Source organism: Mycobacterium asiaticum (assembly GCF_001673365.1).
In the GTDB taxonomy this organism is placed as follows: domain Bacteria; phylum Actinomycetota; class Actinomycetes; order Mycobacteriales; family Mycobacteriaceae; genus Mycobacterium; species Mycobacterium asiaticum_A.
The window spans coordinates 1-57,671 of the sequence record NZ_LZLS01000191.1; the positions used below are offsets into that span (position 1 = coordinate 1).

Below are 57,671 nucleotides of genomic sequence, written 5' to 3' on the forward strand. Positions count from 1 at the left end.
GCTCAGTTGGCGGCGGGGCGGGCGCTCCGGCGACGCGGGGCCGCGGGTCCAGCGCGGGGTCGGGTACTAGGCCGCCGATCCGTCTGTCGGCCACAGATGACCACGCCGACGCCCGCGGGATGCGTTCTGGGGCAACACAATATCGGGGTCGGCCGCGACGTCGGCCGGTATCGGCTCGGGCCCGTCGGCGCTGCGCCACACCACCACAGCGAGCACCGCGCCGATCACTACCGGCAGGTGCGAGAGTATCCGGACCCAGGTGACGTTGTCGGCGATGGCATCCGCCACCACGTAGACGGTCAGCACCCCGACGAACGCCGCCAGCACACTCGCCAGACCGGCGGCGGCACGCGTCCACAACGCGGCAACCATCATCGCCAATGCGACTGCCACCGACCACGAAGTCGATTCGTTGAGCAGATGGTTACCGGGATGGTGCTGCAGGCCCATGCTCAGGCCGAATGCCTGCGCGCCCGCCAGGACGAGTTGCGTCAGGCCGACGACAAACAGCGCCCACCGCTGCCAACTGAGCCGCGACCGCGGTGTTGATGGCGGCGACCCGATTCGGGACGGTCCAACGGGGGCGATGACGGGTCGGGACTCGACCAGCCGCCGCAGCGCTTGGGCTTGCTCGGCGACCTGGTCGAACCACGTCCGGCAGGCGGCACAGCCAGCAAGGTGCTCGTCGACCCGCGCCGACGGTACCGGCTCGCGCTCGCCGTCGAGTCGGGCCGACAACGCTTCGCGGGCCACCTCGCAATCCATGTCTCTATAGTCGCGCACGACCGACGATTTGTTCCCAGACGGACAGAGTCGGCGGACTAGCCGAATTCGACCAGTGTGGTCGGGGCTCGGAACCGGTCGAGGGCGGAAAGGCGGTAGGTCAAGGCGACGACCTTCGGCAGAATTTTGCCGCGGCCCGCCGGGGCCGGCAACTCCCGCACCGCACGCACGCCCGCGATGGCGCGAAGTTCGGCGTACTGACTTGCCGTGAACCAGAACGGCATCGGCGGGGCAGTGTAGAACTCGCTCAGCTTGAACCCACGTCGCCGCGAATACACGCTCAATAACCACGGGATGCTGTCGAAGACCAACCGGCCACCGGGAAAGCGTCTGGCACATGCCGCGATCAAATCGAACACAGTATCCCGCTCGAAATACTGCAACAAGCCTTCGGCGGTGATCAGCACACCGTTGCTGTCATCGACCCGATCCATCCAGGAGTAGTCCAATGCGGACTGGGCGCAGTACTGCAACCGGTCCGAGCTCGGTAGCAGTTGTTCGCGTATGCGCACGATCGGTTCGAGGTCCACCGAAAGCCAGCTGAGCTCGCCATTGTCGACGCGCCAGAAGCTGGTCTGCAGCCCTTCGGCCAGCGCGACCACGGTCCCACGCGGATGGATGGCGAGAAACTCCCGCGCGGCGTTGTCGAATGCCAGCGCTCGCAGGGCCGTGGCCTGATGGGTACGGCCGAAATGGTGAAAGTCGTAGTCGATGTTGTCACGCAAGGCGACGGCCATCGGATCGTCGATGATGCCGTCGGGCCGGGCGGCCTCGGTCGCACGCTGATGCAGCGTGAGCAGAGCGGTCTCAGATACCCCGGCGAGGTGGCGGGCGTCGAAGACTGGCATAGCTCAGACAGTACTGATGATGCCTTCGGGAACTTTCCGCCTAGCTGCGACGACTACAACACGACGGGGCAGAGCAAGGTCGGTTTCCGCCTCGCGTAGTCACGAGGAGGTGGAGGCCTGACCGGCCCGATATGGATGGCCATGCCTCCCGAAGTTCATTCGGCTCTGCTGAACGCGGGGCAGGGCCCGGGATCATTGCTGATCGCTGCGCAACAGTGGCTAGAGCTCAGCAATCAGTACAGCGCTGCTGCTGCCGAGCTGAGCCAGGTGCTCGCCGAGGTGCACGCCGGCAGTTGGCAGGGCAGTAGCGCCGCGGCCTACGTGGCCGCGCACGGTCCGTACCTGGCGTGGCTCCAGCAGGCCTCCGCCGACAGCGCCGTCACCGCCGTCCAGCACGAAACAGCAGCCGCGGCATACAGCGTCGCGGTCGCCACCATGCCGACGCTGGCGGAGCTGGCGGCCAATCACACCATTCACGGCGTACTGGTCGCCACCAACTTCTTTGGGGTCAACACCATCCCCATCGCCCTCAACGAGGCCGACTACGTCCGGATGTGGATTCAAGCCGCCGAGACCATGACGGCTTACCAGTTCGTCACGGCGGGGGCCATGTCAGCTACACCGACGGCCCAACCTGCCCCGCCGATCCGGGCGAACGGTGCCGAAGCCCAGTTCGCGCCGCCGGCCGAATTCAGTTCGATCGCTCAACTCATCACCGATCTACAAAATTTCATCGCCAACCCCTACCAGTACTTTCTGGACTTCTTTGGACAACTCGGGTTCAGTCCCGCCAGCACATTGGTTTTGGCGGCGATTGCCCTGCTGCTGTACGACATCCTCTGGTACCCGTACTACGCCTCGTATTCCCTACTGTTACTGCCGTTTTTCACACCGGCCCTAAGCGCGCTGAGCGCCTTGCGGCTGCTGCTCCCGTTGTTGAACACCGCGCCCCTGGCCGAACTGCTACCCGACGGCGCCGTACCCGCGGCCGCCGCACAGAACGTGTTGAATACGAATATTGCTGTGGCACCGGGGGTTTCGACCGCAACCGGTTTGGGCACGCAGCCGAGCAGTCCCGCGCCCAGCAGCACCGTTTCACCGGCCGCCAGCAGCTCGGTCCCGGCATCCGGCATCACTTACGCCGTGGCCGGCGTGGCGCCGCCCGGTGTTGGCTCCGGGCCACGAGCGGGGCTGAAAGCCCGAGAAAGCGTGCCTGAGAGCATCGCCGCGGCGGCCGCCAGCCGGATCGCCCCGGCCCGATCCCGCGACCGCCGCCGTAGTGGCGCCAAGGCCGGAGTGCGCGGCTATCGGGACGAATTCCTCGAGGCGACGGCCGAAATGGACGACGCATGCGCCGGCGCGACCAGGGCCGACGATGACAGTCCCACCGCAAGCGGCCAGGGCGCCGGCGCCTTCGGCTTCACCGGCACCGCCCCGATAACGGGTGATACCGCAGTCGGAATGGCCGAGCCGACGATGGTCCCGCTGCTTCCCGCCACCTGGTCAGGTCGATGATGCGGACTCTTGCCGGCGTGCTTCCAAGGATTACGCAAGAAACGGGCAAGCGCGTGCTGACACCCTCTATTTATCTGAAGCCGGACCATACGGCGACATCATTCGAAAATCCACTTAAGGGGGTCAGGCCATCACGGCTAAGAATGCCATAAAACGTGTTTGTGCGCCGCACCTCCAATGGTCGGCATGAACCCAACCACCAATACGCAACAGGAAAGACATCAATGACACTCAATGTAAAAGGCGAGGGGCTCGGTGCGCAGGTTACCGGACTCGACCCGGCCAACCTGGACAATCTATCCACCGAGGAAATCCGCGAGATTGTTTACCGCAATAAACTCGTTGTCCTCAAGGACGTCCACCCGACTCCTGAGCAATTCATCAAGCTCGGCAAGATAGTCGGCGAAATCGTTCCTTACTACGAGCCGCTCTATCACCACAAGGACCACCCGGAAATCTTTGTCTCCTCCACCGAAGAAGGACAGGGAGTTCCGAAAACCGGCGCGTTCTGGCACATCGATTACATGTTCATGCCGGAGCCGTTCGCATTCTCGATGGTGCTGCCCCTGACAGTGCCCGGACCGGACCGCGGAACCTACTTCATCGACCTGACCAAGGTCTGGGACTCGCTGCCGACGGCAAAGCAGGACCCGGTCCGCGGCACGGTTAGCACGCATGATCCCCGGCGGCACATCAAGATTCGCCCGCGCGACGTCTACAAGCCGATCGGTGAGGTCTGGGACGAAATCAACCGGACGACGCCGCCGATCAAGTGGCCGACGGTGATCAGGCACCCGCACACCGCGCAAGAAATTCTCTACATTTGCGCTTCCGGCACCACCAAGATCGAGGACAAAGACGGAAACGTGCTCGATCCGACCGTGCTGCAAGAACTCATGGAGGCGACGGGGCAACTCGATACCGAGTACAAATCACCGTTCATTCACACCCAACACTACGAGGTTGGCGACATCATTCTGTGGGACAACCGGGCTCTTATGCACCGAGCAAAGCACGGCACCGCCGCAGGCCATTTAACCACTCACCGTCTGACAATGTTGGACGGACTTACGACACCAGGATATGCAGCATGACCACCATTACCTTGTCCCCCTCCACACCGGCGCGGGCAGAATTCACCGACATCAGCGACACGGCCCCGATCGAGGAGCACCTGCTCGTCAAGGTTCTCGAACCGTACGCCTATAAGGGCTGCCGCTATCTCATCGACGCCAATTACAAGGCCACTCCCGATTCGGTGCTTGCCTACGGTAATTTCAGCATCAATGAGCCGGCCTACATTCGGAGCACCGGGCACTTCAACGCGGTGGAGCTGATCATGTGCTTCAACCAGCTGGCCTACAGCGCCTTCGCGCCGGCGATCCTCAACGAGGAGATCCCGGTGCTGCGGGGATGGTCGATCTCGGACTATTTCGATCTGCAACTACCGAGCATGCTGATCAAGAACACGGCATCGCGCTTCAAGCGGATGATCCACGCCCAGAAGTTCTCGGCCCGGTTGCTGTGCCAGGACTTCGAGGTGATCGAGCGCAGCTTGCGGTACCTATCGATCAAGTGCGACATCGAGTTTTGGGACGAGTACGGCGGCGCCGCATCCGGCCAGGTCGAGCTAGCGGCCCTCAACATTCCCTGACGCACCCACCACATCCAGGAAGCACCCAACAGCTATGTCTCACTTACCAGCCACCGTTTTGGGACGGATCTTCGAACAGGCACGGCAGCGGCCGCAGGCAATCGCGTTGCGCCGCTGCGACGGCAACAGCGCACTGCGCTACGCCGAGCTTGTCACCGAAGTGAACCGGCTTGCGGCAACCCTTCGCGCGCAATCGGTTTCACCGGGATCTCGAATACTCGTCCTTTCGGACAACGGACCAGAGACATATCTGTCGGTGCTGGCCTGCGCGAAACTCGGGGCGATCGCGGTGCTGGCCGACGGCAACCTTCCGCCGGCCACCATCGAACGCTTCGGCCAAATCACTGCCCCGAGTGCGATTCTCATCGCGCCCGGGAGCAGGACCGCGTTGCCCGACGGTCTGCACGCCCTACCGGCGATAACCATTGACTTGACCGCCGTCCCCGCGGACGTCGTTGTCGCCGAGGATGATTACCGGCACCCGGATGGCGGCGCGGACGATCCGCTGGCGATGATCTTCACCAGTGGGACGACGGGTGAGCCGAAGGCCGTGCTACTGGCCAATCGGACCTTCTTCGCCGTCCCGGACATTCTGCGGGACGCGAACCTGAACTGGGTCAGCTGGGTCGACGGCGAAACCACCTACTCGCCGCTGCCGGCGACCCACATCGGCGGACTGTGGTGGATTCTGACCTGTCTGATGCGCGGCGGTCTGTGCATCACCGGCGGTGAGAACACCACTTCGCTGCTGGAGATCCTCAGCAGGAACGAAGTCGCGACTACCTGCGTCGTGCCAACCCTGCTTTCCAAGCTGATCGCGGAGCTGAAGGCAACCGATGCGAAGATACCGTCGCTGCGACTGCTCGGGTACGGCGGCTCGCGCGCGATCGCGGCCGATGTCCGGTTCATCGAAGCAATGGGCGTGCGCACCGCCCAGGTTTACGGGTTGAGCGAAACCGGTTGCACCGCTTTATGTTTGCCCACCGACGAGGACTCTATTGCCAAGATCGAAGCAGGCGCGGTGGGCCGCCCCTACCCCGGTGTTGAGGTATACCTAGCGGGTCCGGATGCGGGTCCGGATGCGGGGCCGGACAGCGCTGGGCCCACTGCGGCGGGCGCTGGGCCCTCGGCGTCCTTCGGCACGTTGTGGATCAAGTCGCCGGCCAACATGCTGGGGTATTGGAACAATGCCGAGCGAACCCAAGAGGTGCTGGTAGACGGATGGGTCAACACCGGTGACCTGCTGGAACGCCACGAGGACGGATTCTTCTACATCAAGGGCAGGTCGTCGGAGATGTTCATTTCCGGTGGCGTCAACATCGCACCCGACGAGGTCGACCGCATCGCCGAGGGTGCGCCGGGCGTTCGCGAGGCCGCGTGCTACGAAATTCCGGACCCGGAGTTCGGGGCACTGGTGGGTTTGGCTGTGGTCCCTGCGGTTCCTGGGGCCGAGCTGGACGAGGAGGCAGCCCGCAAACTCAAGCAGGTGATCGCGGCGCGCTTCCGGCAACAGTCGGAGTCGATGGCGCGCCCGTCGGCGATCACGATCGTCGCCGAAATTCCGCGGACACAGTCCGGCAAGGTCATGCGGACCTCGTTGTCCGCGTCAGTCAACGGTGCGAAACCCGAAGTGGCAGCTCATGGTTGAGACGATCAGGGAGCAAGTGTTAGCAGCCGTGTGCGATGTGTTGTACATCGACGAGGACGATCTCATCGACGGCGACACCACCGATCTTCGAGACCTCGGACTGGATTCCGTGCGGTTCGTCCTCCTGATGAAGAAGCTGGATGTGAACCGAGAGTCCGATGTGCCGTCCCGGTTGGCAGCGGATCTGTCGATCGCCGGATGGGTCCGGGAGCTGGAGAATCTGCGTGAGCGCGCCTGACAATGGTTGGGTGGATCGAGTCCCACTGAGCAAGTCGCAACAGAACCTCTACAACGGGGTACTGCAGGACGGCGATCCCACGTTGTACCTGATCGGCAAAAGCTATCGATTTCGTCCGCTGCCACTGGCGGGGTTCCTGGCCGCGTTGGAAGCGACAGTCTGCGACAACCCGGTGCAACTCTGCGTTCTCGAGACGCCGGCGACGATGACGATGACGGCGACCGACCATCCCGACCTGGTGCCGCTGCTGCAGTTCGGCGATATCGTGCGGGTCCGGTCCGGCGACCAATCGCGCACGGCAGAGGGCGATTTCGAGCTGCAACGCACCTGGTCCTCCGGCATTTTCGACACGGCTTTGGTGCGGTATACCGTCTGGACGGACGAAGGCGGCGACGTGTCCGGCCTCGATGTCCATGCGCACCACATTGTCGTCGACGGTGGCGCCACCGGCATCATCGAGGCCGACCTTGCCCGCCATCTCGGAGCGGGCACTGCCGCTGAATCGCTCTGTGTGACAGATGGTTTAGCAAAGCTGGCGCAAGCGCATCGGCTGGAAAGGGAAAAGGTCGAACAGTCGCTACCGAGGCTCACCGATGCCGTGCGGCGTGAGCTCACCGAAGAGGCGCGCCTCGGCGGGTATGGACAAAGCTGCACCGATGCCCCCGGCGCGGCGGCAAAGGGGGTCCTGACCGAATCCGTGACGATCTCCGGGGCCGCCTTCGACACGATCCTCCGCCGGTCGGAGGCAGAGCAGGTCCCGCTCAACGTGCTGGTCGCCGCCGCCGCTATGGCCGTGGACGCCGGCATAAGACAAAGCACCGAGAGCTTGCTCGTGCACGCGGTGGACAACCGGTTCGCCGACCCGAGCTTGAATGTCGCTACGTGCCTGGTCAATTCGGTGGCCCACTCAGTCAGATTCGCGCCCTTCGCGGCGGTGCGGGACGTCGTCCGCGCCCTTGACCGTGGTTACGTCAAGGCCGTCCGGCGCCGGTGGCTGCGTGAAGAGCATTACCGCCGAATGTATTTGGCGATCAACCGGACCGCGCACGTCGAGGCGTTGACGCTGAACTTCATCCGCGAGGCGTGCGCGCCCGGGTTGCGCCCGTACTTGGCCGAAGCGCCGGTCGCAACGGACATAGGTCCGGTCGAGGGCATGACCGTGGCGAGCGTGCTGGACGAAGAACGGCGCACCCTCACCGTGTCCATCTGGAACCGCGCGGACCTGCCGGAGCGCAGGACACCTCAGCTGATCGGCGAACGAATCGCCGCGGCACTGGAATCCATGGTGGGACAATGGGATCAGCCGATGGCCAGGTGCGTCAACGAGTGGTTCGAGGTCGGTCCGGACGGAGCCCTCGCTCAAGGCGATGCGGCGGTGAAGACGCCGCCACCGGCGACGGCCTGGTTTGTGGGTGAGACCGGTGGTATGCGGCGGACTCTCGCTCTTCGTCCGGACATCTATCGGTGCGTCGCGTGGTTGGTGCAGAACGGCACCGCTCCCGGTGACGTCATGGTGCTTACCGACGACAACACCGCCAGGACAATCGATTTCCTGATCGCATGCCATCTGGCCGGATGTGGCTACAGCATCTGTGCGGGCAGCGACGAACTTTTAATGCGGGCCAGCGCTATTGCCGAGCACATCGACGGCGTAAAGGCGCATGTGTTCGATCTCGGCACGGCACAGCTGCCGTCGGACTTGGATGACCACGTGAGCGCACTCGTCGACGAGCGCATTGCCCAAGTGACACAAGACATGTCACTCGGCACGAAGACGGCTTACGTCATGCCGACGTCGGGTTCGACCGGTCAGCCCAAGCTGGTGCGGGTCTGCCACGAGTCGCTGGCGGTTTTCTGTGCCGCGGTCACCGCCGCCTACGGATGGGGTCCGCAGGACACCGTCGCGCAGTGCGCGCCGTTGACGTCGGACATCAGCGTCGAGGAGATCTTCGGTGCTGCCTTCAGCGGAGCGCAACTGGTTCGAAGTACGGCGATGAAGTCGGGTGACCTGGACGGGCTCGCCAGCGATCTAGTCGCCGCGCACGCCACCGTCGTGGACTTGCCGACCGCGGTATGGCATCTGCTGTGCGAGGACGGCCAGGCTATCGACGCGATCGGCCGTTCTCAGCTGCGGCAGGTCGTCGTCGGCGGTGAGGCCATCCGGCCCGCCGCCGTGGACAAGTGGATGAATTCCGCTGCAGCGCAGCAGGTATCGCTTGTCTCCAGCTACGGTCCCACCGAAACCACCGTCGTGGTTACCTATTTGCCGATCACCGGTGAGGGTACCCACGAGGCGCAGAATCGGCTCGGGCGGCCGATCGTTCCCAACACGGTGTTCGTCGCGTTCGGTGAAGTCGTGATCGTCGGCGACTTGGTCGCCGCCGGCTACCTCGGGACCGCCCACCCCAGCTTCGGCACCGTCACCACCTCGGACGGCGTGCGACGCCGCGCGTTCGCCACCGCCGACCGCATGGTGATCGACGCCCAGGGATGCCCGGTCTTCGCCGGTCGCAAAGACGACGTCGTCAAAGTCTCGGGCAAGCGAATCGACATCGCAGCGGTCACCAAACGCATTTCGGCAGACCCAGCGATCACCGATGTGGCCGTCGAAGTGGAGAACGGAAGCCTCGGGGTGTGGTTCGAAACCCAGCGGACCCGACAAGACGCCGAGGATGCGGCGGCCGCCGCACTCGTCCGACAAATTCTGCTGAGCGTCGGGGTGTCTTCGTTCTTCGTCGTGGGCGCGAGGAGCATCCCACGCAAGCCCAACGGCAAAGTCGACAGCGACAAACTGCGAACGATCCCGCAATTCGCGGACGTGGTTCCCGCTCTCGGATCAGGCGCCGACGAGGCAGCGGTCGATCTCGCGCAAATTTGGAGCCGGCACCTTGGCACCGCCATCGGCCCCGAATCCTCGTTGCTCGGCGAAGGCGTCGGCTCGTTGGACTTGATCAGGATCCTTCCCGACACGCGAAGAATGCTCCGACGCCAGGTCACGATCCTCGACCTGATCAGCGCCGACTCCGCCGCCAACCTGGTAGCCGACATGGCCGTTGCGGCAACGGATAACTGGATGGACCCGGCCACTGCCGAGGAGATAGAACGCGACTTCGAAACGTTGCGGGCACCGGCCGCTCGCGTCGAATCCGCCCCCGGCGCGGGTGAGACGATCGTCGTGCTGGGTGCCTCGGGAATCCTCGGCACCGGATTCGCCGGGGCCATCCTGGATCTGAAACAGTCCGGGGTCCGTTGTCCCGACGTGGTCCTGGCAGCCAGATCCCAACCCGCCGAACACGATCCGTGGACCGCGCTCCGCGATGTCGACGGTGTACGGATCGAGCAACTTGCCGCCGGTTTCGGCGCTGCGGAACTCGAGGCCCTGCTCCGCGACACCGGCGCGCGAACCGTCATCAACTGCATCGGCAACACCAACGTGCTGGTTCCCTATCGCGAACTTCGCCCGGCCAACGTGGAGCTGGTTTCCGACCTCGTGCAGGTGTGCGCCAGCCGCGGGGCCAGGCTGGTGCACCTGTCGACGTTCGTTGTCAACGCCGATGTTGCCGCGCCACAAGTCACCGATCCCCGAGCGGCGCCCTATCCGTACGCGGCGTCGAAGTCACTGGCCGAACTGGCGGTGGCGGGAGGGCCGGCGGCTCTCGATTTCACCATCATGCGACTGCCCCGCGTGCTCGGCGAGGAGTACCAATTGCGCGACTCCGCCGACATTCTGGTCGCGGTGGTGGACGCCTGCATCGCGCTGGGCGCATACCCCGCGCTGACGCTGACCGAAGAGGTGACCACCGGCCGCGCCGCCGCGACCGCCATCCTGCGGCTGCTGCCTGAATTGAGTGGCGCTACCGAGCTGGGTCGAGGGATCACCGTGGCGCGCGGCGAGGCCGTCGAATATGCGAGCCTGCTCGGCGACCTGGGGCTCGACGAGCTCGATGTCGCGCAGTGGAAGCAGCGCCTCGACGACAGCGAATGGGCCAAGGCCAACCCGCGTAGATGGTCGGTGGTGGATGCGTGGGTGTCCCTCGGCATGCGATTGGGCACGCGGTCCTACACCGAGTATCTGGCCGACTTTCCCGCCGTTGCCCTGGAACTCGGCCCCGCCGCCGAATTGCCTGCCGCACCAGGCGAATCGGTGCGGTCTCTGGCGCTGCGGCTTGAAACGGCCTGATCGCTCGCGTGCCACCGGCGCGACATATAACCGAGATACACGACTCGCCGAAAAGCGTGTGCGCAGTTTATCTCTCGGCGACAACGACGATCGGCGAAGTCAGACTTGAAACAGCATGATGGCGAACATGATCGCCATGCCGGTGGCCGTCATGGCCTGAACCATGCTGCCCAGTCTGACCCGCCACGCCCGGGACCCTCGCCGCCGCCGCATCGTCAGGAACCGGTACGTCCAGGCGAAAGCGGCGAGCACGAAGAATGCCGCCCAAATCCAGTTGCCGGTACTGATCCAGCCGTGCGTGCCGGCACCCGCTGCATTCGTCATCTCGGGCATGTCGTCCATCCCGGCCATATCCATCCCCGGCACATCGGGCGGTAGGTGGTGGTCGATGCCGGGCGGGGTCAGATGACCGCCCATCACGGCATACATCCAGGCCATCGCCAACATCTTCACCGCGTGGTAGCCGCGCACCAAGCGGGTGCCGAGCACCCGCGCGGCGAAGATCGCCGCGATCGCGAACCACACCGCCGCGGCGAGGAAGAAGGCTTCGGCGGGGGTCGGTGGCAGGCCCAACCCCTGGGGCCAGACCATCACCGCCATTGCTATCGCCATCGTGAGGTGCAGGCCGTGGCTGACGACCGAGGTCCAGGACTTGCGGTCGGTGACCAGCGCAAAGCCGATCGCGCTCAGCAGGAACAGGCCCGTTACCACCCAACGGAGCGGCAGATCATCGATCATGCCGCGGTGCGGTCTAAGCGTTGGGGGTTCACAGTCATCGAACCTATGCGTTCCGGCCCACAGGTCGCTACGACGTGCGGTCGTAAGCTGCAAGGGTGGAGACGGACGGGTCGAGCGCCGATTCGGGTCTGCCTGCGCCGCGAGCACGCTCACGGCTTGTGCGGGCGACCGTGCTGACGGTCGGGTTCCTCGCGGTGGCGGTCGCCGTCGCCTGCTATGGACTGGTCTCCGGGTCGCGCCGCTACGCCGAAGCCAACAACCCATTTCCCGGCGGATTCGTCAGCGTGGCCGAACCGGTGGGGTATTTCGTCGCGTGGTTCTTGGGCGCGCTGTGTCTGGGCGCGCTGATTTTGGTGGTGATGACCTCGCGACCCGAACCGGACGGCTTGATCGATGCGGCCGCTTTCCGGATTCACCTGGTGGCCGAGCGTGTTTCGCTGGCCTGGGTAGTGGCGGCCGCGGTGATGGTCGTCGTCCAGGCCGCACACGACACCGGTATCGGACCGGCCGCGCTGCTGCGTCGTGGCGCGGTGTTCGACGCTGTTGCAGTATCGGAGATTTCACGCGCCTGGGTCGTCACGGCAATTTTCGCGGCGCCGGTCGCGGTGGCGCTGCGGTTCAGCAACCGGTGGCTCGGCCATGCGGTACTGGTCATTCCGACCTTGATCGCCGTCGTGGCGACGGCGGTGACCGGTAACCCTGGGCAAGGTCCCGACCACGACTACGCGACGAGCACCGCCATCGTCTTCGCGGTCGCGGTGGCTGCGTTAACCGGCATGAAAGTCGTCGGCGCATGGACCTGCACGCCACGAACCCGCGGCGTGCTGATCGTGCAGGTCGGCTGCGGGGCACTGGCTGTGGTGTACGGCGCTGTGCTGTTGTACCTGCTGATCCCGGGCTGGTCGATCGGGTCCGATTTCGCGCGCCTGGGTCTTCTCGCCGGAACTCTGCTGACCCTGGTTTGGCTGTCCGACTGCTGGAGACTTATCCGGCCTTCCGACGAACCCGGCTCCAAGCCAGGCGACACCGTCGGCGCGCTGGCCACGATCGCGGCGGTCGCCGCGATGGCCGCGATGGCCGTCCAGATCGCGCCGCGGTTCCTCGCCCACCGGTTCACCGGCTGGGATGTCTTCCTCGGCTATGAACTGACCGAGCCACCGACCGTGGTCAGTGTGCTGACCTTCTGGCGGTTCGACAGTTTCATCGGGATTGCCGGTGTGGTGCTGGCCATCGCGTATGTGTTGGGGTATCTACGCCTTCGGCGCGACGGAAACCCGTGGCCGGTCGGCAGGCTGGTGGCGTGGCTGGCCGGTTGTGTGGCACTGATCTTCACCAGTAGCTCGGGGTTACGGGCCTACGGGTCAGCGATGTTCAGCGTCCACATGGCCGAGCACATGATCCTGAACATGTTCATTCCGGTGCTGCTGGTTCTCGGTGGACCGGTCACCCTGGCGCTGCGCGCGCTGCCGACCGCCGGCAGTGGTCATCCGCCGGGGCCGCGCGAATGGCTGACGTGGCTGTTGCATTCGCGGGTGACGACCTTCTTATCGCACCCGATAGTGGCGTTCGTGCTGTTCGTCGGCTCGCCCTTCGTCGTCTACTTCACACCGTTTTTCGATACGTTGGTCCGCTACCACTGGGGCCACGAGTTCATGGCCATCCATTTCCTGCTGGTCGGCTACCTGTTCTATTGGGCGATCATCGGCATCGATCCCGGGCCCCGTCGACTGCCCTATCCAGGCCGCATCGGTCTGCTGTTCGCGGTGATGCCATTTCACGCATTCTTCGGTATAGCGCTGATGACTATGGCGTCGCCGATCGGGGCTACGTTCTACCGATCGGTGGGAGTGCCATGGGTGTCGAGCATTCTCGACGATCAGCACCTCGGCGGTGGAATCGCTTGGAGCCTAACGGAATTGCCGGTGGTCATCGTCATCGTCGCACTGGTCACCCAGTGGGCGCGCCAGGATCGCAAGGTCGCGTCGCGCAGTGACCGGCACGCCGACAGCGACTACGCCGATGACGAGCTGGAAGCCTACAACGCGATGTTGCGCGAGCTGTCCCGGATGCGGCGCTAGCCGACGACGGTGAAGTTTCCCTCGTCCTTGAGTGCCGCCTGAACCTGCTCACGGGTGAGTTCGACATTGGTCGAAACACGTACCGCTGAGGCGCCTTCGGTGTCCAGGTCGATGCTGACCGCGCTCACGGGCTTCAAGGCCGTCAGTGCGGTGGTGATGGTCTCCACGCAGCCCTGGCAGTGCAGCCCGGTCACCGAGAATGTCTGTTCAGCCATGCGCACCATCCTATCGAGGCCGCCGAAAGTGATTCTCGCGACGCCCAATCGGCGTGTTACGTCGGGAAATTCACACTCGGCGAACGGATTCCGGCCCAAAGTTGCGCAGGCGCAGGCTGTTTGACACGACGAAGAACGACGAGAACGCCATCGCCGCACCGGCGATCAGCGGGTTGAGCAAGCCCGCGGCCGCAACTGGAATTGCGGCCACGTTGTAGCCGAACGCCCAGATCATGTTCATCCGAATAGTCCGTAGCGTCGCGCGCGCCAGATCCAGCGACTGCGGCACGATGTCCAGATCGTCGCGAACCAGGATGATGTCGGCCGCGCCGATCGCGACGTCGGTGCCACGCCCAATCGCCAATCCCAAATCGGCACAAGCCAATGCGGGGCCGTCGTTGATCCCGTCGCCGACCATCGCGACGACCTTGCCTTCGGTGCGCAGCCGCTGGATCACCTCGACCTTGCCTTCGGGCATCACCTCGGCGACCACCGTGTCGATGCCGACCGCAGCCGCGACCGCCTCAGCGGCTGACCGGTTGTCGCCGGTGAGCAGAATCGTCTGCAGTCCGCGCCGGTGCAGTGCCGTAACGGCGTCGGCGGCGCAATCCTTGACCGTGTCGGTGATTGCGATAGCCGCGCATGCGACGCCATCGACGGACACGAAAACCACGGTCTCCCCGCGTGATTCGCTCTCAACCCGGGTGGACTCCAGAACGGGGTCGGCCGGTGCGGCGCGGGTGATCCAGGACGGCTTGCCCACCTCGACGTCGTGGCCGTCGACCACCCCCCGCACACCGCAGCCCGCCACCGCCGCGAAGTCCCCGACCGGAGCCGGATCCGGTGCGGCGGCCACGATCGCCGTCGCGACCGCATGTTCGGAAGCCGCTTCGACGGCCGCCGCCAGTCCCACCACCTCGTCGGCGTCGCGGCCCGCCACCGACGTCACGGTGCGCACGCTGAGTTGTCCGACGGTTAAGGTGCCGGTCTTGTCGAACACCACGGTGTCGACGCCGTGCACGGTTTCCAGCGCGCGGTAACCCTTGATGAAGATTCCCAGCTGCGCGCCACGGCCGGAGGCGACCATCATCGCCGTCGGGGTCGCCAGCCCCAACGCACACGGGCACGCGATTACCAACACTCCGAGCGTGACGGCGAACGCGCGTTCGGTGCCGGCGCCGCTGATCAACCAGGCCGCGCCGGCCAGCAATGCGATGGCGAACACCGCCGGGACGAACACCGCAGAGATTCGGTCGGCCAGCCGCCGGGCGCGGGCCTTCTGGGCCTGGGCTTCCTCGACCAAGCGGACCATGGCCGCGAACTGGGTGTCGGCGCCGACGGCGGTGGCCTCGACGATCAACCGGCCGTCGAGCACGACGGTGCCGCCCACCACGGTCGCGTCCGGATACGCGCGTACCGGTCTGGCTTCCCCGGTCATGGCGCTGACGTCGACTGCCGCGGTTCCCTCGACGACGACGCCGTCGGCCGCGATGGTCTCGCCCGGGCGCGTCACGAAACGCTGGCGCTTCTTGAGTTCATCGGCCGGGATCACCAGTTCGGCGCCGTCGGCCAGCAGGACCGTCACGTTCTTCGCGCCGAGCGCGGCCAGCGCACGGAGCGCTCCGCTGGCCTTGGACTTAGCGCGCGCCTCGAAGTAGCGACCCGCGAGCACGAAGACGGTCACTCCGGCCGCGACCTCGAGGTAGATCGCGTCGCTGTGCAGAATCGCCTGCCAGACGCCGTGGGTTTCCCGCGGTGGCCTGGGTACGAAGACGGTGGTCAGCGACCAGACTGTGGCGGCCACGATGCCGACAGAGATCAGCGTCTCCATCGACGCCGTTCGGTGCCGCGCGTTGCGCAGCGCGACGGAGTGGAAGGGCCACGCGGCCCACGTCACGATCGGCGCAGCGAGAGCGACCAGCACGTACTGCCACCCGGTAAACCGGGCATCCGGCACGATCGCCAACATGCTCGACATGTCGGCGAGCGGAACGAACAACACGGCGGCCACCAGCAGGCGTCGCAGCAGGCTGCGGGCATGCTCGGCGTCGGGATCACGGGAAACCCGGACCGCGTCAGTGTGCGGAGCCGCCTGGTAGCCGGCCTTCTCGACCACATCGCACAACTCGTCAACCCCGACGTCGGTCGCGTCGATGGTCGCGACTTGGGTGGCGAAGTTGACCGAGGCCCGCACGCCGGGAACCTTGTTCAGCTTCGTCTCGACGCGGCTCGCGCAGGCCGCACACGACATACCGGAAACGTCGAGTCGAACACGCCGCGCGAAGCCTGAGTCGGCTTCCTCTACCAGCGGCGTTGTCACGCTAGCCAGGGTACAAGCCCAGCGTTGCCCGGGCCGGGGCGAGCGCTAGGTCCGGACGGTGGCGTGCTCGCGGATGAGGGCACACAGCCGCCACTGACCGGGCACGCCCTTGAGCTCCCGTTCGCCGCGATTGACGAATCGGTGCCGCGAGCCGGTCACGATGTCACGCACGGTCGAGGACACCAGCACCTCGTCGGGACCGGCCAGGGCGGCGACCCGCGCGGCGATGTGCACGGCCATCCCGGCGACGTCTTCTTTTCGGGTGCCACGCACCTCGACTTCGCCGGCGTGGATGCCGACCCGGATCTCGATACCCAGGACGTGGACGGCATCGATGAGTGCATCAGTGCAGGCGAGCGCGGCGCTCGGACTGATGAACGTGGCGACGAAGCCGTCGCCGGCGGTGTTGACCTCACGACCGCCGAAGCGCTGTATTTCGTGGCGGACGATGGTGTCGTGGTTGTCCAGCAGGTCGCGCCAGCGGTTGTCGCCGAGCAGGGCGGCTCGCTGGGTCGAGCCGACGATGTCGGTGAACACGATCGTGGTGAGTACTCGTTCGGCGTCACCGCCGCCGCGCACCCCCGTCACGAATTCTTCGATCTCGTCGATCATCGACGCGGCGTCGCCCACCCAATACAGCGTGTCTTCGCCTGGCAGTTCGATCAGGCGCGAGCCCGCGATGTGCTCGGCCAGGTACCGGCCGTGCTCGATCGGACTGAACCTGCGGTTGTCGCGATGCAGGATCAGCGTCGGTGCGCTGACTCGCGGCAGGGTGTCGCGCACGTCGGAATGTCTGACCGCGGTGATGATGGCCCGTGCCATGCTGGGCGACGCGGCGCGGTTGCCGGCCATGTCCCACCACGCCCGAAAAACGTTGTCGCCGGCGACAGAGGGCGCGATGATGCCCAGCATGTCAAAGCCCTGCTCGACGGCATCCGGTTCGATCGCGATCGTGGTGTAGGGATCGCTATCGCCGATCTCGTGGCCGATCGGATAGTCGGGCGCGCGCAGCGTGCGCGCCGCGCCGTTGATGCAGATCAGGCTGCTGACCCGTTCGGGAAAGTCGGCGGCGAGCACCAAGCCGGTCATGGTGGTGAAACCGGGGGCCAGGATCGTGGCCCGCTCGCACCCGACCGCGTTCATGACCGCGATCGCGTCGCGTGCCCACGCCTTCGGCCCGATCATGTCCGGTGACGAGACGCGCGACGACAGGCCGATTCCGCGCTGGTCATAACGGATCACCCGGGCGAACGACGCCAGCCGGCGGTGGAAGCGGTACATCGACGGCTCCGAGTCGACCGTGTCGATCGGGATCGATGGGCCAGGCAGCACCAACACGTCGATGGGTCCGTCGCCGAACACCTGATAGGCGATGTCCACTTCGCCGCAGGTGGCATAGCGGGTTCTGGCGGTCCCAGGCACCTGCGCCACGGCTACAGATTAGTGATGCGAATCCGATAATGCGCGCTGACGGTACTGGCCGGCGCGCTCGGCGACTGTTACGCCATTGCCGGGTCGGGTGTTGTTCGGGATCAGCACACCGTTCGTCGCGGTCGGCACGCCGTCAAAGAGGGTCTGCTCCAGGCGGACGTGGTCGACGAAGTATTCGATGTGACGCAGGTTGGGGATTGCCGCTGCCACCGGCGCATGCAGTGCCGGCGCGCAGTGGCCCGAGACCTGCAGATTGTGCGAAGCCGCGATCCCCGCCGCGGCCAGCCAACCCGTATAACCCCCGCACCGGGTGGCATCGAGCTGCAGACAATCCACCACGGGTGCGAGATGACGGGCCTCGTACAGGTCGGACACGTACTCGCCGGCGGCCACATCGCAGCGCATGGCGTGTCGCAGCACACCGAGACCCTCGATGTCGTCGCTGCTGACGGGCTCTTCGAACCAGACCACGCCGAGATCGTCGAGCGCAGCTCCGACGCGACGAGCTTGCCCGACGGTGTAGCCGCCGTTGGCGTCGACCATCAATGCGACTCCGTCACCGGCGAGGTCACGCAGCTGCCGCACCCGTTGTAGATCGCGAGTGACGTTGGAGCCCCAGCCCTGACCGATCTTGATCTTCATCGCGCTACATCCGGCGGAATGCCAGTCCCGCACCTGCTCGCCGAGCTGGGCTTCGTCCAGGGTGGTGAAGCCGCCGGAGCCGTAGACCGGGACATCGGAACGGGCCTGCCCCAGCAGTGCGGACAGCGGTTCGTCGCGCAGTCGGGCCTTGAGATCCCAGAGCGCCATATCGACCGCGCTGATGGCCTGCATGACCAGGCCGCGGGTGCCGAAGTTGCGGCAGCTGCGCCGCATCGCCTCCCAGGCTCCGCTGATGTCGTCGATATTGCCGTCGGTGACCACCTTCGAGAGGTGTTCGGAGACGACGGTGGCGGCGGCCGGCGAACTGTAAGTCCAGCCAACTCCGGTGGTGTGGCCGGAATGCACGTGCACGACGACGGCCGTGGTGGCGTCCCACTCGAACGTGCCGTCGGCCTCGGGCACCTCGGTGTCGACGCTGTAGACCTCGACCTCGACGCGTTCGACGGTCAAAGCCGGTCGGTTCATGCGAGGGACCTTTCCCGCCGCTCCGCCCGCCCCCGGGCGTGCTCGTTCATCAGGTCGGCGGCACGCGCGGCCAGCGCCATGATGGTCAACGCCGGGTTGGCGGAGCCCTGAGTGGGCATGGTGCTGCCGTCGACGACATAGAGACGCTCGACACCGAAGACCCGGTGCTGCGCATCGACCACCCCCTCCTCGGCGCGCGCGGCCATCCGGGCTCCGCCGACCAGGTGGGCGTAGCGCTCGATGGTGATGACCTCCTGAGCGCCGGCCGCACGCAGGATGTCTTCCATGACCGAGGTGGCGGCCTTGATGAGTTGTCTGTCGTTGTCACATTGGGAGTAGGAGAAGTGCGCCACCGAAAGGCCGTGGCGATCGGTCTCGTCGGCCAGCGTGACCCGATTGTCGGCTTGGGGCAACAATTCACACAGCGCGCCCAGGGTGGCCCAGTGGACGTAGTCGCGCATATACTCCCGCAGCGTCGTACCCCAGTGTCCCTGCGCGGCAACGTGTTCGGCCCAGGTGATGGGCAGCGGACTGATGGTTTGCACGGACCACCCGCGCTGGTAGGGCTTGGTCGGGTCGGTCTCGTAGAACTCTTCGGTGCTGACCTCGGGTGGCGGGGCTTTGTACATCCGGATTTCGTCGTCGAAGCGCCCGGCGACTTGAGGCGCGCCCTGGACCATCAGGTAACGGCCGAGTTGATCGTGTTCGTTACCCAGTCCCCGCTCGAAGCGGTTGGTTGCCGAAAGTAGCAGCAGCCGCGGGGTTTCGATCGAATAGCCGGCGACGACGACCGCGGCGGCTCGCTGCCGACGTACGACCCCGGCGTGAAAGTACTCGACGCCGGTGGCTCGGCCGGTGCGGTCGTCGACGAGTATCCGCGACACGTGGCAGTCGGGCCGGATCTCGGCGCCGTGCGCGAGAGCATCGGGGATGTGGGTTATCAGCGGGCTGGCTTTGGCATTGACCTTGCATCCCTGCAAGCAGAAGCCGCGATAGATGCAGTGCGGCCGATTTCCGAACCTTCCGTTGGGAATTGCGACCGGCCCTACCCGCATCGGAATGCCCAACGCGGCCGCACCTTTGAGGAAGACCCGGCCGTTGCCACTGACCGGGTGGGGTCGGTGCGGATAGCTGTGTGGATCGCCCCACGGCCAGTCCTCCCCGGCGACCGGCAGTTCGGCTTCTATCTGTTCGTAATAGGGGCGCAGCGTGGCGTATTCGATGGGCCAGTCAGCGCCCACCCCGTCGGCACTGTAGGTGTGAAAGTCCGAGGGGTGGAACCGCGGCGCATAGCCCGCGAAATGCACCATCGAACCGCCGACCCCACGCCCGGAGTTGTTGGAGCCCAACGGGACTGGATCATCGCCGCCGATCTGGCGCGGCTCGGACCAGAACAGCACATGCGAGCCGCGCTCGTCGCTGACCCAGTCGGTGTCGGGATCCCAGAACGGGCCGGCGTCCAACACCACGGTGCGCCAACCCATTCGGGCCAACCGCTGCGCCAGGGTGCCGCCTCCGGCGCCAGCGCCCACGATGACGACGTCAACCTCGTCATCTTCGGGGTAGCGCCGCATATCGGCACGCAGTCGGTGATTGGTCCGCGACCCGTCATTGGGAATAAGCCAGGCCGATTCATTGCGCGCCCGAATGGCGCGGTAGTCACTCACCGTCGTTCCTGCCGGACAGATTGTCGTCGGCCTTACGGGCGCGCTCCACCCGTTCTGCGAAGGGCACCGGGTCGCTCTCGTAGTGGTCGGCGACTTCCCACTTCTCCCGCGTATTGATGCCCGGGTTCAAATAACCGCGCGGGTAGGCCGGCCCGCTGAAACCAATCTCGTTCCAAGCCCATGGATGTGAATAGAAGGCGGTGGTGGCGTATCTCGTCCACAGACTCCAAACATGCTTGGCGCTGAACCCGTGCCAGGATTCGCCGCGGTCGGACAGATCCTGCACGTCCTGCAGCAACCGGGCCTGATCGGACTCGCCGAGGTCGGCATACGCCGCGTTATGCCGATCGTGAGCGTCCTGGTCAAGGTGGGCCAATGTTTCGCGCCAAGCCTGGCCGTCTTCGGGCATGTCGTCGTAGTGCCAGCCGTCGGTCTCCGCCGTCGCCAGACGGGTGTCGATGAGCGAGAGCACCGGCACCCGCGGATCGCAGTCCTGACCAAGCAGCAGATCGAGCATCGGTGCGGCGACGGCGACTTCGCGCGCGGTGAAGAACGCTAACATGTTCGGCAGCGCCAGGCGCGCCAACACGACTCCCGCCGTCACGTCGTCCCACACGTGAGCTTGGTCGAGCACGTCGAAGCCGGGAAACCGGCCTTGTCCCTGCGGGGTGATGGCGTGCTGGTTGGGGGGACGAAACGGCATCAGCGACCCCCATCGCCGGGTAGCGGGAGATCCTCCCGTCGCAGCAGCGCCGCCAGCAGTCCCATGGCGCCGACCAGTGAGGCCAGCAGGGGCGCGAACGCCGGCGGGCCGGACTCCATGTTGTACTTCGTCACGCCGCCGGGCCGTTGTGCAATACCGCGCCAGTGCAGATAGGTGCCCTGAACCCCGTTCACGACGATCGCCGCGCTGGTGGCCGGCAGCACCGTTTTGGCCGCCCGCCGGGAGAAGAATCCGGCCACGCCGGCCGGTATTGCGGTGGGCAGCACGAAGATTGGCCACCACATCATCTTGTTGCCGAAGCTGGCACCGTCGTGGGACAGGTAGATCTCGCCCGCGGTGACCGCCGCCCCCGCCGCGGTCAGCGCCGAAAGCGTGCGCTCGAAGCGGCCAGTCCGAATGTCGTGCAGCGCAGTGTCAATCATTTTCATGATCGATCCTTCTTCTCGCCCGGCAGGTACTGCTGCACTTTCTGCTTGACGCCCTGTTTGATGAACCCGGCCGCATCCTCGTCACCGCCGAGTACCGCCTTGGCCAGCGACTTGGCCTGCTCGTAGGTGGCGTGCGGCGGGATCGGTGGAACGTCGGGATCACAGCGCACGTCCAGCACGGTCGGGCGGTCGGCTGCCAGAGCGCGCTCCCACGCCGAGCCCAATTGACCTGCCTCGTCGAGGTTCTCACCATGCAAACCCAAACTGCGGGCGAATCCGGCGTAGTCCACGTCCGGAAGCGATTGAGACGCTTCGAACTTCGGAGAGTTCTCCATCGCCCGCATCTCCCAGGTGACCTGGTTGAGATCGTTGTTGTGCAGAACGGCGATGATCAACCTGGGATCGGTCCACTGCCGCCAGTACCTGGCGATGGTGATCAGCTCGGCCATGCCGTTCATCTGCATCGCCCCGTCACCGACGAATGCGATGCTGGGACGGTCGGGATGCGCCCATTTCGCGCCGATCACATACGGCACCCCGGGACCCATTGTGGCCAGCGTGCCCGATAGCGAACCCCGCACGCCGCCGGTGAACTTGAGGTGCCGGGCATACCAGTTCGCCGCCGAGCCGGAGTCGGCGGCGATGATGGCGTTGGAGGGCATCCGCGTCGACAGTTCGTAAAAGATCCGCATCGGGTTGAGCGGGTCGGCATCGGTCATCGCTCGCCGCTGCGCGGTGTTCCACCACTTCGCGACGTGCTTCTCGATCTTCTCCCGCCAGCTGCGGTCCGACTTGCGCTGCAGTAGCGGAATCAGCGCCTGCAGTGTGGCTTTCGCGTCGCCTACCACGTTGAGCTCGTAGGGATACCGCATACCGATCCACTTGCCCGATCGATCTATCTGGACCGCACGGGCTTGGTCGAGCTTCGGCAGGAACTGGGTGTAGGGGAAATTCGACCCGACGGTCAGGAGTGTGTCGCACTCCATCATCAGGTGCCAGCTGGCCGTGGTGCCCAGCAGCCCGATCGATCCGGTCACCCAGGGCAGGTCGTCGGGGAGAACGTCTTTACCCAGCAACGCCTTTGCCGCCCCGGCGCCGAGCAGGTCAGCGACCTGCGTCAACTCCTCCACGCAGCCGCGGGCGCCCTGGCCCACCAGCATGGCCACCCGTTCACCGGCGTTCAGCAGATCCGCTGCGGCGCGGACTGCCGAGTCGTCGGGCGCCACCCGCGCGGGGCTGAGTCCGAGGCTGGACGGAACCTGCTTGAACGCGTGTTCTGGCGGTTCGTACTTCAGTTCGAACACGTCGGAGGGGACGATGATGCAGGTCGGACAGCCTTCGCTCAGTGCTATCCGAATCGCCCGGTCGATCAGGTTCGGCAATTGTTGTGGCACCGTGCACATTTGGACGTACTCGCTACAGACGTCCTTAAACAGGCTGATCAGGTCGATTTCCTGCTGATAGGAGCCGCCCATGGCGGATCGCTCGGTCTGCCCCACGATGGCAACCACCGGTACGTGGTCGAGCTTGGCGTCGTAGAGGCCGTTGAGCAGGTGGACGGCGCCCGGACCGCTGGTGGCGACACACACCCCGAAGCCGCCGGAGAATTTGGCGAAGCCGACCGCTTCGAAGGCGGACATCTCCTCGTGCCGGGCCTGCACAAATTGAGGTTTGTCCCCCGCCCGCTCCCATGCCGCTAGCAGACCGTTGATGCCGTCTCCGGGAAAGCCGAATACTTGTTTGACATCCCACTCCCGGAGTCGGGACAACAACACATCGCCAACGGTGTCAGACACTGTTCATCACTCTCCTGCTAGCTGGATTGATTCGCTTTGCTAGACAACAACTTCGAAATCTCGGCGGTGGCGCTCCTGGGCGCGTTCCCACAGGTAGCGGCCACCGGGTAGGCGCGGCAGGATCAGTCCAGCAAGCCGGTCGAGAACTCGTTGGTGCGCCGGCGGCGGCGTGCTGCCGGTGTGCAGATCATGCGCACCGAACAGCGCCCACAGCGCCGCAATGGCGGCATCGGTGAGGGCGGCTCGTGCCCGGCGCGGGTCGGCGGCGGCCAGACCCACCGCGGTGAGCGAATGCACTCCATCAACCCAGGTGCCGGCGGCTAGTACTTCGGGGCTGGGGTGGGTACCGGACATGACCGCCTGCGCCAGATGACGTGCGCCCAGGATCCGGGTGACGACCACCGCCTTGTGGTCGACATGGACCCGGTGGATCCATCCCAGCACAACCTCGGGCGCGATTAAAAGCACTGCGCCCCAGAGGCTTCGAAGACCTTCGAGGTATCTGAAGTGGGTAACTGCCATCGTCCTCCGCCGCAACCTGTCGGTGTCAAGTAGCTATTCCCGGGGTCTGTCGTTCAAAACTCATCGACGTCGCCGCACCGCAAGCGCCGCCGTGGCGGCGAGCGCCGCAGCCCCTGCCCCGGTCACCGCCCCGATGTGTTCGGACAGCCAAGGTTGCGCTGCACGGTCCAGCGCCTGGTCGTCGAAGATGCCGTGTGCACCGTGGTCGCTACCGGCGTCCTCGTCGCGGGGCTCCCACAGGTTGTGCGGGCGCTCTGGGCTGACGGATTCGTCCGTCTGTTGCGAGGAGTAGCCGGTCTTGGCCAGATACCGGTCCAGCAACGCGGGCATCACCCGCTGACCCAGGATGGTTGCCGCGGTGCTCGCACCCACCCAATATTGTTTGCGCCGTGGATGATCGGCGGCAAACAGCACCGCGCGCGCCGCGATCTCGGGTTGGTAGATGGGCGGGACGGGTTGGGGATGGCGCGGAAGCCGGGACAGCACCCAGGAGAACTGCGGGGTATTGACCGCGGGCATCTGTACGACGGTGATGTGAATATCGCTGTGTTCGTGCAGCAGTTCGGTGCGCACCGACTCGGTGAACCCGTTGATTGCGTGCTTGGCGCCGCAGTACGCCGACTGCAGCGGAATTGCCCGGGCGCCCAGCGCCGACCCGACTTGGACAATCGTGCCCGCGTCGCGTTCACGCATGTGCCGCAACGCAGTCATGGTCCCGTACACGAAGCCGAGGTAGCTGACTTCGGTGACGCGCCGGTACTCCTCGGGAGAGATTTGGTGGAAGGGCGCGAACACCGATGTGAACGCGACGTTGACCCAGACGTCGATGGCCCCGAACGTGCTCTGGACCTGATCGGCCGCGGCATCCACCGCCCGGTGGTCGGCCACGTCGGTGGGAATCGCCAACGCCTGACCACCGGCGTTCTGGATGTCTTTGGCGGCGCCGTCCAGGCCGGCGGACCCGCGTGCGAGTAAGCCGACTCTGTCGCCACGGGCACCGAACGCTCGTGCCGTCGCACGGCCGATGCCAGCGCTGGCTCCGGTGACCACGACAGTGCGCGGTGTGGCCATGAAGACTCCTTCCTGCGCTAACTGCCTTCACCACAGCACGTTACGCCTAGTTCGTGCATTACGCATGATTTGCAATTGGCAGGATAGTCTCAGTGCAAATAGGAAATTTTGCATGTATTGTGCTGTGGGAAAGGAGCGCCATGGTGTCAGCGCGGAACAGAAGCCGTTTCGACGCGGGCCCGGGGGAACTCGATCTTTTTGCCACTGCGCTGGAAACGGCAACCCGCGGATTTCTCGATGTCAACGTCGGTGTGCTGGAAAAGATGGAGAAGAAGATAAGTCTGGGCGCTCTGCACGCGCTTCAGTCGCTGGAGCGCCTCGGGCCGAGCTTGGTCACCGAGCTTGGTGACGAACTCAACCTGCTCCCGTCCACCGCGAGTCGGCTCAGTGACCGGCTCGCCGAGTCTGGGTGGATCACCCGGCGCGTCTCCCCGTCCAACCGCCGTGCCACCCTCCTCGAAATCACCCCCAGCGGACGGTCCATCCTGCGGGAGCTGCTCACGTTGCGCAAGAACGCGTTGAAATCCGTTGTGGGCCAAATGGATGACGACGATCGCGCCGCTCTGCTGCAGGGCACCCGCGCGTTCACCGCCGCTCACCAGAAAATGACCGAGCCACACTCGTGACAATGCGGGCGCGTTGCACTGGCCGCCGGTGGCGGTGGGCGCGCTGGTGCGGCGGGGCCGCGGTGGGCACGCTGTTGGTAGCGGGGCTGGTAGCCGGGTGCTCCGCTCCGGGGCGCTCGCTGGAATCAGCGCCCGAGGTTGCGTTGACGGCTGTCGGAGCGGTGCTGCATGCACCCGTGTGGTCCTATAACAGGAACACCCTGATTGCGTTGACCGACGATCAACGGCTGGCCGAAGTAACCGATCCTGCCGACGCGCACGGCGGCGGGTTGCGGCTGTCGGACCCGCTGGCCGCGGGACGCAACCTACAGATCAGCCGAAAGGACGAAGGACAGGTCTTCGTGCCGCAACCGGAGCGCGGCAACGTCGCGGTAGTCGACCTGGCCACCTTGCGACCGATCGATTCCATCGACGCCGGTCCTGCGCCGGCCTATCTCTCCGAAGACGCCGGCATGCGGGTGTTGCTTGCGCTTTCTGCCGACGGGGCAACGGTGACACCCGTTGAGGAATACGGGTATCGGAAGTTGCCCGCCGCGACCCTCGGCACTCGTGCGGAGACCATCGACGGATCCAACCGCGGACGCACGATCGACTACCACGCCTACTCAGCGTCAGGGATCGGCTACTACAAAGGTCCGTCATCGCCTCCCGAGCAGCGCGGCTCAATCGGCATGGGAGTCGCGGTTTCGGCGGGTGACGGGACCAAGGTGACCCGCAGCTACGTCGCGCAGCGTGACAGTGATGTGCTGTACGCCGTCGATTCCCACCGTGGCGGAAGCGGATTGGAGGTGCTGGCTCAAACCAGGCTGTCGTCACCCGTGCGTGAGCTGGGCACCGACGCAACCCGCATCTACGCTGCGACGGACCGTCAGTTGGTGGTGCTCGAGACAGCCAGTTTCACCGGCTACCCGCAGCAGACCATCCCGATAATCCATGTCACCGACTACCGTGCCAGCCTCCCGGACGGTCCGCTGCAGTCCGCTCCGCTGTCGGGTTTGGCGGTGGGACCGCACCGCGTGTACCTCACGCTGCGCGACGCGAAATACGTGATCAGCATCGCGAAGCCGCGGCTGTGAGCGAGGAACGCCGAGTGTCGGTGGACGCCGGCGACGACCTCGAGTTTCTCCGCGAACAAGTCGAGGCGCTCAAGCAACTCGGCCAACGAGAGTCGGTGAGCGAAGGCGACATCTACGACTTCAGCATCAGGTGGGGTACCGCGCTGGCCGGACGACTGCCGCGGCTGGTTCACTACAGTTCGATGGATCGGCTCGACAGGGCCGACGAGACGGCGTTCGCATCACTGTGCGACGATCTTCGCGCGTTGGCCGCACTGATCGGCCGGTTCAAGCTCGCCGAACCCGAATTACCTACGGCCGCAACTTAGTTCACGGCGTCATCGGTACCGGAAGTCAAGAACTCCTGCCGCTGGAGCACGATTCCGGTGCGCGGCTTGCGACATTCGGGATTGCGGCATGTCAAAGCCACCATGTAGTTGTCACTGTCCTCGTTGAGGAAAAGGAAACCCAGATACAGGGCTCCGCCGATGTCAAAGCCGGTAGCGCCACAACTTTCGCAGTATCCGCCCTTGGCCTCGATCTGCTCCGAAACGCGCTGTCGCGAAACCTCATTGAGGTCGATCAGCTCGGGCCGGACCAGGACGTCGTCGGACATGTCAGATCTCCACGTTCTTGTCGTAGTAGACGTTGTCCTCACGCCAGCCCCCGGCACCCTTGCCGATACCGGCATAGTCGTTGACGAACTCGATTTGGTTGATCCACTTGGCCATCTTGAATCCGACCTGGGTCTCCACCCGCAAGCGCAATGGTGCACCGTGCTGAATCGGCAACGGCTGACCGTTCATCTCGTAGGCCAGCAGCGTCTGAGGTTTGTAGACGAGTTCGAGATCGATAACCTCGTAGAACTGTCCGCCGCCGTGCGAGGAGGGCTCGTCTCGATCGTTGTCCTGTATGGTCAGAAAGCACACGTATCTTGCCTGGGGGAGCGGCCGCACCAGGTCCGCGAGTCGCGCCAGCGGCAGTCCGCTCCACTCGCCGATGCTGCTCCAGCCCTGCACGCAATGGTGCATGACCCGTTGCGATTCACGCTCGGTCAGCGCACGCAGCGCCGCCAGGTCCAAGGTCACCGGGTTCTCCACCAGGCCGCCGACCCGAACCCGCCAATCGACGAAGTTGTGCACCGCCATCACTTTGTATTCGGTGCTGGCAGGGGGCTTTCCATTGACACGGTGGCTTTCGGAAATCTTCGAGACGGGATAGTTCTGCCGGGAATTCAACGGACGCAGCAAAATTCGCCGCGCGAAGTTGAGCACGGCGCCCAGCACCCGCTGTACCGAGCGCGGTTTGCGCAGGCTCCACATTGTCGCACCGACGTGGATGGCGACGATCGCCGCGATGATCGCCAGCGAGATCACGGTGGCCAGTGTGGTGTTGCGCACCGAGCCGAAGATCATCGAGGCGGTCAGTGATCCCCACCCCCAGAAGAACACCATCGAAAGATGGATCACGATGAAGACGACGAAGGCGATCAGTCCCAGAAAGTGCAGACTGCGCGCCCATTGGCGGCCACCCCACATCCGCACGTACCAGGGGAAGCGCGCCGCGATCGCAGGCGATTGCGCTGCGCCGGTGAGGATCTGGAACGGCGCGAGCCCGAAGATGACGCCGGCATAGGTCAGCTTTTGCATGGCGTCCAACGGTTCGCCCGGCAACAGTGGCGGCAGGTTGAAGCTCAAATATGTGACGATGTCGTCCCAGGCGTCGGAGAAGATCGACCAGGAAGCCGGCCAGTAGCGGTGCCACTGACCGGTGGCGAACAACAGAACGTAGTAGGACAGCCCCAGCAGGATCCAGCCGATCACCGAAAAGAAGTGCCAATGCCGACCCATGCCCAGCTGTGCGCGGCCGGGCAACGCGATGATTGGGTGGTAGCTCTCCTCTTCGTCGAGGGTGTCGTAGAGCCGGTTGCGCGGCATGACCTTGCGGGTGAAGCGCGCCCACTCGCTGCCCGGTTTGCTGTCATCGTGCCAGTACAGCTTGGGATGGGTGGCGAGGATTTCGATGCCGCTGCGGATGATCAACGTCACGAACAGCACGTTGAGCCAGTGCTCGACTCGCAACCACGCCGGGTAGTCCAAAGTTGTCATGGCCGAACCCATCTAATCTTGCCAACCTTGCCGGTGCGGGTAGGCCACGTTGACACCCGAGAGAACGGTGGTGTGCACGGCCAGAAAGCCCGCCGCCAACGCCATCGCCAACGTCGCGGGCGCCACGTCCCACCGGCCCGTCAGTGCTTCGAGTCCGGGCAGGCTACCCAGCCGGCTCAACAGGTAGATGCCGAGGAAGGTCGCGCAGACCAAGCTGCCGAGATACCAACCCCGTTGTGGCACAGCGTCATTGAATTTGGCAACCAGCGCGACCGCCGCTATCAGGCAACCGGCGCTCAACGCCAGGGCATAGCCGACGAAGTAGCCGGGCAACGCCGGCTCGGTAGCAAGGAGGTAGGCATGGACGACCACCAAGCCGATCAACAGGACTTGCCCGATCGCGGTTACCGTCCGGGGCAGATCGAAAGCCACCCACCCGTTGAGGGTGAGTAGTCGAGACGACAACAAGCCGTGCCAGACCCTGTGCAATAGCCGACTGCCTAAACCGACCACGAGAGCTAGATACCCCCGGGTTGCGGTGACAAACGCGTCGCGGTCATCGGCGGCCGGTTCCGGTGCCGATCGGGCCAGTGTCGGCATCGGCGAGCCGATGAGCGGTCTCGAACAACAACGCGTGCACGAACGCCTGCGGCAGATTGCCACGCAGTTGGCGCTGAGTGATGTCGAACTCCTCGGCGAAAAGACCCGGTGAGCCGCAGGCCGTGCGGTTGCGCTCGAACCAGCGCACCGCCTGGATAGTGTTGCCCTGCTGGTGATCGGCCAACGCCATTAGGAAGCCGCACAACAGGAATGCGCCCTCCGCCTCGCCGAGTGGCCGCTCGTCGGGCTGGAAGCGGTAGACGAATCCGTGCCGCCCCAATTCGGTGCGCACCGCTTCCAGGGTGTTGACGGTCCGTGGATCGTCGGAGGGCACCGCCCCCCGGATCGAAGGGATGAGCAGCGCCGCGTCGACCCGCGAATCATGTGGCGCGCGTTGCCATCTGCGCCGCGGATTCAAACAGTCCGATTCGGTGCTCGAAATCAGCAGATCGGCCAGCTGTTGCCACTGCGAGCTTTCGCACTGCGGCGCCACCTGACTGATGCTCCGTAAGCCGGCCGCGCAGGTCAATCGCGAATGGGCCCAATGCTGGTCGTCCACTTCCCAGATCCCCGCATCCGGCTCGTGCCACCGATCCGTGATCGTCTGCACCAGCGTCTTGGCCGCGCGCCAGTGATCGCTGTCGAGCCGGTCGAGCCGCGCTGCGGCCGCCAGTAGGAGCAGCGCTTCGCCGCATGCGTCGAGCTGAAACTGATCCGTTACCCAGTTGCCGCGCTTGACCGCAGCGCCGGGATAGCCCGGCAGGTCGAGATCTTCTTCCCGCGGCACGGCGCTACCGTCGATCGAATAGGCCGGCTCGAGTCCGGGTCCGTCGGCCAACACCCGCTCGCTGACGAAGCGAACCGCATCGTCGAGCAGCGGGGAGGCACCAGCCACGGCGACCGCTTGTCCGGCGTAACACTGGTCGCGGATCCAGCAATACCGGTAGTCGTAATTGCGGCCCTGTTCGGCTCGCTCCGGTAGTGACATCGTCGCCGCCGCGACCATGCCCCCGCCGCTGCTCGTCAAACCGCGCAGCACCGCGTAGGCGAGCTGGGCATCGGCGTCGGCCAGGGTGCCCGAAATCGCCGGAACTGCGTCGTGCCAAGCCTTTTCGGTCTGCCGCCATACATCGTCGGGGCACACCGGAGCCGTGCTCAACTCTTGGTCGCAGCATTCCAGCACCAGGTCGCGCTCCTTGCCCGGAACCACTTGCACGACAGCGTTCAGCGAACCGTCTTCGCAGAGCTGCGCGTCGTGCGCTCCGGTCCAGCGGAAGCGGTGGGTTCCACACCGCCCGGTCCAGATGCCGTCGGCGAGGCGCAGATCGCGCATCGGCTCAGCACCGAAGTCCGCGCGCAAGTCCAACGCGATCCGTACTTGGGTGGGCCCGTCGAGCGCGGTGATCCGGCGCAGCAGTACGGCTCTGTGTCGATCGCCGGGGAATGCCAACGCTTCTCGGCATTCAACGATGCCGTCGGTGGTAACCCACCGCGACCGCCAGATTAGCGACCGTTCTTCGTAATGACCGCCCCACACGAATCCGGTGCGGAAGGGACACACCACGTAGGCGCCGCGCCCACCCAGCAGCGAAGTGAACACCGCGGGGCTATCCCAGCGCGGCAGGCACATCCAGCAATAGTCGCCGCGTGGTCCGACGACAACGCCACGCTCCCCGTCGGCTAGTAGCGCGTAGTCGCGCAGTACGTGCGGGGACAGCAGTCCTGCAATAGCTGACTCGTCATTCATCGGCCCTGACAACGCTACGTGGGTGAGCTGGGGACTGGCTGTCAATCATCGGCACCAGGTAATGCGCGGCATAGTGACGGACGGCCTGCGGATCCGAGGTGTCAAGGCGGTCGGTGGGAAACACGATGATGCCGACGGCCACCCGCAGCAGGATGTCGGCGATGTTGGCCAGATCCGCGTCGGACATCTCGGCGCCGCAGCGGCGCAGGGTGTGGGCGATGCCGTCGGCGAACTGCCCGATCGGAAAGACCTCGGAGCGGGAGAAAATGCCGAGCAGCTGCGGTTCGCTCTCGGCGATGCGCGAGTACAGCGGCGAGTCCGAAATGAGGCGCACACCCAACGCGAACGCCTCGATCACGGCCTCTCGGGGGTTACGGCCACTGGTGGCTTGGTCCAGCGTGGTAAAAAATCGGGCGCCTTCCCGGCGCACCACGGCTTCGAATAGGTCGTCCTTGGTGGGGAAGCGTCGATAGATGGTGCTGCGGCTGACCCCGGCCCGGGCGGCAACGTCTTCGATGTTCGCGCGGCGCACCCCGTAGGTCTCGAAGACTACGAGCGCCGTGTCCAGGATGACGCTGTCGAGATCGGAAACGGCAGCGGTTCCGGATCCATTCTTGGGCGGCATGGTCGCCATTGTCCCAAGCCGGTTGCCGTCCGGAGTCAAAACGGGTCTGCCGCGAGGGCGGGCCCGTGCGGAAACGAGCTTCAGATGCTAGCGTGACACAAAAGGACGTTTTTGTTTCTCTGATTCAGAGAGCGGCGTGGGGGCGCACGAGGAGTTGGTGATGACGGCTGAATTGGGTTTTGACACCGGGGTGCGCGAAGCCGAGCCGATGCCGGTCGACGAGCCGAAATCGGGACCGGTACTGGGTCCGGATTCGCTGCTCTGGAAGTTCTACGGCGATTACCGCACCCAACTGTTCGGTTTCCAACGAGCGGCGGGCACGGAGAACTGCATCGAGCAGCTCGGGCAGGGCGTCCTCGACCATTCGGTGGTCTTCAGCGACACGTTCGGTAGGGCCAAGCGCACCGCGCCGCCCCTGATGAAAACCGTTTATTCGGAGGACCCGCACAAATGGGGCCGCACGGTGCGGGATTTCCACAAGCCGATCAAGGGGACCATCAGCGACGGCTCGAGGTATCACGCGCTGAATCCGGAGCTGTTCTACTGGGCACACGCCACGTTCGTCGATCAGGTTCTCTACAACGCCGACACGTTCATCAGGCGCCTGTCGCACGCCGAAAAAGAGCAGATCTTCGCCGAGAGCAAGGTCTGGTTCAGCCTGTACGGCGTCAGTGACCGTGGCCAGCCACAAACCTACGACGAGTTCGTCGAATACTGGGACGGCATGCTGGATCGGTTCATGCCGCACAAGACCGTGCTGTACGGCACCGGCTACATCCGCAAAGGAATCCCGGGTCCACGCAGGATCCCGCGACCGATCTGGAAGGTGCTGTCGGCCCCACTGAACGCCTACGCCGGCCTGGTGATCGCCGGAACCTGCCCGCCGCAGATGCGTGAAGTGTGCGGCTTGGAATGGAACGACAAGAAGGAGAAGCGCTATCAGCGGTTCGCCGCCGTCATGCGCGCATTGAATCCATTGATCAACCGGTTGCCCCTGCGGGCTGTCTACACGAGTTGGGCGGCTGACGCCTGGCAGCGCACGGGCGTCGACCCGCGAAAGTTGCACAACCGCTGATTCCTCGAATAACGGTCAAACCCCTTACGCATCGGGCTCTCAAGTGACAGTGTGACCATGGGTCACAATGACTGTTAATGGGTAAACGCTAGGTCGAACGCGATCAAGGGATGCAGCCGATGAATCTGGTTTTGCAGGCGATTGATTCGGCTGCCAGCAGGTTTGCCAATCCGGCGCGGGAATCCGATCCCGACAAGCTGCGCAGGTCGGTTTCCGGCAAGACGGTCCTGGTGACTGGTGCGTCGTACGGAATCGGCGAGGCCACCGCACGCAAGTTGGCTGCGGCCGGAGCGACCGTGCTTGTCGTGGCCCGCTCGGTGGAACGCCTTGACGACGTCGCCGCCTCCATCAACGCCGGCGGGGGACAGGCCGTCGCCTACCCGACCGATCTCAGCGACGAAGCGGCCGTCAGCGAGCTCACCAAGCAGATCAACGAGACCCACGGACCACTCGACATCGTGGTGAGCAACGCGGGTAAGTCGCTGCGCAGATCACTGCACGACCAATACGACCGTCCGCACGACTTTCAGCGCACCATCGACATCAACTATCTGGGGCCGATCTGGCTGCTGCTGGGCCTACTTCCGGCAATGCGTGAAAACGGGCGCGGACACCTGGTCAATGTGTCCAGTGTCGGCGTGCGGGTAGTGCCGGGACCGCAGTGGGGTGCCTATCAGGCGTCCAAAGGCGCCTTCGACCGCTGGTTGCGCAGCGTGGCGCCGGAACTGCACGGCGACGGGATCGATGTCTCGACGATCTACTTCGCGCTGGTCCGCACCCGCATGATCGAACCCACTCCACTGCTGGGCCGGCTGCCCGGACTGACTTCGGACGAGGCCGCCGATGCCGTCGCCAAGGTGATCATCGAGCGACCACGCACCAACGAACCGCCCTGGGTATGGCCGGCCGAACTGGCCTCGGTATTGCTTGCGGGACCGGCCGAACGCGCGGCCCGGTTGTGGCACAGCAGATTTCTCGCCGAATCCGACAATCCCGACAAGAAGGACGCCCGATCATGACGACCGGCGTGGCGGGCACCACGGCACGGGCGGTGCTGTCGTCCGGCCTGCTCGGACCGCCGGGGCCCGGCGCGGCGTTACGACTGGTCCGCGAGGTGTGCCGGAGCGGCACGAACCTGTTCACCCTGCTCGCGATATCGGCGGCCCGCTGGCCCGATCGGACCGCGATCATCGACGAGGACGGGGCGCTGAGCTACCGCGACCTGCTGTCGATGACGGAGACACTGGCCGGTGAACTGGTGGACGCCGGCGCCAAGGCCGGGGATCCCGTGGGAGTGATGTGCCGCAACGGGCGCAACTTCGTCGCCGCGGTCTTCGCCACCGCCTTGGTGGGTGCCGATGTGGTGTTGGTGAACACCGAGTTTCGCACCGATGCGCTGGCCGGTGCGCTGGGAGCACACCAGATCCGAACGATGTTCTGCGACAACGAATTCATTGACCAACTCGGTGAAACGGATGTCCCGATCCGGCTCGTCGATCCCGCGACCGTCCATCGGCGCCAAGGTGATTCGCGGCCAAAGGTCGCGCCGTCGGGGCGGATGGTGCTGTTGACTTCCGGCACCACCGGGATACCCAAGGGCGTACCGCGTACGCCACACCTAAGCTCCGGGATCGGTGTCAGCATGACGCTCCTGGAGCGCACCGGTCTGCGGGTGGGAACGCGAATCTGCCTGGCTGCGCCGATGTTTCATGGACTGGGCTTCGGCATCCTGATGATGGCGATGGCACTGGGCGGCACCGTGCTGACCAGACGGCGGTTCGATGCCGAAGCAACGCTCGCCCAGGCGTCGCTGCATCGTGCCGACTCGATGAGCGCGGTGCCGATCATGTTGGCCCGCATGCTGGATCTCCCGCAACGGGTAAAGGCACGAAACCCGTTGTCCTGCTTGCGGGTAGTGATTTCCAGCGGCGACCGCCTCGACCCCGGTTTGGCGCGCCGGTTCATGGACTCCTACGGCGACGTGCTCTACAACTTGTACGGCTCCACCGAGGTGGGCATCGGTTCACTGGCCACACCGGACGAGATCCGGCGGTTCCCCGAGACGGTCGGCAGGCCGGTGGCGGGGTGTCCGGTACGCATCTACAGCAAGACCGGAAAAGCCGTGGGGCCGCGGGTCACCGGACGGATTTTCGTCGGCGGTGGTTTGGCCTCCGACGGCTACACCGGTGGCGGCGCGAAGGCCGTCATCGACCGCATGACGAGCACGGGCGACATGGGTTATCTCGACGAGGCGGGGCGGCTGTACATCGTCGGCCGCGAAGACGACATGATCGTCTCCGGTGGCGAAAACGTCTATCCGCGTGCGCTGGAGAACGCTCTTGCCGGTCATCCCGATGTTGCCGAAAACGCGGTGGTGGGTGTCGCCGACGAGCAGTTCGGGAAGCGGCTGGCCGCCTTCGTGGTGCTGCGTGCCGACAGCGAGGCCGACGAGCCGACGTTACGAGAATACTTGAAAGGCAAGGTTTCTCGTTTCGAGCAACCCAGGGACATCAGCATCGTGCCCAGCATCCCGCGTAACCCGGCCGGCAAGGTGGTGCGTCGGGAACTATCGGGCTAGCGAGGGTCGCGCTCCTCGCAGTCCGCGTGCTCATCTTGGGCTTCGGGTTGCACGGCGGTCACCGCCTTGTTCAACCATTGCGGCGCCAGCACCGAGATCGCGGTGGTTCCGGCGGTTGCGCCGATCACGCCCGTCCACGCGACCGGGCCCAGCGGGGTGCAGCCGAAGAACTGGCTGAGCACCGGTGTCTGGATGATGCCGACCAACACGCCTGCGCTGCCCAGTGCCGTCGCCACCACCAACGGGCTGTGCCGGCGGGTGAGCAGTGTCTGCGCCAGCTGAGTAGTCACCAGCGCTGTCAAACCCATTGTCGCCGTGCGGCGTTCAGTGCCAGGGGTCCAGCGTCCGATGGCCCAGGCGGCCGTCGCGCCGGCGGCGGTGATCACGCCGCGGCTGACGACCTGGCGCATCAGCGGGTCGTCGAGGGACGGCGCGGGTTGGGTCAGCAACTCACGTTGCAGCATCCAGCGCGCCTCTTCGATCTCTTCGTCGCTGAGATCCTCGTCCTGCTCCGGGTCGTCGTACTGGGACGTGACGGCCACCGCGAGGGCGGGGAACATGTCGGTGAGCAGATTGACCAAGAGCAGCTGGCGGGTGCCCACCGGCGCCCGTCCCTGTCCGAACGCGGTGCCGAGGATGGTGAACAGGACTTCGCCGACGTTGCCGCCGACCAGGATCGTGACGGCATCGCGGACGCCGGCCCACATGTTGCGACCTTCGACCAACGCGTCGATCAGCACACCCAGATCGTCGTCGGTGAGCACGATGTCGGCCGCGGTGCGCGCGGCCGAAGAACCCCGACCGCTGACGCCGATGCCGACGTCGGCCATCCGGATGGCGGCGGCGTCGTTGGCGCCGTCACCGACCATGGCCGTCACTCGTCCGCAGCGTTGCAGGGCCGCAACGATTTGCACCTTCTGTTCCGGGCTGACCCGGGCGAACACTTGCACGTCGGCGGCTAGTTTGGCGTGCCCTTCCTCGTCAAAGCTGGCGAACTCGGCGCCGGTCACCACTCGGGCGTCCTCCGGCAGCCCCAGTTGGCGGGCGATCGCTCGCGCGGTGATGGGATGGTCGCCGGTAATCAGTACGACGTTGCGCCCAGCCTCCACCAGTGCCTCGATGAGGGGCCGCGACGAAGTCCGCGCGGTGTCGGCCAACCCCACGTAGCCGAGCAGTTCGAGGTCGCGAGCCGCGGCATCGACGGCGTCGGCGTCGGTGTCCTCCTCGGCGGTGCCGTTCCCCCAGCGGCGGCGCGCGACCGCCAGGACCCGCAGTCCCTGTTCGGCGAGATCACGCACCAACGCCTCGGCCTGTTCCCGGCCGGCCGCGGGATCGGTGTCCGTGTCGTCGAATCGGCAGCGCGGCAGCACGATCTCCGGTGCGCCCTTGAGCACCAACATCGGCGCGTCGTCCTGCGAGCCGTCCCCAGCCCCGATCGAGGCCGCGTACCCCCTGGTGGATTCGAACGGCACCTCGGCAAGTACCGTCCACACCGAATCACCTTCCACCCCAAGCTCATTCGCTGCGGTGATGATGGCCTCATCGGTCGCGTGCGCGTGCCCCTCACCGTCGTGCGGCTGGGTGGAAGCGCGGGCGGCGGCCCGTAGCACCACAACCGCGGCCGGATCGTCCAGCCCCGGAGCAGCACCGCCAACCTCGGTCGCCTTCGGCACGGCGCGCACGACGCGCAGCTTGTTCTCGGTGAGTGTGCCGGTCTTGTCGAAGCAGATGGTGTCCACTCGGCCGAGGGCCTCGATGGTTCGGGGTGAGCGCACCAAGACTCCCCGTGCGGTGAGGCGTTGCGCGGCGGCGAGCTGAGACAGGGTGGCCACCAGCGGCAGACCTTCGGGGACGGCGGCGACCGCGATGGCGACGCCGTCGGCCACCGCCTGGCGCAGCGACGCCTTGCGCAACAACGCCAGACCGGTCACGGTAGCGCCGCCCGCGAGCGTAAGGGGCAACACCTTGCTGGTCAGTTCGCGCAGCCGGGCCTGCACCCCGGCCGAGGTCTCCACGTTCGCGACCGCCGAGATGGCGCGCTGTGCGGCGGTCCCGACGCCGGTGGCGACGACGATTGCGCGGGCTCGCCCGGCGACGATGGTGCTGCCCTCGAACAGCATGCTTGCCCGGTCCGGGTCGTTGACGCCGACGGGATCTACCTGCTTGTCGACCGGCAGCGATTCGCCGGTCAGGAAGGACTCGTCGACCTCCAGGTCTTCGGCGACCAGAATCCGCGCATCGGCCGGCACCACCTCGGGCGCGGCCAAGTCGATGACGTCCCCGGGGTGCAGCTTCTTGGCCGACACAGTGGCCGTGCGGGTGGCGTTGCGCGCCGCCTCCAACCGCCGCCTGGTCGTCGCCATCGCCGGGACGACCACGCGACGCACCAGCTGGTCCTGCTCGGCAAACAACTCCGCGGCGGCAGCCTCGGCCCGCAGCCGCTGCACCCCGCCGGTTACCGCGTTGACCGCCATGACTCCGGCAACCAGCAAAGCGTCGACGTTGCTGCCGACGATCGCTGAAGCTGCCGCGCCGACCGCCAGGATCGGAGTCAGCGGATCCTTCAACTCCACGCGTGTTGCGGAGGCCAACCGTCCCAGCGTCTGGACCGGACCACGCAGCGGCGCCACCACTGGTTCGTAGGACAGGTCGTCAAGCCGGCGTCGCCACGTCGAGGTATCGGATTCGACCGCCAACTTGCGTGAGCCGCCGGCCAGCCGCGAATAGACGATCTCCGGGTCCAGTGCGTGCCATGCGGTCAGCGGTTGCGGTGTCGGCTTGGGCAGGCGCAGTACCCGCGCGGCCGATAGCGTCCCGGACAGCAGTGCGGTCGCGCCGGCGGCGTTGACGGGGTTGAGCCACCGTCGAAATGACGCCGGGCTGCTGGTCCTGCCGTCCTCCCCAGTAACCAGCAACAGTCCGGCCAGGGTGGTGCCGCCCTGCGCGAGGTGGACCGCGGATTCGCTGGCCGCGCGAGCCACCGGCAGGGCGGACAGAATGCGTACCGCGGCGGCCAGATCGGTTCCGGTGATGACATCGGCAGTCCACGGGGTGGCCGCGCGGGGGTCATCGAGCGCCACGCCGACATCGGCGATGGCCAACGCGGCCAGCGTGTCCGTCGACGCGAAATCGCGGTGCAGTGCTGTTATCAGCAGGACCGGTCCGCGGTCGGACCGCAATTCGCGGACCACCTTGAGTAACGGTGTGCCTGGTGGATGCGTCGACCCGACACTCGCGGACAGGTCCTCGGTACCGGCCACGTGGCGCAAAACCACTCGGGCGCCGGTGCGGTGCGCCGTCTGAAGCAGTGGGATGGCGTACGGGTCGACCTCCCAGCCGACGTCGACGTGGCCTACCCGCCGGCCTTCACAGACCAGGTCCGCGTGCTCGAGGCCCTGGGCCGGTGTCGCTGAAGACCCTTGCGGCCGAAGCCATTTCAGTCGCGCGCCGGTGGCGGGCAGTTCGTCGGGATCGGGTTCGGGGGCTTCCTCGCCGTGCAGCAGAGCGTCGGCGACTTCGTAGACGCGGTCGTCGTCCCAACCGGGTTCCTCGCCCCAGGCACTCAACACCGCGCGGTGGTCACCACGCAGCGCGGCGCCGTCGATAACCACCACCTTCACCCGGTCCAGGCGGCGCAGCGCGCCCGGGTCGAGCACCAGCAGTCCGGCGTTGGCCAGGCCCCGGCCGAGTGTCGTCGCAAACGACTGCCGACCCAGGTGCGCGGCCTTGGGCACCCCGGCCAGGATCGCTTCGGCGGCTTCGGCGGCACCGCCGCCGGCGAACAAAGCCCCGGCGGCGGCCACCAGCGACCCGCTGGCGGCCTGGTCGACGTAGCTTTCCACCGGGCCTTTCATGGAGCCCTTGTCCGAGTCGATGGCCGAATCGATGGCGCCGTCGACGACGACGTGCGAGGCCTCGCCCGCCGCGGCCGCCGCCCAGTTATGCCGCGGAGCATGCGATTCAGCGCCCGCCGAGGAGAGGATCGGCACCACCGGCGCCTGCGGACGGTCCGGCGACGCGAGCGCCGGCTCACGTTCCCGCCACTGCTGGCGATGGGCTGCCGCCTCGGACAGCTGCAACGTACGCTGGGCCAGGTCCAGCAGGGGGGTACCGACCGACTGGCTTAGTCCGTAGGCCAGCGCCGTCGAGCCACTGAGCACGATGTCGGTGCCGACCCGACCCAACCGGGATTCCAGCACGGCCACTACCCGTGGCTGGTAATTGATGAGCGCTGCGGCGGCTCGCGCGCTACGCGGTGCCATCGGCAGCCGGGTGAACCAGCCGGTGACGGCGGCACCGACCGCGACGACGTCCATCGCCGCCGCGGACAGCGGCACCAGAATCGCCAACGGGTTGCCCGGGTCCGCGAACGGCGCGGCCTGCACGGCCGCAATGGTTTCCGCGGCAGTGAGGTCGGAGGCCACGGCTGTGGCCGTGTCGCGCACTTCATCGAGCACGGCGTCGGCGTCGGCGTCCTCCGCGATCTCGACGACCAGCCGGCCCAGCGACCCTTCGACGTGTGCTTTGGCGACGCCGTCGATGCGGCGCACCGGCTCCTCGATCGCCGCCGCATACTCCTGCCAGTTGGGGAACGGCAGCAGCGGGTCGAGGTCCAGGTGTACGCGCCGGCCACTGTGCCAACGCACCGGTGGGGTGACCGCTTCGGGAGCGCCGTCGGTGGACCCGCCCAGTCCGATAGCCCGACCGGTGGAGTGCGCCATGGTCTGCACCACGGGCCCGACCAGCTCCGTCACCGGGCTGGTCAGGGTTTGCACCGCTCCCACGGCACCGGCCGCGCCGTTGATCCCGGCCTGTAGCGCCTGAACCGCTCCACCGGTCAGGGTGCCGACGAGGTCGGCCACACCCGGGATCTTCAATTCAGCACCCTTCGATTACGTGTACCGCGTCAATCCTTCCGGCGCCGTGCAGACCTGTCCACACGGCCCGCCGCATGCAGCGCCAGGCTACCGTTGGCTTACCGGGTGGGTGGCAGCCCAAACGCCGCGAAGAGCGTCGGATCGAGAAATACGGTTAACACCGCGATCCCAACTGCCCGATCCTTTAGCCGGCAGGTGAGGACCTGGATGGAATGGGCCGCCATGATGTTGTCGGCGTTACGCCGGTATTCGGCGACGGCAGGCTGACCGTTGGCGGACGTTGGGACCATCACCAGATCGCCGCGCTTGGCGAATGCACGCTCGCGCAGGAAACCCAGCACCGCATCTCGGCCTTCGAACCACATTGGCATAGGTGGCATTTCGAGCTTGATGTCGTCTTGCAGCAGCTCGGTCAAGGCAGCCATGTCGGAGTTCTCGAATGCCGCGCAATAGCGGTCGACCAATTCGCGGCTCTGCGCGTCATCGGATTCGGTGACACCGTCCTCGTCCGGCGCGACCTCGGCGAGACGGGCGCGGGCGCGTTGCAGCGAGCTGTTGACCGCCGCAGGCGTGGTCTGCAGCAGCTCGGCGACTTCGGCGGCGCTGAACTGCACCACATCGCGCAGAATCAACACCGCCCGCTGGCGCGCGGGTAGCTCCTGCAGTGCGATCATCACCGCCAAGCGAACGCTGTGCCGCACCGCGACGCTCGCTTCCGGGCTTTCGGACATATACGTGTCGGGGATTGGCTCGGGCCACTCGTGGCCGTCTGATCCGTCCCCCACCCCGGCCGGCAACACCCGGCGACCGCGGTTTTCCATCGCGCGCAAGCACGCCGTCGTCGCGATCCGGTACAGCCAAGTGCGCAGTGTCGCCCGCTCCTCGAATGCCGGGTACCCGCGCCAGCCGCGCAGGTAGGTCTCCTGGACCAGGTCCTCGGCGTCGTGCAACGAACCCAGCATCCGGTAGCAGTGCGCGATCAACTCGGCGCGATACGGCGCGGCCTGCTCGATGAACTCGTCTTGGACAGGCATATCCCTATTGATACCTGCCGCTTCAGATAGCAGCCTCTGCATACCTGTGATGGCCAAAAATCATTGTGAGCTGGGCAGCGATGAATCGCGGCGACGCGTCGTATCTGTATGGGTGTGAACTTCCATACCGAGAGGACGAGCGGCACTGTAGTACTCGCGCTGTCTACCGAATTGCGTCTCGCCGTAAACCTGATCGGGCAACAAACAGAAAGGATCGACATGCAAACACCGCCCATCGTGTCCGCGCAGGACTGGGAAGCAGCGCACCGGAACTTGCTGGTGCGGGAGAAGGAGGTGATGCGGGCCCGCGACGAGGTGGCGGCGCTGCGCCGCCGGATGCCGTGGCTGGAAGTGGACAAGGATTACGTGTTCGACGGGCCCGACGGTAAGCGCAGCCTGCTCGACCTATTTGACGGCCGGCGCCAACTCGTCCTCTACCGCGCCTTCTTCGAACCCGGCGTGCATGGGTGGCCGGAACACGGCTGCCCGGGCTGCTCGATGATCGCGGACCACATCGGTCACCTGGCGCACGTCAACGCCCGCGACACCACCCTGGTATTCGCGTCGCGAGCACCGCAGGACGACATCGCGCGCCTCAAGGAGCGGATGGGTTGGCGGATGCCGTGGTACACGATGACCGACGGCTTCGACGTTGACTTCGGAGTCCACGAATGGCACGGCACCAACGCGTTCATCCAGGACGGCTCACGGGTGTACCGCACTTATTTCGTGAACAACCGGGGCGACGAGGTGCTCGGCAACACCTGGAGCATCCTCGACCTGACGGCGCTCGGGCGCCAAGAGGATTGGGAGGATTCACCGCCGGGCTACCCCCAGACCAAGCCGTACGAGTGGTGGGCCTGGCACGACTCCTACGCGGAGCACGTCCCGTCGCGCTGGTTTGGCGAGCCGGATCCAAACGATCCCAACGATCAACGGCCACCACGGAGTTGAGGCGACGGCATAGCTCGAATAGCCGTCTGGCGGCTACTCGTGATTCGGCCGAACGGCGCTGAATTGACTAGAGAGTTCGGTGATGAGCCCTGCCGACGTGGTACCCGGTCGGAAAGGACTTTTCGATGACCTGCAGGTGGTGGTCGACTCTGGACTCCAACTCGAGGACCACGCAGCTGTCACCGACGGCCTTGGACTCGAGAACTATGTAACGCTGACCACCATCGGTGATCGGGTCACCAGAGTGCAAATTTTCGACCGGTACCAACTCAGGGGTTCCGTCTGACTCCACCTCAATCACAGTAGGTCAACTCGGCAGGTGAGGGAATAGCCTGGCCAGCGGGTCGCCTGACTGCCCACGGTGCGCGGCAGGCAAGAATGGGCTGCAATGAATGCGCAGCTTCCGGCCGACCCGCCGACCTGTTACCGGCATCCCGACCGCCAGACGTATCTCCGATGCAACCGATGTGAGCGCCCCATTTGCGGCGACTGCATGCGCAGCGCGGCGGTGGGTCACCAGTGCGTGGACTGCGTACAGGCGGGTGCTCGCACCATTCGCGAGCGCCGGACCCGGTTCGGTGGACGCGAACGGTCCTCGGCCACCCCCGTCGTGACCTACACACTGATCGCGATCAACGTGCTGGCGTTCATCGCCGAAATGGCGTCGGTAGAAGTGCAACGGCAGTTCTGGTTGTGGCCGCGCGCCGTCGCGGGCGGAGAGTTCTACCGTCTGGTGACGTCAGTGTTTCTGCACGCCGGCACCATGCATCTGTTGCTGAATATGTGGGTGTTGTATGTCGTGGGACCCCCGCTGGAGATGGGGCTGGGACGGCTGCGGTACATCGGGTTGTACGCGGTGAGCGGGTTGGGCGGATCGGTGCTGGTGTATCTGCTGTCGCCGGTCGACACCCCGACGCTGGGCGCATCGGGCGCCATCTATGGGTTGTTCGCCGCCACCTTGGTGGTGGCCAAACGGCTCACCCTCGACGTGCGGTGGGTGGCTGCGGTCATCGTGATCAACCTGGCATTCACTTTCGTTGTCCCTGCGATCACTTCGCACCAGATCAGCTGGCAGGCACACGTGGGCGGGTTGATCGCGGGCGCGGTGATCACCGCGGCCTATGTGTATGTACCGCGCCAACGACGAGATCTGCTGCAGGCCGGCGCGACGGTAGCTGCGCTGGTGTTGTTCGCGGCGTTGATCTGGTGGCGCACGGCGGAACTGGTTGTCGCCTAACCCCCGCGAGCAGACGCAGAATCACCGTGGAGCTCACGCTCCAACGTGATTCTGCGTCTGCTCGCGCGGGGTAAGTTGGCCCGCATGAGCTGGTGGATCGCCCACGCCGAGCGAACGCTGACCGAAGACGTACCCGCCCCAGCGCAACAAGTCCGCGACTTCTACGTCGACCTGGACAACATCAGACTCGTTCACCCGCTGATCGTCTCGGTGGAGTTGCTTAACCGCCGTGAATCCCCCGAGGGCTATGAGGTGAGCTACCGCGTCGTGGACCGTCTTCCGCTGGGCCCCTTCACGGCGCGCATCACTTATCGTGCGCGCCTGCAGGTACCGACGCAGGGCGACGTGCGCACCGAAGCCGACCAATCGCCAGGCGTGCGCCTGCGGGGGACCGTCAGCTTCGAACCGGTCGAAGGCGGCACCCGGGTCACCGAGCGGATCCGGTTCGCCGCACCGCGGCCGCTGGCCGGCTACACGGTCCGCGAGGCGGTCAAGGCCCACGCCAAGATGCTCTACGGCATCAAGCGCCACTTCGAGAACCGTTGACGCTCAAGGCGTCCACTGCGAGTTCAGCGCGCGATCTGACAGGAACTTGGTGGAACTCCAGCCGCCGTCGACGACGATCGTCTGACCGTTGATGAAAGCGCCTCCGGGCGAGCACAAGAACGCCACGGTGGCGGCGACATCGTCGACCGTGCCGAGGCGCTGATGCGGCGTCATCTCGACATTGATCCGACGAAACCGTTCGTCGGCCAGGCGGTGCTCGGTCATGGCCGTCTGGATAACACCGGGAGCCACTGCGTTGCAACGTATTCCGTGCGCTCCGTACTGGCAGGCGATGTGCGTGGTCATTGCGGTCAGTCCGCCCTTGGCGGCCGAATAGGCACCGCCGCGCATCCCGCCCACGACGGCGAACGTCGAGGTGATATTCACGATTCCCGAGCCGGGTTGCAAATGCGGCAGCACCTCACGCACCAGGCGAAATGGCGCACGCAGCATCAATCCCAGGAAGTGGTCCAGAGATTCGTCGTCGGTCTCGTGTAGCGGCTTCGGACTTCCGATGCCCGCGGCGTTCACCAGGAAGTCGACGCGGCCCCAGCGGGCGAGCGCCGCCTCGGTGATCTGCCGCGGTGCGTCGTCCTCGATTAGATCCACGGCAACGGTGCCCACTCGATCGGGATCGCCGATCGCATCCGCCAGCCGGGCCAGCTTGTCCTCATCGCGTCCCGTCGCCAATATCGCCATGCCCGATTCGGCCAACTTTGTGGCGCAACCGAATCCGATTCCGCCGGTCGCCCCGGTCACAATCGCTACCTGCATGTCAGTGCTCTGCCTTCATCAGCGCCGCCTTGATCTGGTGCTTGAGGACCTTTCCCGCGTCGTTCTTCGGTAGGTCGTCCCAGATAACCACCTGCTCGGGTGTTTTGAAGCGTGCAACGCCAGCGGCCTCCAGGAAGCTGCGCAGGCTCGTCACGTCCGGACCCGGCGTGCCGGCCGGCACCACTACGGCGCAGGCCCGCTCCCCGGTGCGCTCGTCGGGCAGGCCGACGATGGCGACCTCGGCGATGCCCGGGTGATCGGCCAGGACGTCCTCGACTTCCTTAGGGGAGATGTTCTCACCGTTGCGGATGATGATGTCCTTGGCGCGACCGGTGATAACGAGGTACTCGTGGTCGACCCAGCGCGCAAGGTCGCCGGTGCGGAAGTAGCCGTCCTCGTCGAAGGATGCGTCTTCGTCTTCCGGGTGCAGGTAGCCAACCAGCATCTGTGGCCCCCGCACCCGGATTTCGCCGTCCACCAGCTTCACCGCGGCCACGCCGCAGCGGCCATCGGTGTCAGCCGCGCGGGCGCCGTCTTCCGGTGCGCCGACCGTCGTCACCGGAACCTCGGTCGACCCGTACACGCGGGTGACGATCGCCGAGTCGAAATACGTTGCCGCTCTGCGTATCAGAGAGGGCGACACGGCTGCGCCACCGCAGATGAACACCTTAAGATCGGGCAACCGGGTGCCCGCCAGCTGTGTCGCGGTCAACAACTGTTCCAAAAACGGTGTGGCACCAGCCATGTGCGTGCAGTGTTCGGCCTGCATGAGCCCTACTGCCGCCTCGGGATCCCAGCGCTCCATCAGCACCGCGGTGGCGCCGAGCAGAAACGGGGCTTCGAAAGCGTAGATCGAGCCGCCGATGTGCGCGATCGGCGACGCAACCAGGAACGTGTCACCGTGGTCGACCAACCAATTATCGCGAATCTGGCGCAATAGCGCATGAATCGAGTTGTGCGTGTGCAACACGCCTTTCGGGCGGCCAGTGGTCCCCGAGGTGTAGAGGATCATGCGCACGGCATCGGGGTCGAGGGCGGGCAGCGCCAAGTCGTGCGGTCTAGACATTGAATCGAAGGTCAGCTGACCCGGCCCGCAATCTCCGCGCACCACAACGACATCCGGTGGCGACTCCAGTTGCGCACTCACTCGGTGCAGCATCGAGGCGAAGTCGTGCCTTCCGAAAGTCGAAGGGATGAACACCATTCGGCTGTCCGCGTCCTCCAGAATGAAGCGCAGTTCCCGATCGCGCAGCGACGGCAGGATCGGATTGGCGACCATGCCCGCCAGCGTGGTGGCCAAATAGATCACCGCGGCTTCGTGCCAATTGGGCAGCATGAACGACACCACGCTGCTTGGTGGAATGCGCGCAAGCAGGGTGCGCGCCAGATCCGTTGCATGCCGGTGCAAGTCGGCACAAGTCAGTCTGTGCGCGCCGTCGACCAGTGCTACCCGCTGCGGGGTGTGCTCGGCGGCTTCCCGCAGTGCGTCCGCCAAAGTCTGGTGTGACCACCATCCGCGCGCGTAGGCATCGGCGGCGCGTTCGTCGTCCCAACGGACCCAACGCCCGCCGATCAGCTTTCGTCCCTCGCGTGCCGGTATCACGGCGCTAACTGCGCACTCGGCGCATGGTCATCGAGTGCCGGAACCGCGACGCGGGGTGGGTGTTGATGGTGACCTGCGCGATCTGTTCGTCGGAGGCCCGGTAGGTGCGCTGCACCTGCAGGGCCGGGGCGCCAGGATCCTCATCGAGACCGGCGGCTAACTCGGCGGACAACAGCACCGCGACGATTTCTTGTTGCACCTCAACGATGCTGAGCCCGAACAGGTCTTCGATCAAGGGAAAGATCGGGCCTTCGTGGCGCTGCAGAAGTCGGCCCACCGCCGCGAAGGTGCGGTTGATGTAATACTCGGTGCGGCATAGCGCGGCTTCCCCGGTGTCGGCCTGCCGGAAGCCGCGAACGCTCAGCCACTGCTCACCGACGGCTAAACCCGTACGTTCAGCCAGATCGTCGTCAATGCCGACCATCGCGACGGATTCGATGGCAAATCGGGTGCCGGTGGCGAAATCCAGCAGGTCGTTGATCGACATGACATGTTGCACATAGGAATCCGCCGACGGACGCGGCACCACCAACGTTCCGGTGCGCGGCCGTGACGACACCAGGTTGTCGTCGCGCAATCGGCGCAGTGCCTCTCGAATGGTGTAGCGGCTCACCGCAAAACGTTCGCACAATTCGTGTTCGGTGGGCAGTTGAGAGCCGACCGGGTAGACCCCGTCCACGATCTCCTTGCGCAAGGTACGTGCCACCTGGAGGTAGCGGTGGTCGACGACCTTGGTCTCCGAAGATTGCTGGGGCACTTCAGGATTCCCTGCGCAAGGCGAGTACGCTGCCGTCGGCGTCTGCCGACACGTACAACGTGCCGTCGAGTCCGGCGGTGATGCCGGCAAAGGGCCCCTGCGGGCCGGAGAACGGCGGCATTCCGCGCAGCGGCTTGGGCACGACACCGGGTGGGGCGCCGACCGGCAGGTCGGCCGCGATCGTGGTGCGGGAGCCGGTGAGCAGGTCGACGGCGACGAGTTCCTTTGCGCCGGCGTCGACTACGTACAATTCCTGGTCCTGCACGAGCAGGCCTTGTGGCCGTTGCAGCCCCTCGATCAGGGTGCCGCCACCGCCCAGCTTGAGTACCCGGCCGGCGCCGGCCTCCGACACCAGTGTCGTGCCGTCGGACGCGAGCGCCACTCCGACCGGTTCGCTCAAACCGGTCGCCAGCACGTCGACTTGGCCGGCTCGGATGGCCAGCACCCGTCCGGCGCCCAGTTCGGCCACCACGACGGTGTTTCCGGGTGCGACGGCCACACCGTATAGCTGGTCGAAACCCTGGGCTAGGAACTCACTTTCGTTGCTATGAGGCCGATATCGGGCCACGTCGCCGTTCGAGGTGGTCGCAACGAACTCGCCGGGTCCGGTGCAGGCCAACCCGCGCAGGAAGCCGGGGTAACCGGGACTGAACAGCATGCCCACGGTATGCAGGGAGCCGTCGGGAAGCAGCATGTAGAAGAAGGTCCCGTCGGCGATGTAGAGGTTGCCGTCGGGCCCGACCGCCAGATCCAGCGGCCAGTTCAGACCGCCGTCGAGGACCGTGCGTGTTCCCCCGTCGAGGAGGATCTCGGTGATCTCCCCGGTGAAGCTCGACACGAAAAGTCGGTTGCCGACGAACGTGCAATTGTCCAAACCGGGATTGAGGCTTGCCAGTACGCTGCGCTCGCCGTTGCGGGGATTGATGCGCAGCACCTGACCGCTGTGAACCTGGGTGGAGACGATGTAGCCGTCGGCGTCGAACTTCACCGAGTCGGGGACGCCGAGGTCGCCGGCGACGCGTTCGGGTTCGCCGCCTTCGGGATTGATGCGCCAGATCTCATTGGCGCCCATGACCGGGAAGTACAGCAGCCCGTCCGGGCCGACCTCCATCGCGTTGGGCGACGGCACGTTCTCCAGCAGGATCCGCGGCGGGCCGCCGTTGAGGTCGAGTTCGAGCAGTCGCCCACCCGCCCGGCATTCGCCGATGAACAACCTGCCCTGGTGCACGGTGATGCCGTTGGCCGACGGTAGGTCGTCCCGCAAAACCCGGGAGCGGCCGGCGGGGTCACGCATGCTGACCCGCCCGTCCATCACCTCGGTCGCATACAGGTTGCCCTCCGGGCCGAACGCCACGTCATCGGGCGCGATGATGTCGCCACCTTTGGCGCTGACGGTCTCGAGCTGGCCCGTGTGCACGTCGAGCGCGCTGATCTGGCTGCCGGTCACCTGCGCGATGTAGATCCGGCCGTCCGGACCGGTGCGGATGCCGTTCGCGCCGAACAGTCGGCTGGGCGCGGTGAGGCGCGTTAGGGTCCAGCCTTCGGCAACACTCGGCAGCGCATTGGCGCTGTAGCGAGCAGCGTTCACCGCTCGGACGATAGCAATTGATCTTTGGTCCAGACAATAGCCGCGCGCATTTTCCGCCCGGCCCTTGACGTGCAGGCTGCCGCCAGAGAATCATGCTCTCTAATGGATGCATGTCATTATCTTGTCCGGACAATTAAGTGAGCCGCGACCCACTGAGCCTGGCCGGACGAGTCGTCGTGGTCGCCGGCGCCGCAGGGGGCGGGATCGGCACCACGGTGACGCGGGCGGTCGCCGAAGCCGGGGCAACCGTGGTTGCGGTCAGCCGGGGCCGCGACAATCTCGACCGTCACCTCGGACCGCTGGTGGACGAAGGGCTGCCGGTGGTGCCGCTGGCCGCGGATGTGTCCACCGACGACGGGGTGGCCGCTGTCCTGACGGCAGCCAACCGTGCGGACGGTGATTTGTACGGGCTGGTCAACGTCGCCGGCGGCGCCGACCCGTCGACGTGGATGCCCGCGACCCGGGTGACACGGGAAGACTGGCGCGAGCTGTTCGCCCGCAATCTGGAAACGATGTTCTTCATGAGCCAGGCGGTGGCCGGAGAACTCAAGAGCCGCAAGCGTTCTGGGTCGATCGTCTCCATCTCGTCGATCAGCGGGATGAACAGCGCGCCGTTCCACATCGCTTATGGCACCGCCAAAGCAGCGATCGTCGCGGTAACCCGCACCATGGCAGTCGAATTGGCATGCGGCGAGGGCGGCGCGATCCGGGTGAACGCGGTCGCGCCCGGCGTCACCGAAACGCCAGCGTCGCGGACCTACACCGACGAGGACCCCGAGCGGGACCGGCGCGCCATCGCCATGGGACGACGCGGCCTTCCCGACGAAGTCGCCGGCGCGATTCTGTTTCTGCTGTCGGACCTGTCGACCTATATCACCGGACAGACGTTGCTGGTCGATGGTGGACTGAACCTGAAATGGGGGCACCTGGGCGCCGACAACACGTCGCTGTTCCTCAAGGACGAATCCTTCCGCGCCGCGATACAGCGGTGATGGCGAGAAAGGAGATCGCGATGGACGACGAACTCACCGCTCCGGTGACGATCGGCGTCGAAGCCTACATTTCTGAGGAGTATGCCCGCGCCGAACGGGACAAGCTGTGGCGCAAGGTATGGCAGCAGGTCGGGCGTGTGGAAGACCTGCCCAAGGTCGGCAGCTACCTCACCTATGACATCCTCGACGATTCGATCCTGGTGGTGCGCACCGGTCCCGACACCTTCAAGGCGCACCACAACGTGTGCGTACACCGGGGCCGACGGTTGGTCGACACTCCCGCCGGCGCCAAAAGTGCCTGTGGACACAGGAAGTCTTTCGTCTGCGGTTTCCACGGCTGGACCTACGACCAGGACGGCCGCTGCACCCACATCCCGGAACGCGACGACTGGCAGGATGCCTTGCAGCCGGAGAACACCCATCTGGCTGCGGTCAACGTCGACACCTGGGGCGGCTGGCTCTGGATCAACATGGACCCCGCCGCGGAGCCATTGCGGGACTACCTCGAACCCGCGGCCACCATGCTCGATCCGTTCAACCTGCAGGAAATGCGCTGCAAATGGCGAAAGTGGTTGCATTTCCAGTGCAATTGGAAGGTCGCAATGGAGGCCTTCAACGAGACCTACCACGTCGCGACCACGCACCCACAGTTCAACAAGTTCGGCAACTTCCGCGGCTGGGCAGTCGCGCAGGGCAAGCACAGCAACATCGGCTACGACGCGCCCAAGGACCTGTCGGAGACGAAATCCAAGATTCGGCTCGGCACCGGTGCGGACCCGCGCGTCTCCACCGCCGAAATGCAGCTCTACACACTGGAAGAAACCAACGCCACCACTACCCGAACACTGGTGGACGCGGCGCTGCGACTGGTCGAAGAACTGCCCGAGGATGCTCCCGCCGATCAAGTGCTCAGCCACTGGCTCGCCTCCGCGCGGCGCGATGACGAGGCACGGGGTGTGATCTGGCCCAGCATCGACCCAGAACACTTGGCCAACAGCGGAACCGCGTGGCAGATCTTTCCGAACTTCCAAATCGGGCAGGGCCTGACCACCGCGTTGTGCTATAGCGCCCGGCCACACGGCTACAACCCCGACGAATGCATCTTCGAAGCATCCTGCTACGAGCTGTACCCGAAAGGTGAAGAACCGCAAACCGAGTGGGTGTATGCACCGCCGGATGACCCGAACTGGCGCAGTGTGCTGCCGCAGGACTTCTCGAATATGGCCGCGGTACAACAGGGCATGAAGTCGCTGGGCTTCAGCGGGCCCAGACCAAACCCGTACATGGAACGCAGCACCGCCAACCTGCACCGGAACCTTGCCCAATACATGGGCACCGGGGCACCTCAACGGCTAGCAACAGAGACGGAGACGAAACGATGAAAGTCAACCTTGGTTTCGGAGCGCACAATTCGCACGACTGGGAACGCGTGCTGGCGGCGGACTTCAGCCAGCCGCCCGCGACTCCGGACTGGGAATGCGTGCAGAACACCCTGGCCATCGCCGATCTCGCCGAGCCGTTGGGGTTCGACGGCATCTGGATGCCCGAGCACTGCGGCACGCCGTATGGCATGACGCCCAATCCCATCCAGGCGCTGAGCTACTTCGCGGGGCGCACCGAGCGGGTCAGCCTGGGCACCTTCGTCGTGGTCGCGCCGTGGTGGCACCCTGTTCGGCTGGCTCACCAGATCGCGTATCTGGACATCCTTTCCAACGGACGCTACGACACCATCGGGATCGGTCGTGGCGTGTCCAAGGGGGAATTCGACGCCGTCGGCGTACCACGCGAGGAAAGCCGTCAACGATTCAACGAGACCTTGGACATCCTCCAATTGGCTTTCTCTGGCGAACGATTCGCCTATGACGGTGAGATCTTCAAGGTCCCGGAGATGTCCTTGCGGCCCGAACCACACAGCCGCGACCTGTTCTCCCGCATCTACAGCTCGTCGTCGACCGCGGAGTCGTTGGAGATCCTGTCCCGGCGCGGCATGGTGCCGCTGTTCGTAGGTAACAAGCCCATCGAGGAGGCCGGACGAGAAGTGCAGAAGGTCAACACCTTCCGTCAGGAAGAAGGCTTGCCGCCGTGCCAGCCGAAGAATGTCATGTTCATGTACTGCACGGCCAATCCCGACGAAGCAGCGAAATCCGAAGAATGGATCTGGACGGCCAACCGTGACGTCACAGTCCACTACGGCTTCGCCGACGCGTCGAACTTCAAGGGCGTCAAGGGATATGAAGCCTACGCGGCGCGTGAGGCCACCGCGACCGCGGTGTTGGCGTCGTCGGTCACATCGGATGCCAAGGGAGCCCCGAAGACCCCTGGCTACCACGCCTCCAACCTGCTGATCGGGACACCCGAGGAGATCTACCAACGAATTGTCGCCGCTCAGCAGGCCTGCTCGTTCTCCGAAATGACGATCGTTCCGCAGTTCGGCACCATGCCTCACGACGAAGCGATGGCAAGCACCCGACTGTTCGCCCAGGAGGTGCTGCCCGCCGTGCACCGCATGGATGCCCCGTTGCACCCCGCGGCGCTGCCGGAGAACGCGCTGGCATGACCGGAGTCTCGGACTGCCCGCCGACCCCGACACCGGACGATATCGACCTCGACGCGCTGCGGGAAAAGTACCGGCAGGAGCGCGCAAAGCGACTGCGGCCCGAAGGATCCCAGCAGTACATCGAACTGGTCGACGACTTCGCCGGGTACTACGAAATCGATCCGCACTCACCGGATCTTCTGCGTGACCCTATCTCGGCCGACATCGACGTCGCCGTCCTCGGCGGCGGCTTCGGAGGCCTGCTGTGTGCAGCGCACCTGAAGAAGGCCGGCGTCGAGGACGTCCGGATCATCGAACTCGGCGGCGACTTCGGCGGCGTGTGGTACTGGAACCGTTACCCCGGCCTGCAGTGTGACAACGAATCATACTGTTACATACCGCTTCTGGAAGAGCTGAACTTCATGCCGAGCAAGAAGTTCGCCGACGGGACCGAGATCTACGAGCACTGCCGGCGCATCGGCAAGCACTACGGCCTCTACGACTCCGCGCTGTTTTCCACCCAGGTGCGGGCACTGCACTGGGACGAGGACATCAAGCGCTGGCGCGTTCGCACCGACCGCGACGACGACATCCGCGCCCGCTTCGTGGTGATCGCCTCGGGACCATTCCACCGCCCCAAGCTGCCTGGCATCCCGGGAATCAAGGACTTTGGGGGACACAGCTTCCACTCGTCGCGATGGGACTACGGCTACACCGGCGGCGACGCCAACGGCGGATTGGACGGCCTGTCCGATAAACGTGTCGCGGTGGTCGGCACCGGTGCGACAGCCGTACAGATCGTGCCGTTCCTGGGTCGATATGCCAAGCACCTGTATGTGTTTCAGCGCACGCCATCGTCGGTCGGGTTGCGCAACAACACACCGACAGATCCCGAATGGGTGAAATCGCTGCAGCCGGGCTGGCAGAAGGAGCGGCAGCGCAACTTCCACGCCTGGACCTTCGAGGGAATGGCACTCGGACAGCCCGACCTGGTCTGCGACTTCTGGACCGAACTGGGCCGCAATACCGCAGCGCGGGTTCTCGCCCTACCGGATCCCGCTTCGATGACCCCCGAGCAGTTCATGGATATCCGCGAGGAGGAAGACTTCAGGGTCATGGAGCGGTTGCGGCGCAGGGTCGAAGACATCGTCGACGACCCCGACACCGCCGAGGCGCTCAAGCCCTACTACCGATTCCTATGCAAGCGCCCGTGCACCAACGACGACTACCTGCCAACCTTCAACCGTCCGAACGTGACGCTGGTGGATGTGTCGGGCAGTAAAGGTGTCGAGCGTGCAACGTCAAAGGGGCTGGTGGCCAACGGTGTTGAGTATGAGGTTGATTGCATCATCTACGCCAGCGGCTTCGAAATCACTACCGAGATCAGTCGCCGCTACTCGATGGAGGCGATCGAGGGGCGTGACGGCCTTTCCCTGTTCGACTACTGGCGCGACGGTTACAAGACCCTGCACGGGATGACCAGTCGCGGATTCCCGAATCAATTCTTCACAGGGTTCACCCAAGTCGGCATCTCGGCCAACATTGCCGCCAACTACGAACTGCAGGGCGAACACATCGCCTACATCATCGCCGAGGCGCTGGCCCGCGGCGCGACCACCGTCGAGCCAAGTCAAGCCGCGCAAGACGATTGGTGCGCGACGATCCGGGAAACCGCGATCGACAACAGCGCGTTCGATTTGGAATGCACGCCAGGTTATTACAACAACGAGGGCGGGGGCACCGAAGGAATTCGGTCGCACCTCGGCGAACCCTACGGGCCGGGCTTCTACGCCTTCGGTGATCTGCTTGCCGAGTGGCGCGCCAAGGGTGATTTGGACGGACTCGACCTGGGATCGTGATGGCTGAACTCAGATACGACAATCGGGTCGCAGTGGTGACCGGCGCCGGCCGGGGCCTGGGCCGGGCGTACGCGCTGATGCTGGCTGCCCGCGGCGCCAAAGTGGTGGTGAACGACACCGGTGGCACGCTAACCGGCGACGACCCGAATGTCGCTGCGGCACAGGAGGTAGCAGCCGAGATCACGGCAGCGGGCGGCGAGGCGGTCGCGTGCGCGGAGTCGGTGAGCACGGCGGCGGGCGGTCAGGCGGTCATCGGGTCGGCACTGGACCACTTCGGGCGCATCGACATACTGATCCACAATGCCGGCACCGTTCGTCGCGGGTCGTTGAAAGAGATGAGCTACGAGGACTTCGATGCCGTTTTGGATGTGCATCTGCGTGGCGCTTTCCATGTGGTGCGGCCCGCGTTTCCGGTGATGTGCGACGCGGGCTACGGCCGCATCGTCTTGACCTCCTCGATCGGCGGGCTGTACGGCAACCACGGCGTCGCCAACTATGCCGCTGCGAAGGCGGGCCTGGTCGGGCTGTCCAATGTGGTCGCGCTCGAAGGTGCGGCCGAAGGTGTGCTGTGCAATGTGATCGTCCCGTCCGCGGTCACGAGAATGGCTGACGGGCTGGATATCTCGGCCTATCCGCCGATGGGCACCGAACTGGTGGCACCCGTCGTTGGGTTTTTGGCGCACGAGTCCTGTCCGATAAATGGCGAGATGCTGATCGCCATCGCCGGCCGGGTGGCCCGCGCCGTCGTCGCCGAAACCCCAGGCGTGCAGCGCTTGTCGTGGACGGTGGAGGACGTCGCGGAACAGCTCTATGCGATCCGAGATCTCAGCGCACCGTTGGTCTTCCCTGTGGTTCCCAATGGCCATGCCGATCACATCCGCTACAGCTTCGAGTCGGCGGCCTGGGCAATCCGGGAAAGCGCCCATCATGTCTGAGTCCGGGCCATTGGCCGGTGTGCGCGTCGTCGATCTCACTGCAATGGTGATGGGCCCGTACTGCACCCAGATCATGGCCGACATGGGCGCCGAAGTCATCAAAATCGAACCGCCGCAAGGCGACGACACCCGCTATATCTCGGTGGGTCCGACCACCGGGATGAGTGGGGTGTTCGTCAACGTCAACCGCGGAAAGCGCGCGATCTCAATTGATTTGAAGTCCGAATCCGGCCGAAGTGCGTTGTGCGCGTTGATCGAGCGCGCCGATGTGTTCATCCACTCTATGCGGGCAAAGGCCATTGCCCGACTCGGGTTCAGCTACCCCGACGTTGCCGCCATCAACCCGAACATCGTGTACACCAACTGCTATGGCTTCAGTAGACGCGGGCCCAATCGCGATCTTCCCGCCTACGACGACACCATCCAGGCGGCCTGCGGGGTGCCGGCCGTCCAGCAACAACTGACCGGTGAATTCAACTATGCCGGAACAATATTGGCTGATAAGGTGGCCGGCCTCACGGCACTGTACGCGACGATGATGGCGTTGTTCCACCGGGAACGAACCGGTGAAGGCCAAGAGGTGGAAATCGGTATGTTCGAGGCCATGGCGTCGTTCATGTTGGTCGAACACGCCAACGGCGCCATGTTCAATCCGCCGCTCGGGCCGGCGATCTACCCGCGTACGGTGGCGCCTAATAGGCGGCCGTACCGCACCAGCGACGGCTACATCGCGGCACTGATCTATAACGACAAGCACTGGGCCGCCTTCATCGACGCCGTCCGGCCGGACTGGACCACTGAGCTCTACGCCACGCTGGAAGGCCGGGCGCGCCAAATCGATGAGGTGTACGCGCTGCTTGCCCAGACCTTCGCGCAGCGCACCACCCAGGAGTGGCTCGATCTGCTCCGCCAACTCGAGATACCGGCGTCGGCATTGGCCAGCCCCGCGGAGTTGTTCGACGACCCACAACTGGATGCGGTCGGCTTCTTCGAAACGGTGGAGACCGCGCACGGACCGGTGCGATTTCCTGGCGTGCCAACTTGGTTCTCCCGAACCCCCGGACGCGTCGCCGGGCCCGCCCCGGAGTTGGGCGCGAACACCGCGGAGGTGCTCGAAGAACTCGGTCTGACCTGTGTCGATGCGGGTGTTCACGCCGGTGCTGAGACAGAGCAGATAAACCCTCCGTAACCCAAGCGGTGCGGGTACTGCCATCAACGAGGCAACGCGGGCCGAGTTGGAGGCCGCCTTCGACCGTGAGCTGGAAGGTCAGGCCGCCCTGGTGTCCTCCGATGAGTTTGCCGAGGGCGCAAGGGCATTCCAACAGCGACGCTCGTGGGCTTTCGCCGGTACCTACTGAGCGTGTCTAGTCGGATTTGAGCCGCGCCGCGTCTAAGCTTTCTCCGATCAAGAGGAGGGGCGGCGACGTATCGGCATCCAACTCGGCGCCGGACGACAAACTGGTCAGGGCGCGTTAGACACGAGCGCTGAGCCGGGCGGAGAGGACTCCGCACCGGTGCGTTCAGCACCCAAACCGCGCTGGGTCGCTCCGGTTCGCCGGGTCGGACGGCTGGCGGTGTGGGATCGCCCGGAGCGGCAACGCGGTATCCCCGCATTGGACGGTCTGCGGGCCGTGGCAGTGGCGCTGGTTCTCGTCGGGCACGGCGGCATTCCCGGCGTGAGTGGCGGATTCATCGGTGTCGACATCTTTTTCGTGCTGAGCGGTTTCCTGATCACCTCGCTGCTACTCGACGAGTTAGGGCGCTCCGGCCGCATCGACCTGACCGGCTTCTGGATTCGTCGTGCGCGCCGCTTGTTGCCGGCGTTGCTGCTGATGGTGCTGGCCGTGACGGCGGCCCGCGAGTTTCTGCCCTACCAATCGCTGAGCGGACTACGCGAAGACGCAATCGCGGCTTTCCTCTGGGTGGCCAATTGGCGGTTCGTGGCGCAGAAAACCGACTACTTCACCCAGGGGGCACCGTCGCCGCTACAGCACACTTGGTCGCTGGGCGTCGAGGAGCAGTACTACTTCGTCTGGCCGGTGCTCCTGATCGGGGTGACGCTGTTGCTTGCGGCGCGCGCGCGACGCTACTTCGGCAAGATCACGGTCGGTCACGTTCGGCTGGCGGCTTTCCTCATCGCCTGCGTGGGTGCCCTGGCTTCGGCCGCGGCTGCCATCGTCTGCACCACCGACGCCTCGCGCGACCGGATCTATTTCGGCACCGACACGCGGGCTCAGGCCCTGCTGGTCGGTGCCGCGGCCGCTGCTTTGCTGGTTCGCGACTGGCCGTCGCTGAACCGAGGCTGGTGTCTGATCCGCAGCCGCTGGGCCCGACGGGTCGCGCGCGTGCTGCCCGTCCTGGGCTTGGCTGCGCTCGCGGCTATCACGCACTACGCGACCGGTGACGTTGGCGAGTTCCGGCACGGGCTGCTGATTGTGGTGGCGATTGCCGCGGTCTTGGTGATCGCCCCGGTGGCCCTTGAGCAGCGCGGCGCGGTGGCCCGAATATTGGCCTGGCGTCCACTGGTGTGGCTGGGAACCATCTCCTACGGCGTCTACCTGTGGCACTGGCCGATCTTCCT

48 protein-coding genes (1 of these 48 running past the window's edge) are annotated in these 57,671 nt (G+C 65.4%); 23 read left to right on the forward strand and 25 right to left on the reverse strand.

What is annotated here, in order from left to right; translation table 11 throughout:
- Positions 1-66: 66 nt before the first annotated feature.
- Both A5634_RS21370 and A5634_RS21375 read right to left on the reverse strand, forming a co-directional pair.
- The gene (locus tag A5634_RS21370; protein WP_065146023.1) at positions 67-765 is read right to left on the reverse strand and encodes a zf-HC2 domain-containing protein; all 699 of its coding nucleotides are present in this window, start codon (positions 763-765) and stop codon (positions 67-69) included.
- Positions 766-821: 56 nt separating this feature from the next.
- The gene (locus A5634_RS21375; protein WP_065146024.1) at positions 822-1,631 is read right to left on the reverse strand and encodes a class I SAM-dependent methyltransferase; all 810 of its coding nucleotides are present in this window, start codon (positions 1,629-1,631) and stop codon (positions 822-824) included.
- Positions 1,632-1,766: 135 nt separating this feature from the next.
- On the opposite strand from A5634_RS21375, the gene A5634_RS21380 reads away from it, so the two are divergent.
- The 6 genes from A5634_RS21380 to A5634_RS21405 all read left to right on the forward strand — a co-directional run bounded on the left by A5634_RS21380 (position 1,767) and on the right by A5634_RS21405 (position 10,866).
- Positions 1,767-3,146 carry a PPE family protein gene (locus A5634_RS21380; protein WP_065146025.1) on the forward strand — a complete coding sequence of 460 codons (1,380 nt, stop codon included), beginning with the start codon at positions 1,767-1,769 and terminating at the stop codon, positions 3,144-3,146.
- Positions 3,147-3,370: 224 nt separating this feature from the next.
- Complete coding sequence (gene scoE / locus A5634_RS21385; protein ID WP_065146026.1) at positions 3,371-4,240, forward strand: (3R)-3-[(carboxymethyl)amino]fatty acid oxygenase/decarboxylase; 870 nt, start codon at positions 3,371-3,373, stop codon at positions 4,238-4,240.
- Positions 4,237-4,800, forward strand: coding sequence for an FcoT family thioesterase (locus A5634_RS21390; protein ID WP_065146027.1), 564 nt, complete (start codon positions 4,237-4,239; stop codon positions 4,798-4,800). The genes scoE and A5634_RS21390 overlap by 4 nt, the downstream gene beginning before the upstream one ends.
- A gap of 34 nt (positions 4,801-4,834) precedes the next feature.
- Positions 4,835-6,448, forward strand: a complete 1,614-nt coding sequence (gene fadD10 / locus A5634_RS21395) for a fatty acid--CoA ligase FadD10 (RefSeq protein WP_065146028.1) — start codon at positions 4,835-4,837, stop codon at positions 6,446-6,448.
- 4 nt (positions 6,449-6,452) lie between these two features.
- The gene (locus A5634_RS21400) at positions 6,453-6,686 is read left to right on the forward strand and encodes an acyl carrier protein (RefSeq protein WP_155769648.1); all 234 of its coding nucleotides are present in this window, start codon (positions 6,453-6,455) and stop codon (positions 6,684-6,686) included.
- Positions 6,673-10,866 carry an AMP-binding protein gene (locus A5634_RS21405; protein WP_065146030.1) on the forward strand — a complete coding sequence of 1,398 codons (4,194 nt, stop codon included), beginning with the start codon at positions 6,673-6,675 and terminating at the stop codon, positions 10,864-10,866. The genes A5634_RS21400 and A5634_RS21405 overlap by 14 nt, the downstream gene beginning before the upstream one ends.
- Before the next feature lie 99 nt (positions 10,867-10,965).
- Here the strand turns inward: A5634_RS21405 and A5634_RS21410 are convergent, their stop codons facing one another.
- Positions 10,966-11,604 carry a DUF5134 domain-containing protein gene (locus A5634_RS21410; protein ID WP_065146031.1) on the reverse strand — a complete coding sequence of 213 codons (639 nt, stop codon included), beginning with the start codon at positions 11,602-11,604 and terminating at the stop codon, positions 10,966-10,968.
- Positions 11,605-11,699: 95 nt separating this feature from the next.
- Between A5634_RS21410 and A5634_RS21415 the strand changes: the two genes are divergently transcribed.
- On the forward strand, positions 11,700-13,682 hold the full coding sequence (locus A5634_RS21415) for a cytochrome c oxidase assembly protein (RefSeq protein ID WP_065146032.1): 1,983 nt from the start codon (positions 11,700-11,702) through the stop codon (positions 13,680-13,682).
- Here A5634_RS21415 and A5634_RS21420 read toward each other — a convergent pair.
- The 10 genes from A5634_RS21420 to A5634_RS21465 form a co-directional block, all read right to left on the reverse strand.
- Positions 13,679-13,897, reverse strand: coding sequence for a heavy-metal-associated domain-containing protein (locus A5634_RS21420; RefSeq protein ID WP_065146140.1), 219 nt, complete (start codon positions 13,895-13,897; stop codon positions 13,679-13,681). The genes A5634_RS21415 and A5634_RS21420 overlap by 4 nt on opposite strands.
- Before the next feature lie 70 nt (positions 13,898-13,967).
- On the reverse strand, positions 13,968-16,217 hold the full coding sequence (locus A5634_RS21425) for a heavy metal translocating P-type ATPase (RefSeq protein ID WP_065146033.1): 2,250 nt from the start codon (positions 16,215-16,217) through the stop codon (positions 13,968-13,970).
- A 45-nt stretch (positions 16,218-16,262) separates the two neighbouring features.
- Positions 16,263-17,648 carry an adenylate/guanylate cyclase domain-containing protein gene (locus A5634_RS21430; RefSeq protein WP_065146034.1) on the reverse strand — a complete coding sequence of 462 codons (1,386 nt, stop codon included), beginning with the start codon at positions 17,646-17,648 and terminating at the stop codon, positions 16,263-16,265.
- A 9-nt stretch (positions 17,649-17,657) separates the two neighbouring features.
- Entirely contained in the window at positions 17,658-18,776 is a 1,119-nt protein-coding gene (locus A5634_RS21435; protein ID WP_065146035.1) for an enolase C-terminal domain-like protein, read from the reverse strand.
- Positions 18,773-20,350: a GMC family oxidoreductase gene (locus A5634_RS21440; protein WP_155769649.1), complete on the reverse strand. Its 1,578-nt coding sequence runs from the start codon at positions 20,348-20,350 to the stop codon at positions 18,773-18,775. The genes A5634_RS21435 and A5634_RS21440 overlap by 4 nt, the downstream gene beginning before the upstream one ends.
- An 85-nt stretch (positions 20,351-20,435) precedes the next feature.
- Positions 20,436-21,146, reverse strand: a complete 711-nt coding sequence (locus tag A5634_RS21445; protein WP_065146037.1) for a gluconate 2-dehydrogenase subunit 3 family protein — start codon at positions 21,144-21,146, stop codon at positions 20,436-20,438.
- Complete coding sequence (locus A5634_RS21450; RefSeq protein WP_081290577.1) at positions 21,146-21,595, reverse strand: hypothetical protein; 450 nt, start codon at positions 21,593-21,595, stop codon at positions 21,146-21,148. Before A5634_RS21450 ends, A5634_RS21445 begins: the two co-directional genes overlap by 1 nt.
- Positions 21,592-23,391 carry a thiamine pyrophosphate-requiring protein gene (locus tag A5634_RS21455; protein ID WP_065146039.1) on the reverse strand — a complete coding sequence of 600 codons (1,800 nt, stop codon included), beginning with the start codon at positions 23,389-23,391 and terminating at the stop codon, positions 21,592-21,594. The genes A5634_RS21450 and A5634_RS21455 overlap by 4 nt, the downstream gene beginning before the upstream one ends.
- Positions 23,392-23,430: 39 nt before the next feature.
- Positions 23,431-23,913 (reverse strand): hypothetical protein, encoded by a 483-nt coding sequence (locus A5634_RS21460; RefSeq protein ID WP_065146040.1) that lies wholly within the window; start codon positions 23,911-23,913, stop codon positions 23,431-23,433.
- A 60-nt stretch (positions 23,914-23,973) separates the two neighbouring features.
- The gene (locus tag A5634_RS21465) at positions 23,974-24,984 is read right to left on the reverse strand and encodes an SDR family oxidoreductase (RefSeq protein ID WP_065146041.1); all 1,011 of its coding nucleotides are present in this window, start codon (positions 24,982-24,984) and stop codon (positions 23,974-23,976) included.
- 140 nt (positions 24,985-25,124) lie between these two features.
- On the opposite strand from A5634_RS21465, the gene A5634_RS21470 reads away from it, so the two are divergent.
- From A5634_RS21470 to A5634_RS21480, 3 genes are read left to right on the forward strand one after another with little or no spacing between them, the layout of a single operon-like run.
- Positions 25,125-25,610, forward strand: coding sequence for a MarR family transcriptional regulator (locus tag A5634_RS21470; RefSeq protein WP_065146042.1), 486 nt, complete (start codon positions 25,125-25,127; stop codon positions 25,608-25,610).
- A gap of 2 nt (positions 25,611-25,612) precedes the next feature.
- The gene (locus A5634_RS21475; protein WP_065146043.1) at positions 25,613-26,686 is read left to right on the forward strand and encodes a hypothetical protein; all 1,074 of its coding nucleotides are present in this window, start codon (positions 25,613-25,615) and stop codon (positions 26,684-26,686) included.
- Positions 26,683-26,994: a hypothetical protein gene (locus A5634_RS21480; RefSeq protein WP_065146044.1), complete on the forward strand. Its 312-nt coding sequence runs from the start codon at positions 26,683-26,685 to the stop codon at positions 26,992-26,994. Before A5634_RS21475 ends, A5634_RS21480 begins: the two co-directional genes overlap by 4 nt.
- Here the strand turns inward: A5634_RS21480 and A5634_RS21485 are convergent.
- The 5 genes from A5634_RS21485 to A5634_RS21505 are packed head-to-tail and all read right to left on the reverse strand — an operon-like array spanning position 26,991 to position 31,745.
- Positions 26,991-27,281, reverse strand: coding sequence for a hypothetical protein (locus tag A5634_RS21485; protein ID WP_065146045.1), 291 nt, complete (start codon positions 27,279-27,281; stop codon positions 26,991-26,993). The two genes, A5634_RS21480 and A5634_RS21485, sit on opposite strands and share 4 nt — an antisense overlap.
- A gap of 1 nt (position 27,282) precedes the next feature.
- Positions 27,283-28,773 (reverse strand): molybdopterin-dependent oxidoreductase, encoded by a 1,491-nt coding sequence (locus A5634_RS21490; protein ID WP_065146141.1) that lies wholly within the window; start codon positions 28,771-28,773, stop codon positions 27,283-27,285.
- A gap of 12 nt (positions 28,774-28,785) precedes the next feature.
- Positions 28,786-29,286, reverse strand: a complete 501-nt coding sequence (locus A5634_RS21495) for an oxidoreductase (RefSeq protein WP_065146142.1) — start codon at positions 29,284-29,286, stop codon at positions 28,786-28,788.
- A 43-nt stretch (positions 29,287-29,329) separates the two neighbouring features.
- On the reverse strand, positions 29,330-31,120 hold the full coding sequence (locus A5634_RS21500; RefSeq protein ID WP_065146046.1) for a glycoside hydrolase family 15 protein: 1,791 nt from the start codon (positions 31,118-31,120) through the stop codon (positions 29,330-29,332).
- Positions 31,113-31,745, reverse strand: a complete 633-nt coding sequence (locus A5634_RS21505; protein ID WP_065146143.1) for a TetR/AcrR family transcriptional regulator — start codon at positions 31,743-31,745, stop codon at positions 31,113-31,115. The genes A5634_RS21500 and A5634_RS21505 overlap by 8 nt, the downstream gene beginning before the upstream one ends.
- A gap of 160 nt (positions 31,746-31,905) precedes the next feature.
- Here A5634_RS21505 and A5634_RS21510 point away from each other — a divergent pair, with 160 nt between their 5' ends.
- From A5634_RS21510 to A5634_RS21520, 3 genes are all read left to right on the forward strand, one after another.
- Positions 31,906-32,820, forward strand: coding sequence for an oxygenase MpaB family protein (locus A5634_RS21510; RefSeq protein WP_065146144.1), 915 nt, complete (start codon positions 31,906-31,908; stop codon positions 32,818-32,820).
- A gap of 119 nt (positions 32,821-32,939) precedes the next feature.
- Entirely contained in the window at positions 32,940-33,839 is a 900-nt protein-coding gene (locus tag A5634_RS21515) for an SDR family NAD(P)-dependent oxidoreductase (RefSeq protein ID WP_065146145.1), read from the forward strand.
- Complete coding sequence (locus A5634_RS21520; protein WP_437340003.1) at positions 33,833-35,398, forward strand: AMP-binding protein; 1,566 nt, start codon at positions 33,833-33,835, stop codon at positions 35,396-35,398. Before A5634_RS21515 ends, A5634_RS21520 begins: the two co-directional genes overlap by 7 nt.
- Here the strand turns inward: A5634_RS21520 and A5634_RS21525 are convergent.
- Both A5634_RS21525 and A5634_RS21530 read right to left on the reverse strand, forming a co-directional pair.
- Positions 35,395-40,275, reverse strand: coding sequence for a cation-translocating P-type ATPase (locus A5634_RS21525; RefSeq protein WP_065146048.1), 4,881 nt, complete (start codon positions 40,273-40,275; stop codon positions 35,395-35,397). The genes A5634_RS21520 and A5634_RS21525 overlap by 4 nt on opposite strands.
- A gap of 98 nt (positions 40,276-40,373) precedes the next feature.
- On the reverse strand, positions 40,374-41,309 hold the full coding sequence (locus tag A5634_RS21530; RefSeq protein ID WP_065146049.1) for a sigma-70 family RNA polymerase sigma factor: 936 nt from the start codon (positions 41,307-41,309) through the stop codon (positions 40,374-40,376).
- Between the two features lie 219 nt (positions 41,310-41,528).
- On the opposite strand from A5634_RS21530, the gene A5634_RS21535 reads away from it, so the two are divergent.
- The gene (locus A5634_RS21535; protein ID WP_065146050.1) at positions 41,529-42,263 is read left to right on the forward strand and encodes a DUF899 domain-containing protein; all 735 of its coding nucleotides are present in this window, start codon (positions 41,529-41,531) and stop codon (positions 42,261-42,263) included.
- 67 nt (positions 42,264-42,330) lie between these two features.
- Here the strand turns inward: A5634_RS21535 and A5634_RS27635 are convergent, their stop codons facing one another.
- Positions 42,331-42,555, reverse strand: a complete 225-nt coding sequence (locus tag A5634_RS27635; protein WP_081290580.1) for a hypothetical protein — start codon at positions 42,553-42,555, stop codon at positions 42,331-42,333.
- 96 nt (positions 42,556-42,651) lie between these two features.
- Between A5634_RS27635 and A5634_RS21545 the strand changes: the two genes are divergently transcribed.
- A complete protein-coding gene (locus A5634_RS21545) occupies positions 42,652-43,500 on the forward strand; it encodes a rhomboid family intramembrane serine protease (RefSeq protein ID WP_081290578.1) in 849 nt (282 codons plus the stop codon).
- An 84-nt stretch (positions 43,501-43,584) separates the two neighbouring features.
- A complete protein-coding gene (locus A5634_RS21550) occupies positions 43,585-44,046 on the forward strand; it encodes an SRPBCC family protein (protein WP_065146053.1) in 462 nt (153 codons plus the stop codon).
- A gap of 3 nt (positions 44,047-44,049) precedes the next feature.
- Here A5634_RS21550 and A5634_RS21555 read toward each other — a convergent pair whose 3' ends face one another.
- Genes A5634_RS21555 through A5634_RS21570 form a run of 4 tightly spaced genes read right to left on the reverse strand, consistent with a single transcriptional unit; the run spans position 44,050 to position 48,786 of the window.
- A complete protein-coding gene (locus tag A5634_RS21555; RefSeq protein ID WP_065146054.1) occupies positions 44,050-44,820 on the reverse strand; it encodes an SDR family NAD(P)-dependent oxidoreductase in 771 nt (256 codons plus the stop codon).
- Between the two features lies 1 nt (position 44,821).
- Entirely contained in the window at positions 44,822-46,420 is a 1,599-nt protein-coding gene (locus A5634_RS21560) for an AMP-binding protein (protein ID WP_081290581.1), read from the reverse strand.
- 7 nt (positions 46,421-46,427) lie between these two features.
- Complete coding sequence (locus A5634_RS21565; RefSeq protein ID WP_065146055.1) at positions 46,428-47,180, reverse strand: GntR family transcriptional regulator; 753 nt, start codon at positions 47,178-47,180, stop codon at positions 46,428-46,430.
- A gap of 1 nt (position 47,181) precedes the next feature.
- Positions 47,182-48,786, reverse strand: a complete 1,605-nt coding sequence (locus A5634_RS21570) for an SMP-30/gluconolactonase/LRE family protein (RefSeq protein ID WP_065146056.1) — start codon at positions 48,784-48,786, stop codon at positions 47,182-47,184.
- Between the two features lie 119 nt (positions 48,787-48,905).
- On the opposite strand from A5634_RS21570, the gene A5634_RS21575 reads away from it, so the two are divergent.
- The 7 genes from A5634_RS21575 to A5634_RS21605 form a co-directional block, all read left to right on the forward strand.
- Positions 48,906-49,760, forward strand: coding sequence for an SDR family NAD(P)-dependent oxidoreductase (locus A5634_RS21575; protein ID WP_065146057.1), 855 nt, complete (start codon positions 48,906-48,908; stop codon positions 49,758-49,760).
- A gap of 20 nt (positions 49,761-49,780) precedes the next feature.
- The gene (locus A5634_RS21580) at positions 49,781-51,142 is read left to right on the forward strand and encodes an aromatic ring-hydroxylating oxygenase subunit alpha (RefSeq protein WP_437340001.1); all 1,362 of its coding nucleotides are present in this window, start codon (positions 49,781-49,783) and stop codon (positions 51,140-51,142) included.
- Positions 51,139-52,317, forward strand: a complete 1,179-nt coding sequence (locus tag A5634_RS21585; RefSeq protein ID WP_065146059.1) for an LLM class flavin-dependent oxidoreductase — start codon at positions 51,139-51,141, stop codon at positions 52,315-52,317. Before A5634_RS21580 ends, A5634_RS21585 begins: the two co-directional genes overlap by 4 nt.
- Positions 52,314-54,155 carry a flavin-containing monooxygenase gene (locus A5634_RS21590; RefSeq protein ID WP_065146060.1) on the forward strand — a complete coding sequence of 614 codons (1,842 nt, stop codon included), beginning with the start codon at positions 52,314-52,316 and terminating at the stop codon, positions 54,153-54,155. The genes A5634_RS21585 and A5634_RS21590 overlap by 4 nt, the downstream gene beginning before the upstream one ends.
- Positions 54,155-55,090: an SDR family NAD(P)-dependent oxidoreductase gene (locus A5634_RS21595; RefSeq protein ID WP_065146061.1), complete on the forward strand. Its 936-nt coding sequence runs from the start codon at positions 54,155-54,157 to the stop codon at positions 55,088-55,090. The genes A5634_RS21590 and A5634_RS21595 overlap by 1 nt, the downstream gene beginning before the upstream one ends.
- Positions 55,083-56,279 carry a CaiB/BaiF CoA transferase family protein gene (locus A5634_RS21600; RefSeq protein ID WP_065146062.1) on the forward strand — a complete coding sequence of 399 codons (1,197 nt, stop codon included), beginning with the start codon at positions 55,083-55,085 and terminating at the stop codon, positions 56,277-56,279. Before A5634_RS21595 ends, A5634_RS21600 begins: the two co-directional genes overlap by 8 nt.
- Positions 56,280-56,604: 325 nt before the next feature.
- Positions 56,605-57,671, forward strand: the 5' portion of a protein-coding gene (locus A5634_RS21605) for an acyltransferase family protein (RefSeq protein ID WP_065146063.1). 973 nt of this gene lie beyond the right edge of the window; the window shows 1,067 of its 2,040 coding nt (coding positions 1-1,067); the start codon lies at positions 56,605-56,607; the stop codon falls past the right edge of the window.

What these genes read in the sequence shown, in the direction of transcription:
- A5634_RS21390 (WP_065146027.1), top strand. Translation starts at nt 4,237, where the DNA reads ATGACCACCATTACCTTGTCCCCCTCCACACCGGCGCGGGCAGAATTC.
- fadD10 (WP_065146028.1), top strand. Translation starts at nt 4,835, where the DNA reads ATGTCTCACTTACCAGCCACCGTTTTGGGACGGATCTTCGAACAGGCA.
- A5634_RS21580 (WP_437340001.1), top strand. Translation starts at nt 49,781, where the DNA reads ATGGACGACGAACTCACCGCTCCGGTGACGATCGGCGTCGAAGCCTAC.
- scoE (WP_065146026.1), top strand. Translation starts at nt 3,371, where the DNA reads ATGACACTCAATGTAAAAGGCGAGGGGCTCGGTGCGCAGGTTACCGGA.
- A5634_RS21505 (WP_065146143.1), bottom strand. Translation starts at nt 31,745, where the DNA reads ATGCCGCCCAAGAATGGATCCGGAACCGCTGCCGTTTCCGATCTCGAC.
- A5634_RS21600 (WP_065146062.1), top strand. Translation starts at nt 55,083, where the DNA reads ATGTCTGAGTCCGGGCCATTGGCCGGTGTGCGCGTCGTCGATCTCACT.
- A5634_RS21375 (WP_065146024.1), bottom strand. Translation starts at nt 1,631, where the DNA reads ATGCCAGTCTTCGACGCCCGCCACCTCGCCGGGGTATCTGAGACCGCT.
- A5634_RS21470 (WP_065146042.1), top strand. Translation starts at nt 25,125, where the DNA reads ATGGTGTCAGCGCGGAACAGAAGCCGTTTCGACGCGGGCCCGGGGGAA.
- A5634_RS21410 (WP_065146031.1), bottom strand. Translation starts at nt 11,604, where the DNA reads ATGATCGATGATCTGCCGCTCCGTTGGGTGGTAACGGGCCTGTTCCTG.
- A5634_RS21510 (WP_065146144.1), top strand. Translation starts at nt 31,906, where the DNA reads ATGACGGCTGAATTGGGTTTTGACACCGGGGTGCGCGAAGCCGAGCCG.
- A5634_RS21450 (WP_081290577.1), bottom strand. Translation starts at nt 21,595, where the DNA reads ATGAAAATGATTGACACTGCGCTGCACGACATTCGGACTGGCCGCTTC.
- A5634_RS21595 (WP_065146061.1), top strand. Translation starts at nt 54,155, where the DNA reads ATGGCTGAACTCAGATACGACAATCGGGTCGCAGTGGTGACCGGCGCC.
- A5634_RS21585 (WP_065146059.1), top strand. Translation starts at nt 51,139, where the DNA reads ATGAAAGTCAACCTTGGTTTCGGAGCGCACAATTCGCACGACTGGGAA.
- A5634_RS21535 (WP_065146050.1), top strand. Translation starts at nt 41,529, where the DNA reads ATGCAAACACCGCCCATCGTGTCCGCGCAGGACTGGGAAGCAGCGCAC.
- A5634_RS21460 (WP_065146040.1), bottom strand. Translation starts at nt 23,913, where the DNA reads ATGGCAGTTACCCACTTCAGATACCTCGAAGGTCTTCGAAGCCTCTGG.
- A5634_RS21500 (WP_065146046.1), bottom strand. Translation starts at nt 31,120, where the DNA reads ATGAATGACGAGTCAGCTATTGCAGGACTGCTGTCCCCGCACGTACTG.
- A5634_RS21420 (WP_065146140.1), bottom strand. Translation starts at nt 13,897, where the DNA reads ATGGCTGAACAGACATTCTCGGTGACCGGGCTGCACTGCCAGGGCTGC.
- A5634_RS21530 (WP_065146049.1), bottom strand. Translation starts at nt 41,309, where the DNA reads ATGCCTGTCCAAGACGAGTTCATCGAGCAGGCCGCGCCGTATCGCGCC.
- A5634_RS21475 (WP_065146043.1), top strand. Translation starts at nt 25,613, where the DNA reads ATGCGGGCGCGTTGCACTGGCCGCCGGTGGCGGTGGGCGCGCTGGTGC.
- A5634_RS21445 (WP_065146037.1), bottom strand. Translation starts at nt 21,146, where the DNA reads ATGCCGTTTCGTCCCCCCAACCAGCACGCCATCACCCCGCAGGGACAA.
- A5634_RS21380 (WP_065146025.1), top strand. Translation starts at nt 1,767, where the DNA reads ATGGCCATGCCTCCCGAAGTTCATTCGGCTCTGCTGAACGCGGGGCAG.
- A5634_RS21515 (WP_065146145.1), top strand. Translation starts at nt 32,940, where the DNA reads ATGAATCTGGTTTTGCAGGCGATTGATTCGGCTGCCAGCAGGTTTGCC.
- A5634_RS21555 (WP_065146054.1), bottom strand. Translation starts at nt 44,820, where the DNA reads ATGCAGGTAGCGATTGTGACCGGGGCGACCGGCGGAATCGGATTCGGT.
- A5634_RS21485 (WP_065146045.1), bottom strand. Translation starts at nt 27,281, where the DNA reads ATGTCCGACGACGTCCTGGTCCGGCCCGAGCTGATCGACCTCAATGAG.
- A5634_RS21545 (WP_081290578.1), top strand. Translation starts at nt 42,652, where the DNA reads ATGAATGCGCAGCTTCCGGCCGACCCGCCGACCTGTTACCGGCATCCC.
- A5634_RS21370 (WP_065146023.1), bottom strand. Translation starts at nt 765, where the DNA reads ATGGATTGCGAGGTGGCCCGCGAAGCGTTGTCGGCCCGACTCGACGGC.
- A5634_RS21490 (WP_065146141.1), bottom strand. Translation starts at nt 28,773, where the DNA reads ATGACAACTTTGGACTACCCGGCGTGGTTGCGAGTCGAGCACTGGCTC.
- A5634_RS21590 (WP_065146060.1), top strand. Translation starts at nt 52,314, where the DNA reads ATGACCGGAGTCTCGGACTGCCCGCCGACCCCGACACCGGACGATATC.
- A5634_RS21465 (WP_065146041.1), bottom strand. Translation starts at nt 24,984, where the DNA reads ATGGCCACACCGCGCACTGTCGTGGTCACCGGAGCCAGCGCTGGCATC.
- A5634_RS21435 (WP_065146035.1), bottom strand. Translation starts at nt 18,776, where the DNA reads ATGAACCGACCGGCTTTGACCGTCGAACGCGTCGAGGTCGAGGTCTAC.
- A5634_RS21550 (WP_065146053.1), top strand. Translation starts at nt 43,585, where the DNA reads ATGAGCTGGTGGATCGCCCACGCCGAGCGAACGCTGACCGAAGACGTA.
- A5634_RS21440 (WP_155769649.1), bottom strand. Translation starts at nt 20,350, where the DNA reads ATGCGGCGCTACCCCGAAGATGACGAGGTTGACGTCGTCATCGTGGGC.